Source organism: Celeribacter litoreus, from assembly GCF_020165855.1.
GTDB classification, from domain to species: domain Bacteria; phylum Pseudomonadota; class Alphaproteobacteria; order Rhodobacterales; family Rhodobacteraceae; genus Celeribacter; species Celeribacter litoreus.
In genome coordinates this window covers 395713-453383 of record NZ_JAIUFY010000005.1, presented here as the reverse complement: position 1 = coordinate 453383, position 57671 = coordinate 395713, and the positions used below count along the sequence as shown (strand labels likewise).

The following is a 57671-nucleotide window of genomic DNA, read 5'->3' as shown; positions in this document are numbered from 1 at the left end:
GGCTGTTGAAGCCGTCGATTGCGAAGGCGCGCAAACTTCTGAAACAGCTCTCCGATGAATATGAACTGTCGGTCGATCCCGACGCCCTGATCGAAGACCTCTCCGTGGGCCACCAGCAACGGGTCGAGATTCTCAAGGCGCTCTATCGTCAGGCAGACATTTTGATCCTCGACGAACCGACGGGTGTTTTGACTCCCGCCGAAGCGGATCACCTGTTCCGCATTCTCGACGGTCTGCGTGCCGAGGGCAAAACGATCATTCTCATCACGCACAAACTCCGCGAGATCATGGAGAGCACGGACACCGTGTCCGTGATGCGACGTGGCGAGATGACCGCGACGGTGAAAACCGCAGAGACGTCGCCCGAACAACTCGCCGAACTCATGGTCGGGCGCAAAGTCTTGTTGCGCGTCGACAAGGCGGCCGCAACGCCGGGCGCACCGATCCTTGAGGTCGAAAACCTACGCGTGAAAGACGACCAGGGCGTTGAACGCGTCAAAGGCATTTCCTTCGAAGTGCGCGCTGGTGAGATTCTCGGGATCGCAGGCGTGTCAGGCAATGGCCAAACAGAACTGCTTGAAGTGCTCGGCGGCATGATGGACGGCACCGGCACCATTCGGATGAATGGCGAAGAGATTGATCTGACCGGGAAATATTCCGATGGCAAATCGCGCCGCGCCCGCGGCATCGCGCATGTGCCCGAAGACCGGCATGACGAGGGCCTGATCCTCGAGTTCCAAGCCTGGGAAAACATGGTCTTTGGCTACCATAACGCGCCAGAATATCAAAAAAACGCACTTCTGATGGACAACGCCGGCATCAAGGCAATGACCCAGAAAAGCATGGATAAATTCGATGTGCGTCCGCCAAACCCGCTGCTGGAGGCAAAGAGTTTCTCTGGGGGCAACCAACAGAAAATCGTTCTCGCCCGCGAGATCGAGCGCAACCCGGACCTGCTCCTGATTGGTCAGCCCACACGCGGCGTCGACATCGGCGCGATCGAATTTATTCACCAACAAATTGTCGCCTTGCGTGACGAGGGAAAGGCAATCTTGCTCGTCTCGGTGGAACTGGATGAAATCATGTCGCTGTCCGACCGCATCGCAGTGATGTTCGATGGAAAAATCATGGGCGAACGCCTGCCCTCTGAGACAAACGAGGGCGAACTCGGCCTCTTGATGGCGGGTATGACGGGAGAAGACGCATGAGCAAAATGCCAAAATGGGCGGATGCCGTTCTCATTCCGTTGATCTCGATCCTGCTCGCGTTCTTCTTTTCGGGCCTTGTGATCATGGCCATCGGGAAAGATCCGATCGTCGCGATCAAAACCATGGTGCAGGGCGCGTTCGGTTCGACCCAAGGGATCGGCTACACGCTCTACTACGCCACGAACTTCATCTTCACCGGCCTCTCGGTCGCGGTGGCCTATCACGCTCGGCTGTTTAATATCGGCTCCGAAGGTCAGGCGACACTCGGCGGTCTCGGCGTTGCTGTGGTCTGTCTGGCGGTCCCGTGGCCGCATTGGACGCTCGCGCTCCCCGCAGCCATGATTGGCGGCGCGGCTTTCGGCGCGGCATGGGCGTTTATCCCCGCCTATCTCCAGGCCAAGCGCGGCAGCCACATCGTGATCACCACGATCATGTTCAACTTCATCGCCTCCGCGCTCATGGGCTATGTCCTGTTGAACGTCCTGAAGGTCCCCGGCTCCATGGCTGCAGAGAGTGCCAATTTCGGCCCCGGCGCGCATCTGCCGACTTTCCATGAAATGCTGGCACCTTTTGGCATCAACTTTAACAAGAACGCCCCAGCGAACGTCTCGTTCCTCGTCGCACTTCTTGCGTGTGTGGTGTTCTATTTCCTCATTTGGCGGACGCGGCTCGGCTATGAAATCCGCGCATTTGGTCAATCTGATACCGCCGCACATTACGCAGGTATCAACCGCGTGCGCATCGTCATTATCGCGATGCTGATTTCTGGCGCTCTCGCCGGTCTCATGGCGATCAACAACGTGATGGGCGAAGCGGAACGTCTGATTGACAATGCGGTTGAAGGCGCGGGCTTCATAGGTATCGCGGTGGCGCTAATGGGGCGCAACCATCCGATCGGTATCTTCCTGGCCGCAATCCTGTTCGGCTTTCTCTATCAAGGCGGCGCCGAGCTTGCGTTCTGGGAATCCATCCCGCGCGAACTGATCGTCGTCATTCAGGGCCTCGTGATCCTCTTCACTGGCGCGCTCGACAACATGGTCCGCGCACCGCTGGAGAAACTGTTCATCGCCCTCGACAAGAAAAAGGAGGCCTAAGAGATGGACTATCTCACGGTTATCCAAATCCTCGACAGCGCCCTGCGCTTGGCCACTCCTCTCCTGCTGACCTGTTTGGCAGGCCTGTTTTCCGAGCGCGCTGGCGTCGTGGACATCGGCCTTGAAGCAAAGCTTCTCGCTGCTGCCTTCCTATCCGGTGCGGTGGCTCATACGACCGGTTCGATCTGGATTGGCCTCGGAGCAGGTGTCGCCGGATCGCTTGCCTTCTCTATGCTGCATGGTCTCGCCTCGATCACCTTCAAAGGTGATCAGTTGATCTCCGGCGTGGCTCTCAACTTTCTCGCAGCGGGTCTCACCGTCGTCATTGGTCAAGCGTGGTTCAAACTGGGTGGCCGCACACCGTCGCTCACTCCAGACGAACGCTTTTCCTCGTGGGAACCGAGCTTTACAGAAGCCATGTCCCACATTCCGGTTATCGGGCCTGCGGCTGACGAATTGATCGCCGGACATACGGTCTTGACCTACATCGCGCTCGCAGCTGTGCCGCTCTCCTGGTGGGTTCTCTTCCGGACGCGCTTCGGCCTTCGTCTGCGCGCGGTCGGTGAAAACCCTTCTGCGGTGGATACGGCAGGCGTATCAGTCGTGGCCCTTCGGTATGCCGCCCTGGTCATCGCGGGCGTTCTATGCGGGCTGGCGGGCACCTACCTTGCATCCCTTGCTGCAGGATTTGTGAAAGATATGTCTGCAGGTCGCGGCTATATCGCTCTCGCTGCGTTGATTTTCGCTAAGTGGCGCCCTTGGTACGCGCTCTATGCGACGCTGCTCTTCGGCCTCTTGGAAGCCATCGGCAACCGCTATCAGTCGATCTCCGTCGGCGACTTCGTGATCCCCGTTCAGTTCATGCAGGCCCTTCCCTACATCCTGACCGTGATCATTCTCGCGGGCTTCGTCGGCAAAGCCATCCCGCCGCGCGCGGGTGGCCAGCCCTATGTCAAAGAACGCTGAGGAAGCGAACAGGACGACCAAACGGGCCTTTCGGGGCCCGTTTTTCTTTCGTGCAGCACTGTCAAGCATTTGACGCCCCGCACAATTCAAGGCATTCCTGACAGAAAGCCCCCGCACAAAGGCGCCTGATGCAACTTTTTCTTCCCATCGCCGAAGTCTCTGTGAATGCCTTCACCCTTTTGGGTTTGGGAGGGCTCGTGGGTGTCCTGTCCGGAATGTTCGGCGTCGGTGGTGGGTTTCTGATCACGCCGCTGCTTTTCTTCGTTGGCATCCCTCCAGCAGTCGCCGTGGCCACCTCCGCGAACCAGATCGTCGCATCCTCCGTCTCCGGTGTTCTCGCCCACTTCAAACGCAAAACTGTCGATCTGAAGATGGGCTTGGTCCTGCTTGCTGGCGGCTTGGTCGGCTCCGCGATCGGCGTGCAGATTTTCAACCTTCTCAAAGCAATGGGCCAGGTCGACCTCCTCGTCACGCTTTGCTACGTCGTCTTCCTTGGCGTCATCGGCTTCCTGATGCTGATCGAGTCCCTGCGCGCCCTAAAAAGGGCCAAGAACCGACCGGGGGGGCGCCCTGAGCGCAAAAAGCATCTTTGGGTTCACACCCTGCCCTTCAAGATGAAGTTCCGCGCCTCTGGCCTCTACATCTCTGCGATTCCGCCGATTGGTGTGGGGCTTATGGTTGGGATGCTGGGCGCGGTCATGGGCGTTGGTGGCGGGTTCATCATGGTGCCTGCGATGATCTACATCCTCGGCATGCCTACGAAGGTGGTGATTGGGACATCACTCTTCCAGATCATTTTCACTGCGGGTTTCACAACCCTCTTACACGCCTACACCAACCACACGGTGGATGTGCTTCTGGCGTTCCTCTTGCTGGTCGGCGGCGTGATTGGAGCGCAGATCGGCACCCAAATCGGCCTCCGTCTCAAAGCCGAGCAACTGCGGATCGCACTCGCCCTTTTGGTTCTTTTGGTCTGCCTCAAACTCGGTCTGGATCTACTGATCCCGCCCGGCGAACTCTACTCTTTGGAGCGCTGATATGTTGATCCGCCTCCTCGCCGCGCTGTTGTTTCTCTTCCCTCTGTCCGCGCATGCGGAACAGGTCGTTGCCGCCTTGAGCCAGACCCGCGTTTCAGTGAATGCGAATTTCGACGGATCCGAGATTTTGGTCTTCGGCGCCGTAAAGCGCGACGCGCCGCAGCCACAGGACTCTCCGCTCGATGTCATCATCACCGTCGCAGGGCCCGAGAAAGTCGAGACGATCCGGCGCAAGGATCGGCGCTTTGGCATCTGGATCAATGTCGAAGCTCAGATTATCGGCCACACGCCGACATTCTACACGGTTGCGACCACACGACCGCTTGATGACATACTGCCCCCTCTCACGGATAGCCTTTGGAAAATCACCGCAGAGAAACGCATCCTCCCCGCCTTGCGCGGCGATCCCGCGCGTGAAGCACTTGTGCGCCTTCGCATCGAAGACGATCTTTATCGGACCCGCGAGAACGAAGTTTCGCTGTCGCAGGATACGCTGTTCAACACGGCCATCGCCCTGCCCGCCAACATCACCGAAGGGAACTACGTCACGCGTATCTTCCTGCTGCGGAACGGTGAGGTGATCGACAGCTACGGCACGTCCATCAATGTGCAGAAGGTTGGCATCGAAAGATTGCTCTACAATCTCGCCTATAATCAGGCGCTCATCTACGGGATTATGGCGCTTGCGATTGCCGCCATCAGTGGCTGGGCCGCGTCCGAAATCTTCCGTCTGATCAGACGTTAAATTGCGGCTCGGCGGGCTCGGACTCGAGAGCGAATGCCACAGTTTGGGCCGTCAGATCCGACACCGCCAGCGGCTGCGACGGCTTCGCGAGGCGTGCGCGGGTGACCCAGAGGAGCCGCTTCTCTGCGCGTGTGATGGCAACATAGGCCAGACGTTTCCATAGCGGAATGCCCGCTTCCATCCGTCCGGCGCGTGCCGCAGCATAGAGATCAGGCGCGAAGACCTGCACATTCTCCCACTGCGAACCCTGCGCCTTGTGAATGGTCACCGCCGCGCCATGCAGAAAAGTCGCCCCCATACGCGCGGCGTAGGGGATGAACGGTTCTTCTTCGTCGAGGCTCTCAATCTTGATGATCGAAGCTGCACCGATATTCGGGCTTTCCGCGCCAATGACATGAAGGCGCGAGAAACCGGGCTTGCGCCCCGGCCCGAGGTAGACGACCTGAGCACCCTTGATCAAACCGCGCGCTTCAAGGTCGAGCCGTTTCTTCCGGTGTTTTGCGGGCAATTCAATCCCGTCACAAATGAGCGGCTCACCCGGCAAAAGCGTATCTTCCGGCGCATCGAACACGGACCGAAACGCATGGATCAGACGGATGCGTGTTGCGTTGCGCCAGACGAGCACGGGAGACCGCGCCATGAGATCGCTCTCGACACGGCCCGCGTAGACGACGCGCTCATCGCGCGCGGCGGCCTCTTCGATCATCCGCTCGAACTGTTCAAACCCTAGCTCGGGGTCGGCCAAGGCATGCGCGAGATCGAGGATCGGGTTGTCTGCTTCCTGACGGTGGATGCGATGGAGTATGTGTTTCTTCTCCTCCGGCATCGCATCGAACACCATTTCGCCCGACTGGTTCACAGGGGCAAGCTGGGCAGGATCGCCAAAGAGGACCAGCGTCGGAAAAATTTCCTGAAGGTCCTCGAACTGACGTTTGTCGAGCATGGAGCTCTCGTCAATGAACCCGATATCGAGCGGGTCCTCGCGGCGCTTCCAACCATTGATGAAATCGGACCCACGCAGCCCTGCTGCAGCCAATGCACCAGGGATGGATTTGTGGGTCTGGTAGAAGGCGTAGGCCCGATCAAGCGCCGCATCGGTCAGACCTTCAATTTGCAACCCTTCGATGTCCGGCCGATCCCCATTCCCCGCGAGCCATTCGGCAATCGCCTCATATTCCGGATCATACACCGGCGTGTAGAGAATACGGTGGATCGTCGTCGCAGGCACGCCGCGTGTGCGCAGAACAGACGCCGCCTTGTTCGTCGGCGCGAGAATGGCGAGCGTGCGGCGATCCTTGCGCCGTTTGCCTTCCCAATCGCCGGACACGATATCAACACCGGCCTCGTCAAGCGCTTTGTAAAGCTCTGAGAGCAAAAGCGTTTTACCAGATCCTGCCTTGCCGACGACGGCACAGACTTGCTCTGTGCTATTCGCCTTCGGTGTGACAATGCCCTCTTCCAGATCAACACCAACCCGCGACAGCATCTCTGCAATCGCGTCAAAGGCTTCGGCCTGATCTGAGGAGAATGTCACCGTCATGTCGGGGACCATAGTGGTCCCCAGCAACGGGCGCCAGTGGGAATAGACAGCTCTCGGAGCCGTCATGCGATGGCGCGTTCCTGTTGGGTATAGCCCTCATCAAACGCCATCCGGAACCAGCACTTCGACGTCTCGCGGTCAACTCCGGCGCGTTCAAGCGTGGGCACAAAAACATCTTCATGCATTTCCCAGAGGCCGACACCGACCGCGCCGCGCCCCTCACCGGACCGCCCGAGCACGTCTGGGTTCAGGCCCATCAGGGAATAGATCCGCTCCATCCGTGGGTCGAACACGCCAACGAAATGTTTGAGACCGAATTCCTCCATGATTTCACCGGCACCAAGCGTGAGGGCCGCCGTAACCCGACGGTCCGCGCCGGGCGCGAGGCAAAACCTTGTGCATTCCCATATGAAGGGGCTTTCGATCCGCACGCCGTCGGTCAAAAAGAGGAAATGGTCGTTGACCATCGTGTCGCCCGTCGTCGGCAAAAACCGCATGGACCCACCATGTGTGCCGTCCGGCTTTTGCCAGATGACGTAGAGCGGGTTCATATCGTCGTATTCGTCCCGCTCCTCCCCCTTTTCATTGACCTGCACCTCCCATCCGAGGCGGTTTTTGAATTGCTCTGCACGGTCGCGAAACATCGTGTCGCGCAGGCGGGGGAAGTGGCGAAGGTCTTGTCCGTAGATATAGCGCAGCATGGGTTTGTGCTCCTGTCTCCATCAGCTGCAACCATGGATACAGAAGAACATTTAAAGAACAGACACCACCAGCGTACGGTGGTTGGCACAAACTCTCAGACGATGATCAACCCGTTTGACAATGCCCGCGCGACCGCGTGGGTCGTGTTCAGTGCGCCGAGTTTGTGTCGCGCCGCTTCGATATAGACACGGAGCGTGTGTTCGGAAATTCCCATTTCGGCGGCGGCCTGCGCACGGCTCAACCCCTTAGCAATGTGCGTGACAGCCGCGGTTTCGCGCGGAGAAAGTGTCGGCGCAGGTGCGCTTTCTTCCCGCGCATCGAGCGCAAGCGCGCGTTTGTTGAATTCGTGGGCGATGATGACGAGGTCCCGCTCCGTCTCCGCGATCAGGGTTTCCCATGCCTCATCAGAGGACGTGTCGTTGATCGTAAAAAGCGCAAACTGGCCGTTCGGGCCACGGATCGGGATGGAGTATCCTTGATTGCCCACTCCATGCGCCAAGGCATCGTGTAGGAACGCTTTCGCCGCTTTGCTTGACCAGTCGAGTTGCTTCCAATTGACAGGCGTAAAGCGTTGGAAACATCCGAAGATCACCGGGTCCATACGCAGGTAGTCTTTTTCGAGGTAACGATCGACCCACTCCGAGGAATAGGTGCCCGCTCCGAACCGTTCTCCGACGCTATTTACCCAATGGTAGACGACATGGCTCAACCCGAGGAGATCGCGCAGGCGCTCTGTCGCGCTCTGGAAAGTCTCCAGATTCTCAACCCGCTGAATATCCTCCAGCAATTCCTGCAACCCTGCCTTCATGCGCACCTGCCTGTTTCACGATGCCCTGCGTCTCGCGGTTGGACAGTTCGGCGGCAATGACGAGGCAGGTATCTCCGAGTTGCTCTGCACTTGCGCTTAGGCCGTTCTGTTCTGCAAACGTCCGCAGGTCAGCAAGTACATCAAGTATCCAATCGTTTCGCATGTAAACCCTCATTTCAGCGATATTTCGGTGGCATAACTCAACTCTAGGCAGGCATCGGAAACCTGAACATTCACGGATTCACCCTCCCCAGAAATAGCGAGGGGCGAACAGCTAACCCTATGAATTCAATAAACTGTTGTTTTTTCACCCTTTAAGTCTACGCGCCGCCCCTACGATCCAGTCACGCAGACCGTCGAGAGTCGCAGAATCGGCACCGACAACCTTGAGTTGCAGAAATCCAACACCCACAAAAAATCCCGCCCGGCGCAAACCGAGCGGGATAAAATTTAGGCTGACCCTTCGGATCAGGACTTCGTCGGACCTGCGTCCAGAACATCCTGCAAAGTGTGCAGACCGGTTTTCGGCGCCTGAACGAGCACGGACATGTTGCCCGGCTTGTGCTCGTTGCGGAGCATTTTCATGTGTGCCTCCGGAATCTCGGCCCAAGTGAACACTTCGGACATACACGGATCGAGGCGCTCTTCGCACATCAGACGGTTCGCAGACGCTGCCTGTTTCAGGTTCGCGAAGTGGCTGCCCTGAAGACGCTTCTGGTGCATCCACATGTAGCGCACGTCGAAGGTGCAGTTGAAGCCGGAGGTGCCGGCGCAGATCACAACGATGCCACCCTTTTTCACGATGAGCGTGGACACTGGGAAGGTCGCCTCACCCGGATGCTCGAACACCATGTCGACGTTGTTGCCTTTGCCGGTGATGTCCCAGATCGCTTTACCGAACTTGCGGGCCTCTTTGAGCCACTCGTTATACTCCGGCGAGTTCACTGTCGGGAGTTGGCCCCAGCAGTTGAAGTCCTTGCGGTTGATCACGCCTTTGGCGCCCTGATCCATCACGAACTGACGCTTGCTCTCAGCCGAGATCACGCCGATTGCATTCGCACCAACGGTGTTGGCCAGCTGGATCGCATAGGAACCGAGACCGCCGGACGCGCCCCAAACGAGGACGTTCTGACCCGGCTTGAGCTCATGCGGGTGGTGACCGAAGAGCATACGGTATGCGGTCGCGAGCGTCAGCGTATAGCAGGCGCTTTCTTCCCAGGAGAGGTGCTTCGGACGCGGCATCAACTGTTGCGCTTGAACGCGGGTGAACTGCGAGAAAGAACCGTCGCCGGTCTCGTAACCCCAGATACGCTGCGTCGGGGAGAACATCGGATCGCCGCCGTTGCACTCTTCGTCGTCGCCGTCGTCTTGGTTACAGTGAATCACGACTTCATCGCCGACTTTCCAGTTCTTCACCTTGTCGCCAACGGCCCAAACGATACCGGACGCATCAGAGCCTGCGATGTGGTAGTCCTGTTTGTGCACGTCAAACGGGGAGATCGGTTGGCCGAGACCAGCCCAAACGCCATTATAGTTGACGCCCGCCGCCATCACGAGAACGAGCACTTCGTGGCTGTCGATCTGCCATGTGTCCACGACTTCCTGTTTAAAGGACTGAAGCGGCTCGCCGTGACGATCGCGACGGATTGCCCACGCGTACATCTTCGGCGGCACATAGCCCATCGGCGGGATTTCCCCGATCTCGTAGAGTTCTTTTTCCTCGGCCATGTAGACCGGCTGGTTCGTGTCGAGCGCCATGTCTCTTCCTCCACTTCTAAAAGGTGCCCTTCCGATCGCGGCACCCAATTCCTCTGCCGCGATGCAGAATCGCGGTGTTGCTGTCACTGTGATAAGGCTAGCAAAGTAATTATGCAATGCATATGCTACTAATTTTGTAATTTTATAACCGAGCGGATGCAGAAAATTCTAAATTCTCTTTTTAAATCAACAAACTTAGCTCAAAATTCAGCGAGAAATTTCGTTACGCCAATCAAAATTATGCGAAATATTCTGTCTCTGCCGCATTGCGGCGAATTGACAATGGCACAATATTCCACGCATAAAGCCACCTGAGAAATAATGTTTCAAACTTCATCTGGGGAGGTTCGCAATGACTGAGGGAAAATCCGAGATCAAAAAAGATCGCCCATGGCTCTTCCGCACCTATGCGGGCCATTCCACTGCAAAAGCATCGAACGCGCTCTATCGGACCAACCTGTCCAAGGGGCAAACGGGCCTCTCTGTGGCCTTCGACCTGCCGACACAGACCGGCTACGACAGCGACCATGAGCTCTCTAAAGGCGAGGTCGGCAAGGTTGGCGTACCTGTCTCACACCTTGGCGACATGCGGATGCTCTTTGACGAGATCCCTCTGGAGCAGATGAATACCTCCATGACAATCAACGCGACTGCACCGTGGCTCCTGTCGCTTTATATTGCCGTCGCAGAGGAACAGGGTGCCGATGTCTCCAAGCTTCAGGGCACGGTTCAGAACGACATTATCAAAGAGTATCTCTCGCGCGGCACATATGTGTGCCCGCCGCGCCCGTCCCTGCGCATGATCACGGATGTTGCCGCCTATACGCGTGAGCATCTTCCCAAGTGGAACCCGATGAACGTCTGTTCCTACCACCTGCAAGAGGCAGGTGCGACGCCGGAGCAGGAGCTGGCCTTCGCACTCGCGACCGCCATCGCGGTTCTGGACGATCTGAAAGAGAAAGTGCCAGCAGAGGCCTTCCCGACGATGGTCGGGCGCATCTCCTTCTTTGTGAACGCGGGCATCCGCTTCGTGACCGAGATGTGCAAAATGCGCGCCTTTGTCGAACTGTGGGACGAGATCACCCGCGAACGCTACGGCGTCGAGGACCCGAAATTCCGCCGCTTCCGCTATGGCGTGCAGGTGAACTCGCTGGGCCTCACAGAGCAGCAGCCGGAGAATAACGTCTACCGTATTCTCATCGAGATGCTCGCCGTCACCCTGTCGAAAAACGCCCGCGCCCGCGCGGTGCAGCTTCCAGCCTGGAACGAAGCCCTCGGCCTGCCCCGCCCGTTCGACCAGCAATGGTCCCTACGGATGCAACAGATTCTCGCCTATGAGACCGACCTCCTCGAATACGAAGACCTGTTCGACGAAAACCCCGCTGTGGAACGCAAGGTCGCCGCACTCAAGGAAGGCGCTCTGGATGAGTTGAAAACACTCGATTCGATGGGCGGCGCGATTGAGGCGATCGAATACATGAAGTCCCGCCTCGTGGAGGCCAACGCAGAGCGGATCACCAAGATCGAAGGCGGCGAGACCGTCGTGGTCGGCGTGAACCGTTGGACAGTGGGCGAACCCTCCCCGCTGACCACAGGCGACGGGGCGATCATGAAAGCCGACCCAGAGGCCGAAGCCGATCAGATCAAGCGCCTCGAAGCTTGGCGTGCTACCCGCAACGAGGCCGCTGTGCAAGCCGCCCTCGCCAAGGTCCGCGCCGCGGCCCAATCCGGCGAGAACATCATGCCCTCATCTATTGAGGCGGCCAAAGCGGGTGCCACGACCGGCGAGTGGGGTGACGTCGTGCGCTCTGCCTTCGGCCAGTACCGCGGCCCGACCGGCGTTTCCGCCAACCCGTCGAACCGCACCGAAGGGCTCGATGAAATCCGCGAAGAAGTATCCCGCGTCTCCGCCGCTCTGGGCCGCAAGCTGAAGTTCCTCGTCGGCAAACCCGGTCTCGACGGTCACTCCAACGGCGCCGAACAGATCGCCGCACGCGCCCGCGATACCGGCATGGACATCACCTATGAAGGCATCCGTCTGACGCCTGCAGAGATCGTAGACGCAGCCAAACGAGATGAGGCGCACGTTGTGGGTCTCTCGATCCTCTCCGGCTCCCACATGCCGCTTATGGCGGAACTGATGGATCAGATGCGTGCCGCAGGGCTCGGACACGTTCCGGTGGTTGTTGGAGGCATCATTCCGGAAGAAGACGAGAAAGCCCTTCTCGCAATGGGCATCGCCCGCGTCTACACGCCGAAGGATTTCGAGTTGAACCGCATCATGTTCGACATCGTGGGCCTCGTCGATCCGGCGAGCAAAGCGGCTGAGTAAGCCTCCGGGGTCATTGCCCCATTATCGAATAGAAAAGCCCCGCGCCAGTCCTCTGGCGCGGGGCTTTCTCATAACATCTTAGCCGACCTCAGAACGCCATTCTGAAATATTCGGCGCTGTAGTTGTATTCCATGCCATCACCACAGAACCCCATGTTCATGTTCGAGGTGCCGGAAATCGTGCCGCCCGAAATAATCGAGGCCCCTTCAATCCCGTCAGCGTTTGCGGAGAATTCTACGTCTGAGTTCGCGATGATCTGGCTACCATACATGTGAAGATCGGAGGTAAAGGACACACCGCCCATGGTGAGGATCACAGCACCGCCACCCGGCGCACAGTCGTCGTCGAGTCCGAGGACGAGGCTCGCCGGAGAGTTGAAGCTCGATTTCGACGTCGAAGTTGTCACCAGAAGCGAGTCAACAATCTGGATGCCTTGATCAAACTTGACCTCACACGAGGTGAGCAGCACAACGCCCTCAAGATAGTCACCTCTGAGCGTCGCCTTCGCACCCGGGCAGGTCAGATAATACACCAAACCAGGAAGAAGGGTGCTGACATCGATCTGGTTCCCGTACACAGGAACCGGAAACGGTGCCGTTGTATAGCTTTGCAAATAGGTATCTTCGCCAGCCATGAGGCTGTCGATCATGTCCGGCAGGCGGTTAACGACACGGATACGGTAAGCTGCCTCGCGCAACGCTTCATCCAAGCCGTCGTTGCTTTCATCGCCAGATTGCGGAAGTTCAAGGTCATCCAAATCCGTCATCGAAACCACGGTGCCGGACTCGAAGAAGTTATTAGAGTTGATCGACACACCACCGTTCGCGTGGATGCAGAACCCGTTAAAGTAACTGTTGTTCGATTGGATATCGACTTTCTCATCGGCCACGAACCCCTCAATGAAGCAGGTCGGGACGTAAGTCACAAAAACAGAGTCCAAATTCGTATCGAAGGTGTCGATACCCACGAGCTTGAACAAATATGTGGAAATGCCATTACCGCTCGCTTCGTCGCGGTGGATGTTCACACGGACCGCCCCCTTGGCGTCTTCATCTGCCGTGAAGCTCCGGGTCTCGTAATCGAAATCACCGAATGTGATATCGTTCTCTGACACCACCGTCTTGTAGTCATCAAAAGGCATCATCGCCTCGACAACTTCGAGCGCAGCAGCCTTCGCAGTATCGGCGTCATTGAGTTCGCGCATATAAATCGCGGCATGCGCCGCCGCGTCCGCCGTGCTTTGCATCAGCGTACGATCTGACCGCAACTTCGCAAAGTCGATGCCGATGGCGGCAAAGGCCGCGAACGCCACAAAAAGCAACATGGCAACAATAGAAATGCTGCCATTGTCACCACGCGAAAACTCGGAGTTAAACTTTTTCAATCCGGCAAATCTCATCTCAATACTCCACATACTGTGTAGATGACGCTGAAATTTTGAAATCAAACCAACTTCCGTAGAAGCTTGTAATGAGAACGTCCGATACAGGAACAACCGCGAGGCTCGTGATCATCTGACTGCCCACACTCGACGTATAGGTCGCATCGGCAGAAATATCGGCAAGCTGAGCGAGCACAAACGTGTCAAGCTCAGTCGTGTCCTGAAACACTCCGACGGAGAACATCCGGTTTGCGTCGGTGACGATCTGCTCCATCTTCGTCTTGGTAAACAAGACGTTGCTGACCTCCGCGGTGAACACGAAGAACAGGATTAGGAAAGGCAACCAAATTACGGTTTCGATCGTCGCCGAACCGTCATCACTCGTTCTGAAACCCTTGAATACACGCGTCATTTTGCGTCTCCACGCCGGCCAGATCTTTAGTCGGGACTCACAAACGAACCACCGTGCCATATTTCCCCAAAATTCAGGGCTTTTGCACGCCACAATTGTGGCAAGAAAACGGCAGTCGCTCTGAAAGAGAGCCTTTTGCATCACAAATTCAGATCAAAAGACCTGATCCGCGACTTTTGCACACATATTTGAGAACAATAAACCAGTTAACACGAATCAATTTCCCGCAGCGCAACAAAACTGCGGAGCGCTATCTTCAAATTCTCAAAGCAGAATTCCAACTCCGACGCTATACAATTCTCCGTCGCGCTGGCTTTATGGTCACAGATTTTTACGACTAGCAGGAGTGCCGCGATGCCGACACCTCATATATCCGCAAAGCCTGGCGAAATTGCCGAAACCGTTCTGATGCCAGGCGATCCGCTGCGCGCAAAATGGGCTGCGGAGACCTACTTGGAAAACCCTGTCTGCGTGAACGAAGTGCGCGGAATGCTCGGCTTTACGGGCACCTACAAAGGCAACCGTGTCACCATCCATGGGTCCGGCATGGGGATGCCGTCGCTTTCGATCTACGCGAACGAGCTAATTACCGAGTACGGCGCAAAGACCCTGATCCGTATCGGCTCGGCCGGCGCGATGCAGCACCATATCAAGGTGCGCGATGTGATCATCGCCATGACCGCAACGACCATGGGCGGCACCCCGTCCGCTGGCTTCTTCAAAGAGATCAACTACGCTCCATGCGCCGATTACGGTCTGCTCGAAGCCGCTGTCGCAGCCGCCCGCCTGAAATCGACCGGTGTGCATGTCGGCAACATCTATAGCTCCGACGTTTTCTATGCGGAGCGTCCCGACCTTGACGAAGTCTTGATCCGTCACGGCATTCTCGGAGTGGAGATGGAAGCAGCCGAACTCTACACAGTCGCCGCCCGTCACGGTGCCCGCGCCCTCGGCGTGATGACTGTGTCCGACCACCTCCTGACGCATGAGGCCCTGCCCTCAGATCAACGAGAAAAGAGCTTTGGCGACATGGTCGAGATCGCTCTGGAGGCCGCCTTCGCATGAAAATGCCAAAACGCAAACTGGGCCTGAACGGCCCTGAAGTCGGAGCCATCGGGTTCGGCTGCATGAGCTTTGCCGGTTTTTTCGGTGCCGCCGATGATGACACCTCTCTCGACACGCTCGCCGCCGTCGAAGCCGCGGGGATCGATTTCTGGGACACGGCCAACATCTATGGCATGGGGCGTTCCGAGCGGATCGTTGGGCAGTACTTGAAAGAGACAGGTGCCCAAGTCACCCTCGCCACAAAGGTCGGAATCATCCCTGGGCCGCCTCGCACCTTCAGCAACGAGGAAGACTACATTCGGGCGGAGCTCGAAGCCTCTCTTGAAAAACTGAACCGCGACAAAGTCGAGCTATACTACATCCACCGCCGGCAACAGGAACTGCCCGTCGAAACCGTCGCAGAGACCATGGGCAAATTGATGGAGGAAGGCCTGATCGACGCATGGGGCCTCTCCGAGGTCGCGCCGTCGACAATCCGTCGCGCGCACAAGGTCGTTCCTGTGACCGCCGTGCAGAACGAATACTCGCTCTGGACCCGCCAACCTGAATTGGGCGTAATCCAGACCTGCGAGGAACTCGGCATCACCTTCGTGCCCTTCTCACCTGTCGCGCGCGGCGCCCTCACCGATGTCGATCTCGATCCGACCGCCTTTGACGCGCATGATTTCCGAAAAGCGAACCCGCGCTTCATGAGGCAGAACTGGTCGGAGAACATGGACTACGTCCGCGCTTTCCGAGCTTTCGCAGAGGCAAAGGGCGTCACCACGTCAGCATTGGCTCTCGCCTGGGTTCTGCATCAGGGGGATCACCTTATCCCGATCCCGGGAACTCGGACGGGCGAGCACCTCGCAGATTGGGCCGACGCCGCAAAGATCGGCCTCTCGGAAGATGACCTTTGGGAAATCGAACAAATCCTCCCCGTCGGCTGGGCTGCCGGAGACCGGTATTCGGACGCTCAGATGGTCGGCGTCGAGCGCTACTGCTAAACAACAAAAGCCCCGCTTTTCGGCGGGGCTTTTCATGTGATCCGGGTCAGCCGTCGGATCCTGTTCCGGAGGATCAACCTCCGAAAACAAACTTATTCGTAGTAGGCGTACATCTCGTCGAGCACGTCGAGTTTGCTCGTGGAGACCTGCTCACCTTTCACAATCACCGGAGAGGTCGGGGCGTAGTATTCAAGCCAGTCAGCGACTTTCATGGTGGATTCTTCGGTGTCAGCGTTGTTCAGCGCAACGTCGTGCAGGGTCATATCGTCAGCTCCATTCAAGGGTCGTTTCCGCCCTCCCTTGTGCACACAGGTATGCTGAAGCTGCGCGATTGACATCCCCTGATGTCGCATAGTCGTCATGCGGTTGCTGCAATGCAGAAAGATTACCGCTGACGTTCGAGACGCGCCGCGCAATGCTTTGGCTCGCTCTTTTCGGTCTCTGCGGCCCCCTGACAAACCTGACACTTCCACTGGCGAAGCTCACCTTCGCGACCAACCTGACGCCATCGGCAATTGCCGGTTTTCTCGTTCCGCATGAGATACATGCCGAGATAAAGCGCGATAAGGATTATAGGGATGAGGAGTAGCATGGGGGACAGATAGTGCGCTTTAGAGGCAAAGGCGAGACCTATCAGAGACCAAGTGCCTCTCTCACATTGCGGCTCTGTTGGTTCCGGTTGTGGTGTCCCCACTGGCGCACATCAACGGAAAAGTCCGGTGACAACCACTCTGCGATTCTCTCGGGAGTATCGCGGTCGAGATCGAACTCGAGAAAGCGTGCGTCCGCCTCCGAGAAATAGGCGCGAACCTCCGAGGAGTGTCGATCATAATAGCCACCCCACATCTCAATCATCTCGGCCTCCCCAACGCCCGCGAGCTTACAGCAACGCTGCAGATACCGCCCGCCGGAATGCGCCGCACGGGACGCGAGCCAGTCGCGTTTGTCACGCGTATTAAACAGAAAATAGGCGTCCGGATAGGCCGTATGAAGGGCGCGGAAATACCGCGCGCCCTCTATTAGGATCCGACCCGACAGATGGCTCATATCGGAAAAGACGCGAATGCCCTCGTATCCCGCAAACGGTGCGCGTCCGAGCGACAGGTTCGTCACCATCCGCTCCGCGAGCGTCCGCTCTTCTGCATCGCGCCAATGGATCGCGGAATAACCACTCTTCTCCATCATCGTGTGAAACGACAGCGTGCCGCATCGGTTGAAACCGATCTGAACGACGATTGGAGCGCGAGAAAGTGTCAAATGGAACCTGCCGGACGTCAAAATCTGAAAACTACGCTGCCCCGACCCTGCCGCCTTTGCAACGCTTTCTAAAACGAAAAAGGCGCGCCCAAAGAGCGCGCCTCGAAACTTTTTGCGAACCGCTTAGTGCGTGCGCTCGAGCATCATCTTCTTGATGTGCGCGATCGCTGCGGCCGGGTTCAGACCCTTAGGGCAGGTCTTCGCACAGTTCATGATGGTGTGGCAGCGGTAGAGTTTGAAGCTATCTTCAAGGTAGTCCAGACGCTCACCCGTGGCTTCATCGCGCGAGTCGATGATCCAGCGGTAGGCGTGAAGAAGTGCAGCCGGTCCAAGATACTCGTCGCCGTTCCACCAGTAGCTCGGGCAGGAGGTGGAGCAGGAGGCGCACATGACGCACTCATACAGACCGTCGAGTTTCTTGCGGTCCTCAATGGACTGACGCCACTCTTTTTCCGGGCGGTTGGTCTTGGTTTCCAGCCACGGCATGATGGAGGCGTGCTGCGCGTAGAAGTGCGTCAGGTCCGGAATAAGGTCTTTCACAACGGCCATGTGCGGCAGCGGGAAGATACGGACATCGCCCTTGATCTCGTCGAGACCATAGATACAGGCGAGCGTGTTGATCCCGTCGATGTTCATCGCACAGGAGCCACAAATCCCTTCGCGGCAGGAGCGGCGGAAGGTCAGCGTCGGGTCGATCTCGTTCTTGATCTTGATCAGCGCGTCCAGAACCATTGGACCACACTTATCCATATCGAGGAAATAGGTATCCACCGACGGGTTTTTCTCATCATCAGGGTTCCAGCGATAGATCTGGAACTTCCGGACATTGGTCGCGCCTTCCGGCTTCGGCCAGGTCTTGCCCGTCACGATCTTGGAATTCTTTGGAAGGTTGAATTGAACCATGTCAGTCCTCCTTGCGGCGCAGGGCCGGTCTTTTTCCTAAGTGGCCCGCTTGCGGGTATTTCATCCGCCCATAATGGGCATTTCAACTACGTCTTTCCGAACATCGCGTGATCGATGTCCGCCTAAAAAGGTTTCCGACAAAACCTCATTTTCTCTTCACAATCCGTCATGCCAGTACCTCTCTTCCGAGATTGGCAAATTCAGACTCTAGATCGGAAAAACCGAGATCGGTTTGTTCCAACAGTTTTCGCAATCCAGCATCCGCGAATGCAAGGTTCAGCAGCGCGACAAACGCGGGTTCGTCCAGCATCATACGCCAACGCTGTTGCAAGTCGTTACCACGGCTATTTGCTTTCGCGTCCTTGCTGGTCGATGGAGCAAAGGACGAGCCACCACCATACTTGGAAGTTTCGCCAACAGAGTTGTCCAAATTGTCCAGACCAATCTGCGCGAGCAGCCCAGAACGATATGTCGCATCCACAACCCACTGATCGAAGAACACCGCCGTGATCTTGTCCGGTTGGTTCACCGATTGGGTCAGCAACTGCTTATAGCGCAGGATAAATGAGGCGATTTCCAGCGGGCTTTTTACGCCGCGTGGCGTCCCTGCCTCACGCTCGGTCACGAGTTTGTAGAACGATGCCAACCAATTCGGAAAGCTTCTCACGATGAGCAGGTTCTTCCAGACCGTCCCCTTCGGATAACCCTGCGTCCATCGCTCCATCGCCGCGTCTACATGCATCCGCGGCACTTGATCCTCATAGGAGGCAATCTGGAGCTTCCACTCGGAACGGATTTTCTTGAGGTTTTTGGCGTGGGCGTGCCGATTGCGGAACGGAGTCCCGCGCACCTGGGATCCAAGTTCGATAGTCTGGAAGGTATCGAGCGGATCGCCGGGCGTACAATCGTTCATGAAAAGGCTCGCGTCGCCCATATTCCGCCGTAACCAATCGATAACCGCATGGTTTCCGGACCTGCGCATTCCGAAGATACGCAGGTGCACCGGAGGCACCTCTTGGCTAGATGGCGGATACAAGTCCACGTTTTGTCTCGTTTGACCGATTGTTGATAATTTCGCCCCCGAAAGACAACCTTCGGGGGCGTAGTGTCTTAGAACGTCCGCGCTTTCGGCGCGATCTTGGCGAGGCTGATGCCACCTTCTTCTTCGGTGGTCAGCGGGGCCTCGATGATCGGACGATAGCTGAGTTCGACCTGATTGCCATCGACGCGCGAAATGGTGTGGATACGCCAGTTCTTGTCGTCGCGCTCCGGGTAGTCCTCGTGTGCATGGGCGCCGCGGGATTCTTTGCGGGCTTCTGCACCGTGGATGGTGGCCAGAGCGTTCGGCATCAGGTTGGTGAGCTCGAGTGTTTCCATCAGATCGGAGTTCCACACGAGGCTGCGGTCGGTGACGGAAACGTCGCCCATTTTGCCAGCCACGGCGGTCATCTTCTCGACGCCCTCTTTGAGGGTTTTGTCGGTGCGGAACACGGCTGCGTCGGCCTGCATGGTGCGCTGCATCTCGAGGCGCAGCTCTGCGGTCGGGATTGCACCCTTCGCGTGACGGAGGCTGTCGAAGCGGTCGAAGGCCTTCTCGACAGATGCCATGTTGAGCTTCGGGTTCGATGCGGCGCGATCAACGACTTTACCGGCGCGAATTGCGGCGGCGCGACCGAACACCACGAGGTCGATCAGCGAGTTGGAGCCGAGACGGTTTGCACCGTGAACGGACGCACAGCCCGCTTCACCCACAGCCATCAGACCCGGCACAACGGCGGTCGGATCGTCTTTGGTCGGGTTCAGAACCTCACCGTGATAGTTGGTCGGAATACCGCCCATGTTGTAGTGCACGGTCGGCAGAACCGGGATCGGCTCTTTCGTTACGTCCACACCGGCGAAGATTTTCGCGGATTCGGAGATGCCCGGCAGACGTTCTGCCAGAGCCTCGGCCGGAAGGTGGCTGAGGTTCAGGAAGATGTGGTCGCCATGCTCCCCCACACCACGACCTTCGCGGATTTCCATGGTCATGGAGCGGGACACGTAGTCGCGCGGTGCGAGGTCTTTATAGGTCGGCGCGTAACGCTCCATGAAGCGCTCGCCTTCGGAGTTGGTCAGATAACCGCCTTCACCGCGGGCACCCTCGGTGATCAGACAGCCGGAGCCGTAGATGCCGGTCGGGTGGAACTGGACGAATTCCATATCCTGCAGCGCGAGACCCGCACGGGCCACCATGCCGCCACCGTCGCCGGTGCAGGTGTGGGCAGACGTCGCGGAGAAGTAGGCGCGGCCATAACCACCGGTCGCAAGGACAACCATCTTCGCGGAGAAGAGGTGGAAGGTGCCGTCATCGAGTTTCCAGCAGAGAACACCCTGACATTCGCCGTCTTCCGACATGATCAGATCGAGCGCAAAGTATTCGATGTAGAATTCTGCTTTTTCTTTCACGGACTGGCCGTAAAGGGTGTGCAGGATCGCGTGACCGGTGCGGTCAGCAGCCGCACAGGTACGCTGAACCGGCGGGCCTTCACCGAACTCGGTGGTGTGTCCACCGAACGGACGCTGGTAGATCTTGCCTTCTTCCGTGCGGGAGAACGGCACTCCGTAGTGCTCGAGCTCGTAAACGGCTTTCGGAGCTTCACGCGCGAGGTATTCCATCGCATCGGTGTCACCGAGCCAGTCAGAGCCTTTGACCGTGTCATACATGTGCCACTGCCAGCTATCCGGCCCCATGTTGGACAGGGATGCGGCGATACCACCTTGGGCGGCAACGGTGTGGGAGCGCGTTGGGAAAACTTTGGTTACACAGGCCGTGCGCAGACCTTGCTCAGCCATGCCGAGCGTCGCGCGCAGACCGGACCCACCGGCGCCAACAACGACCACGTCGTATTCGTGGGTTTCATATTCATATGCTACTGTCATTATCTTTATTCCTTGCCGCGCATCACTGAATGGCGAGTTTCAAAAGGGCGAAGAGGCCAGCCGCCATCAGCGTGTAGCAAAAGCCCGCCACGGCGATCAGCGTCAGCTTGCGCTTGATGCCGCCGACGTAGTCTTCGACAGCTTCGTCCACTTCGGTTTTGAGGTGAATGATGCTCCCCACGAGGCAGAGCGCCGTGATGATTGCGATGCAGGGGCTGCTGTAGAAGCTCAGAGCTTCTTCGAAAGAATGACCGACGGCGTAGCCGAAAGTGAAGATGAAGAGCGGCACGAGAATGACGAGCGAAATAGAGGTCGCAATCGTCAGCCAATGATGCTCCGCGCCGGTTCCGCCGGATCCCAGACCCGTTGCACGTTTACGGTCAGTGAGAAAGTTCATGGCTATCCCCTCAGAAAATCAGAAACACAACGGCGGTCAGCACGGTCAGGGCGGTCGCCCCGATGAACATGCCCCAGCCCATTTTCTCGGACGTCTCGACATCCAAGCAGTAGCCGAAATCCCAGATCACGTGACGAACGCGGCCCAGCATGTGGTACCAGAGCGCCCAGGCCGCTGCGAGCATCAGGATGTTCCCGATGAAGCTGCCGTAGATTCCGTTGAAAAAGTTGAAAGCCGACTCGGAACTGGCTGCCGCAAGCAACCAGCAGATCGCGAGGAAAATGGAGCCCAGCGATGCAATGCCGGTGATACGGACCATGATCGACGAGATCGACGTCATCTGCGGTCGATAATAAGGTCCGATCATGAAGGGAGAGAGCGGTCGGTTGCCGCGATTCACATCAGCCATGTTGGCGTCCTTTCACGATTGATGCATTTAGGTTGCTCTTCGTATGCTACGTTTTGGCGATGAAGTCACCACCTGTGAGCGCTAACAGCCCCCGTTTGGGACGGATAATGCAGAAGAAAATCGCTTGTGACCGCACTTTGTGATCACAAGAAAGCAGGTGTGATCACATGTTCGCGCACAAAACTTTCCCGACAGTTTTAATAGGGATTTTTTAAGGCGATGACACCCTGAATCAGTGGAAAAGGCCGCGCATTTCTGCACGACCCCGGATGTTTGCGATCACAAATTCTGCAACTGTGGCGTTTAGAGAGGCACCACCGCCCAGTAGTCTAGATCCAGAAGCACGTCCGGATGATACTTACCCTCATCCGTCTTGTAGGCGAACTCGGGTGCACCGTGTTTGTAGGCCACTAGACGCAAGCGCAATGCCCCAACACCCGGCGCGTTCGTTTCCGCCTTGTCGAGCACCTCGGTATAGGCCCGCACGGTATCGCCGGTGAAGCACGGGTTCGCGTGCGCCCCACCATTGAGACCCACGATCATCTGCGCATTCGCCAGACCATTAAAGGACAGCGCCCGCGCCATCGAAATCACATGACCGCCATAGATTAGGCGCTTGCCGTCTTCTCGGTTGGTCGCATCGAAATGCACTTTCGCCGTGTTCTGCCAGAGACGCGTGGCCATTATGTGCTCGGCCTCTTCGATCGTCACGCCGTCGACGTGGTCAATCTTTTCCCCGATCTCGTAATCGGCAAACCGGTGCTGCTCCCCTGCAAGAGTAAAGTTATAGCGGAGCATATCGAGCCCTTCCGGCAGGACGAGCTCGTCCGCCGACACGACTTTTTTCAACTCGGGGATCACGGTCTCAGGAGCAGGCGCATCGAGGTCGCGTTTACGGACCATCACCCAGCGGACGTATTCGAGGACTGTTTCATCGAACTGATTGATGCCCTTCGTGCGGACATAGACCACACCGGATTTCCCGTTGGAGTTCTGCTTGAGACCGATCACCTCAGACACGGACCGAAGCGTATCACCCGGATACACAGGTTTCAGCCAACGCCCTTCGGCATAGCCGAGGTTCGCAACCGCATTAAGAGAGATATCCGGAACGGTTTTGCCAAAGACCACGTGGAACGCGATCAGATCGTCAACCGGGCTTTTGTCCAAGCCACAGCTTTCCGCAAATTCGTCCGAGGAATACAGCGCATGACGCGCAGGATAGAGCGCATGATAGAGCGCCCGCTCCCCGCCCGACACGGTGCGCGGCACAGCGTGCTCGATCACCTGACCGACTTTATAATCCTCAAAGAAACGTCCCGGATTGGTTTTCACCCTATAGTCCTCCCAATTTCACCTCGGGCGAATACTCTCCCTCGGCCTCCTTTATGACCGCCTGAGCGCAGCGCATCTTTCCGGTGCTGCCGTCATAGGCGTAGGACGGGTCTCCGTAGAGTTCCCACCCCTTGTTCAATGCGTCCGTCACCTTGTGACAGAACGCGGATGTGTCTTCTTCTGTGAGCAACCTGTAGGCCCGCATGTTCAACTCCTCAGATCGGGAAGGGCGAATAGCCCAACCATGTGTGAATACCTGCGATCACCGCAAATACCACGACACTGATCAGTACAAGCTTCAAATCGCCCTTTACCGTGCCGTCCGCATAGCGTTCGGGCGCGGGCGCGGCCCTGTTGATGAGGATCATCTCGGCAAAGGCCCAAACAATCATCCCCCCGAAAAGTACGAGAGACGCCGCATCCGAATTCACCAAGAGGTGTGCAACACCCCAGACGATCACGCCCGTGAGCATCGGATGACGCATCTTTCCACGCAGGCGGCTCTTGGAATTGCCGAGGCCGAACAGGATGACGGCGCCGAGCATCAGCAGGTTGTTCAAATGCCGCAGAAACGGCGGCAGGGCGTAGAGGTCATATGTCTCGCTCATCCGGTAGCCCACCACCATCAAAACGACCCCGATCAGATTGCCCGTCGCGACGAGTGCCGGGCTTTTCTTGTCACCGAGCGCCGCTCGGGGCTCTGGCAGGAGTCGTTTAAAGAGGTGGGACCCGCTCCAGATAAGCAGGCCGAGAATGAGCAGAGACATAAGTTACTCCATGGCTAAAATTGCGTCGTGTTTCGCGAGCGTCGCGCGTGCGGTCACAATATGCAAATTCTCCACGATTTTCCCATCGACAACGGCAACGCCTTCGCCCTTGGCCTCGGCCTCCTCGAACGCCGCGATCTGACGCTGGGCGAGATCGATCTCCGCCTCGGTCGGCGCGAAGGCTGCGTTCGCAATGGCGAGCTGCGCTGGGTGGATCAGAGTTTTGCCGTCAAATCCCATGTCACGACCCTGCTCGCATTCGGCCTGAAGGCCCTCTTCATCCTTGAACGCGTTATAGACGCCGTCGAGCGCGACAATGCCGTAGGCCCGTGCCGCGATGAGACACATGTGCAACCCGCCCATCATCGGCAGCCGATCCGCGCGGAAGCGTGTGTTGAGCTCTTTGGCGAGATCATTCGTGCCCATAACAAAGCCCGCCATACGCGGATGCGCCGCAATCTCTGCCGCATTGATCATGCCGAGCGGCGTTTCCATCATGGCCCAGAGCGGCACATCGGGGATCGCTTGCGCAAGCTCTTCGACCATCGCCGCGCTTTCCACTTTCGGGAGCAGGATGCCGTCGATATCAGCGCCCACAAAAGCCGCCACATCGTCACGACCCCATTCCGTGTCAAAACCGTTCACACGAATGATCTTCGCGCGGTTGCCATAGCCACCGGCCTTCATCGCCTCGACGAGCATGCCACGTGCGTTCACCTTTTCCTCGGGCGACACAGCGTCTTCGAGGTCAAACAGGATCGCGTCACAGGCAAGTGTCTTTGCCTTTTCCAAGGCCCGCTCTTTCGAGCCGGGGATGTAGAGCGCCGAACGGTAAGGACGGGATGCGACTTCGGTCATTGATTCTTCTCCTCCGCAATATTGTTGCGCAAGAGGCCACAGAAACGCACCAATCCGCAAGGGTTAAATTTCCGCAGCGCAGAAATGACCGCGACCACAGCACCTCCAAACAGTGCCGATCAGCCCCCAAACAGGTTGATCTTAAGTATAAACGACTTCGCTTATGCGGCGAGAGCTTCCCAAATGAGCTTCGTGCCCGTCACAGCGAGGAAGACATACGTCAGGCCGAAGAAGAGCTTCTCCGACACCTTGTGATGCATCCACACGCCAAAGAGCACACCCAAGACCGCAAACGGGAGCAACATCAGGTCTGCCGTCAGCGTCTGCTTGGAGAAAATCCCGACAAAGCTATATGGCACGACCTTCATGATATTGACCGCCCAGAACACGAGAACGGAGGTCGCCTGATAGGTCATTTTGTCGAGACGCTTGGTCAGCATATAGACGGCGGCCGGCGGCCCGCCCGCGTGAGAAATAAAACTCGTGATCCCGACCATCGCGCCCCAGAAGAGGCCGGATTTCGTGCCCATCTCGCGTTTGGGCTGCGGAAACAGCTTTCGCGACTTACCCAGTTGCCAGATGACAAACCCGACCGCGACAAGGCCGATCAGGAACTTGAACACATTCGGGTCGGCAAATCCGTAAAGGAGCGTGCCCAGAATGATCCCCGGCAAGGCCCCCACGATCAGGACGCCCGCGACCCGCAAATCCCATTTGCGCCAATACATTTTGATGGCGGTCACATCCATCACCATCAGGAGCGGCAACATCAGACCGACGGCCTGCCCCGGCTCGAGAATCAGTGCGAGAAACGGCGTCGCGGCAAAGGACGCGGCCGATCCGAAGCCCCCTTTCGACATCCCCGCGAAGAGCACCGCAGGGATCGCGAACATGAAAAAATTCGGATCTATCGTCATTTGAAGCACGCCGGAGATAGAGTGATGTGTACAAAAGCACACCGTATTTATGCCTGCCTTACAATGGGGTTAGCGTTAACGCTAGCGAAAACCTCTGCGCGGCAACGCAGCGCAGCCTTGCGTGATCGCGTGCAAATCGCTACCCATGCGCCCAATCTCACAAACCTGATTGGAGACAGATACATGGCCCGACCCAAGATTGCCCTCATCGGCGCAGGTCAAATCGGCGGCACGCTCGCCCACCTCGCAGCCATCAAGGAACTCGGTGACGTCGTTCTTTTCGACATCGCTGAAGGAACCCCGCAGGGCAAGGCTCTCGACATCGCCGAATCCGGCCCGTCCGAAGGCTTTGACGCGACTCTCAAAGGCACCACGGACTACGCCGACATCGCTGGCGCAGACGTCTGCATCGTGACCGCCGGTGTTCCGCGCAAGCCGGGCATGTCCCGTGATGACCTTCTCGGCATCAACCTCAAAGTGATGAAGTCCGTTGGCGAAGGCATCAAAGAGCACGCTCCGGACGCATTCGTGATCTGCATCACCAACCCGCTCGACGCAATGGTCTGGGCTCTGCAGCAGTACTCCGGTCTTCCGGCAAACAAAGTGTGCGGCATGGCTGGCGTTCTCGACTCCGCTCGTTTCCGCCACTTCCTCTCCGTTGAATTCAACGTCTCCATGAAAGACGTCACCGCCTTCGTTCTCGGCGGCCACGGCGACACCATGGTTCCGTCCGTTCGTTACTCCACCGTTGGCGGCATCCCGCTCCCGGATCTGGTGGAAATGGGCTGGACCACCCAGGAGAAACTCGACGCAATCGTTCAGCGCACCCGTGACGGCGGCGCAGAGATCGTTGGCCTCCTGAAAACCGGTTCCGCATTCTACGCTCCGGCAACCTCCGCCATCGAGATGGCTGAAGCCTACCTGAAAGACCAGAAGCGTCTTCTGCCGTGTGCAGCATATTGCGAAGGCGAGCTTGGCCTCGACGGCATGTACGTTGGCGTTCCGACCATCATCGGCGCTGGCGGCATCGAGAAAGTTGTCGACATCAAACTCTCCAAAGAAGAGCAAGTCATGTTCGACAAATCCGTCGACGCCGTGAAAGGCCTCGTCGAAGCTTGTAAAGGCATCGACGGCAACCTTGGCTAAGCCACTGGAACCTGTCTAGTATCGAACCCGCGCCCTCACCGGCGCGGGTTTTTCTTTGGGACTTTTCTGAATGACGTCACGCGGACACGATTGGGCCATTGCAGCCATGGTCGATGAGCCGGCCACGCTCGTTGCCGCCTTCGCGCGCCATCACCTCGCACTCGGTGCGAAAGAGGTGCATCTCTATCTCGACCGCCCTAATCCCGAGATCGCTGACTTGATAGGACAGCGGGAGGGCGTCTTTCTCACCGTTCTCGACGAAACCTTCTGGCTGACGCACAACAAGGGCTATCGCCCGCACCGTCACACGGGACGGCAAAAGTTCATTGCGACCCATACCTACAACACCACGTCGTGCCGCTGGATGCTCCACTGTGACGCAGATGAATTTGTGCGCGACGCAGACACGCTTCTCCAAAACCTCGCCGACACGCCCGAGGGGCAACCGCTCTCCCTGCGCAATTCCGAGCGGGTCTATCTGCCCTACAGCCCCGGAACTTCCCTGTTCGAAGGCGGCTTCCGCGCACCAATGGCGTTCGCGCCCGAAGACTTGGCGCACCTCTACGGGCCGTCCGCGCGGTTTCTCCATTTCGGCCTCACAGGCCACCGGATCGGCAAAACGATGGCCCCCACCGGCCTGCCCTACGAATTCGGCGTCCACATGATGCGGGCTGAGGACGGATCAGTTCCGGAGATGGCAAAAAGCCGTCAACGACTGCTTCTCCATTTCGATGGAATGACGCCCCTGCACTACGCGGTCAAACTCTTGCGCAAGGCCTACGAAAACTACCCCGGCCCGAAACGCCGCCTCGGAGCGGAACGCGAAGCGCAGTATCAATTCGTCCGCGATCATGCGGGACAGCCGGACGCAATCTTCGAAATGATCAAGAGCGTCCAGTCCATCACCGACGAACAGGCAGGTGTGCTCTCAACGATCGGAAAACTGGATGAGACGCCGTTCACCCCGCTTGATTGCACCGATCTCGACCTGAGCCGCGACGGGTTCGACGCCGCCCTCCATGCCCGGGAGTCGGAACTCTTTGCAAAGGCCGGATTTCAGATGTGAATGGCGGCGGCCCGCTCTTGGACAGCGCCATCAATCTCTCCGATGAAAAGCAGGATTTTTCTGTTTTTGGCAATTCGCTAGACTTCGAAAAAATTTATACCTGGGGCGGGACTTGGATGAGCGCACAGACATTACCTGACAGCGGACGACGCGTGCTATTTTCCGCGCAAAAGAACGAAGCGCCCTTCCTGCCAACGGGGAAAGCCTCTCAGACATTATCTCCACCGCCGAAAGTCAGAATGCGTCGTCCGTTTCAATCGCCTGGCGTTTCATGGGCGACAGCGGCAACACAACCTGGCCCGGACGTCACATTTCTCCTGCGTCCACAGGCGCCGCGCCCTCGTGGAAAGGGAACTCGGCGCAAGTGAAAACCTTGTTCCGTTGGTCAGAGGCCATCGAAGCGCTGGATATTCACCGCACCATTCTGAAAGAAGGCGTCACATCCGAATCATTCATCGCGATCAACTCCGCGAAGAAGCCGATGGATGAAGCTTTCTTTAATCGCAGGCGCCGCAGGCCCTTCAACCGCATGTCCGCGAACAAAGACCCCTATAAACTTGGGCACGTTCTTCATTTCTCGATACGCACGCCAGATATGTTCGCTCTGAAAAAGCAACGTGGGGATGGCTATTACACCGACCCGCAACAGATTGCCCGCAACGATGAGTTTTATCGCAGGAAGAATTTCAACTCGCATAGAGAAAGCGGCCATCTCACCTCTGAGGCCCCGGTCAGCGCCGATATCTCGCGCTTGCTGCAAGACAATCGCGTGCGCAAAATCTCCGAACAGATCGACGCACGGACCAAGGCAGGTTTGGCTGCCCCTTCCTGCTAAGGATCAAGAAGCCGGACGTCTTCGCCCGGTTGTCTGATCTGCACAATCAATCTCTCTGATCAGAAATCTTCGCTCACACCTGCGTTCTGCGCAGGGGGGATACCGTCGCTTTTCAGCAGTTCGCCGTCGCCGTGATCGACATCGGCACCACGTTATTCAGCAGCATCATCAAGCTCCGCGACCGCCGCGTTCAAGCGACGCAGCGCATGGCGCGTTTTCCAGTTATTACGGAGCTTTACAGCCACCCGTGCCGCGCTGTGGGCAAGACGCGTATGCCCGCGTTCATGTGCTCGGTCAATCAATGCCACCAGATAAGGCGCGGCCGTTCTGCGCGCGCGGATCAAATGATAAAACCGGCGACGGCTCATTTGCCCGCTCAACCCTTCGCGCGCGACGGTCTTGAGGATATCCATCCGCTTGAGCATTGGCGGGATTTTGTGAGTGAAGCTGCGGACCGGAAGATGTTCGATCGTTGGTCCGGTCATTCGCGCCGCATGGAGGCGGTCTTCTTCAACATAGGGATCAAAAATGATGTAGGCGCGTCCGATCTCGTTCAAATGATTGGCAACATCATTGTAATCGCCAGACCAATCACCGCGCCGCATCGCTGCCGTATAGCGTCGCTCGAATTTTACGATCCGTGGCCGTAGGGTCGATTGCGGGGCAAAGGCGACGACGACCCCCTTCTCTCCGGCCAGTGGGGAAAAGGCCATCGCGCCGAAGCCCCCCATGGACGAACCGTAAAAGCCAACAGTTTCATAGGCATCGAAGAGTCCACTGTCGCGGATTTCGACCATGCGCTCTTTGAGGTCCGGACATTGGAACCAGTCCATCCGTTTGACCATCACCCCGAGAACCCCCCAGCCCTCTTTCACGAAGAGCGGAAAACCGAAAGGTTCGCGCCTCTCTGTTGCACGCACAGAGTTGAGATTGTCAAAGCAGACAATCAGACGATCTTTACCCGGCGTGTATGAAATCATGTGGTGCTCGGTCTCGATGAAGAAGCCGCCACGCGACTCACAATCTTCTCGCAACCACTCCAAACCGGGAGGCATAGGGGTCGCATTGTCAGAGAGGTCTCTTTGTTCCAGCAAGCTGGTCTCCATGTCACCGTTTACACGCAGCCCGACCCTAGACGACGTGCCAGACGACGACAAGCAACACCTCGGACTGCCGATGTCGCAGGCGAAAGACAGAGAGAATCCCCGGCTTCCCCTGCGTCAGCAACACATCGCGCCCGCCAAAAACATGATTCTGGGGTTTTGTGATCACACGAATTATAAGTGTGATCACAAAAAGCAGAAACACAGGGGTTTTACCGCTAACGGGCCAGAAAAGCGTTTATTTCCTGCACAAAGTCATGTCACACACTTGGCCAATCGAACCAGGGAGAGGACATCTCTAATGAACATCCACGAGTATCAGGCGAAAGCCCTTCTCAAGGAATACGGCGCCCCGGTCTCCGACGGCCGTGTCGTTCTCAATGCAGCTGACGCGAAAACCGCGGCAGGCGAACTCGACGGACCGCTTTGGGTCGTCAAAGCCCAGATCCACGCAGGTGGTCGCGGTAAAGGTTCCTTCAAAGAAGCCGGCGCAGGCGAAAAAGGCGGCGTGCGTCTCGCAAAATCCGTTGAGGAAGCTGCAGAAGAAGCCAACCGCATGCTCGGCCACACTCTGGTTACGCACCAGACCGGTCCGGCAGGCAAGCAAGTGAACCGCATCTACATCGAAGACGGTTCCGACATCGAGAAAGAGCTTTACCTCGCTCTGCTCGTTGACCGCGCCTCTTCCCGCGTGTCCATCGTGGCATCCACCGAAGGCGGCATGGACATCGAAGAAGTGGCAGCCTCCACTCCGGAGAAAATCCTGTCCTTCTCCATCGACCCGGCAACTGGCCTTCAGGGCTTCCACGGCCGTCGCGTCGCATTTGCCCTCGGCCTCGAAGGCAAACAGATCAAACAGTGCGCTGCTCTGATCTCCAACCTCTACCGCCTCTTCATCGACAAAGACATGGAGATGCTGGAAATCAACCCGCTCATCGTGACCGACAGCGGCGACCTGAAATGCCTCGACTGTAAAGCTGGCTTCGACGGCAACGCTCTCTACCGCCACGCCGACATCGTTGGCCTGCGCGACGAGACCGAAGAAGACCCGAAAGAGCTCGCAGCGTCCCAGCACGACCTGAACTACATCGCGCTCGACGGTGAAATCGGCTGCATGGTGAACGGTGCTGGTCTCGCAATGGCCACCATGGACATCATCAAACTCTACGGCGCAGAGCCTGCCAACTTCCTCGACGTGGGCGGCGGCGCGACCAAAGAGAAAGTGACCGAAGCGTTCAAGATCATCACCTCGGACGACAACGTCAAAGGCATCCTCGTGAACATCTTCGGCGGCATCATGCGCTGTGACATCATTGCCGAAGGCGTGATCGCAGCCGTAAAAGAAGTCGGCCTGCAGGTTCCGCTCGTTGTCCGCCTCGAAGGCACCAACGTGGAGCTCGGCAAAGAGATCATCAACAACTCCGGCCTCGACGTTATCGCAGCCGACGATCTCAAAGACGGCGCCCAGAAAATCGTTAAAGCAGTGAAGGGCTAAGAGACATGGCTATTCTCATTGATGAAAACACCAAGGTCATCTGTCAGGGCTTCACCGGCTCTCAGGGCACCTTCCACTCTGAACAAGCGATTGCATACGGCACCAAAATGGTTGGCGGCGTGACCCCGGGCAAAGGTGGCACCACCCACCTCGACCTGCCGGTCTTCAACTCCGTGCACGAAGCCAAGCACGTGACCGAAGCCAACGCTTCCGTGATCTACGTGCCGCCGCCGTTCGCAGCTGACTCGATCCTCGAAGCCATCGACGCCGAAATCGAACTCATCATCTGCATCACCGAGGGCATCCCTGTTCTCGACATGATGAAAGTGAAACGCGCCCTTATGGACAGCAGCTCCCGCCTCATCGGCCCGAACTGCCCGGGCGTCATCACTCCGGACGCATGCAAAATCGGCATCATGCCGGGCCACATCCACAAGCGTGGTTCCGTGGGTGTTGTGTCCCGCTCCGGCACCCTGACCTACGAAGCAGTGAAACAGACCACCGATCTCGGCCTCGGTCAGTCCACCGCTGTGGGCATCGGCGGCGACCCGATCAAAGGCACAGAGCACATCGACGTGCTCGACATGTTCCTCGACGATCCGGAAACCACCTCCATCATCATGATCGGTGAAATCGGTGGCTCTGCTGAAGAGGAAGCAGCCGAATTCCTCGCCGAGCAGAAGAAAAAAGGCCGCTGGAAGCCGACCGCTGGCTTCATCGCTGGCCGCACCGCCCCTCCGGGCCGCCGCATGGGCCACGCAGGCGCCATCGTCGCCGGTGGTAAAGGCGACGCAGAGTCCAAGATCGAAGCGATGAAATCCGCTGGTATCATCGTGGCTGACAGCCCGGCTACCCTCGGCGAAGCCGTGCAGGAAGCCATCGCGAAGGGCTAATTGCCCGTCCGCATTTGACAACTCTCGCCTGCGCCCTTTGTGAAAGAGGGCGCAGGCGCACCCACAAAAGGCGACGCGTGCCTGCCGACAAACGGAAACGCACCCCAGATAAGGTCAGATCGATGAACGACCAGAGCCCCAACGACATTTTCCACGCCTCTTCCTTTATGCAGGGGCACAACGCGGAGTACCTCGAACAGGTCTACGCAAATTACGTGCAAGACCCGAGCTCCGTGGACGCTTCATGGGCAGATTTTTTTGCATCGCTCGGTGATGCTGCTCAAGATGTCACCGCAGAAGCCGCTGGTCCGTCCTGGGGCCGCACCGATTGGCCGCCCGTTCCGAACGACGATTTGACCGCCGCTCTTGATGGTCAGTGGGCCGAACCCGCTGCCGCCGAGAAAGCCGGCAAGAAGATCAAAGAGAAAGCCGCCGAGAAAGGCGTTGCTGTCTCCGAGGACCAGATCAAGCGCGCCGTACTCGACTCCATCCGCGCTCTGATGATCATCCGCGCCTACCGTATTCGTGGTCACCTCGTGGCAGACCTCGACCCGCTCGGCATGCGCGACGAGACCCCGCACCCAGAGCTTGATCCGAAAACCTACGGCTTCACCGATGCCGACATGGATCGTCCGATCTTCATCGACAACGTGCTGGGCCTGACCCACGCTTCCATGCGCCAGATCATCGACGTTCTGCAGCGCACTTACTGTGGCACCTTCGCCCTTCAGTATATGCACATCTCCGATCCGGAGCAGGCTGGCTGGCTCAAAGAGCGCATCGAAGGCTTCGGCAAAGAGATCCAGTTCACCAAGAACGGCCGTCGCGCCATTCTGAACAAACTCGTTGAGGCAGAAGGCTTCGAGAAATTCCTCCACGTCAAATACATGGGCACGAAGCGTTTCGGCCTCGACGGTGGTGAAGCTCTCATCCCGGCCATGGAACAGATCATCAAACGCGGCGGGAACCTCGGCGCGAAAGAGATCGTGATCGGCATGCCGCACCGCGGTCGTCTTTCCGTGCTCGCCAACGTGATGTCCAAGCCGTATCGCGCAATCTTCAACGAATTCCAGGGCGGCTCCTTCAAACCCGAGGATGTCGACGGCTCCGGCGACGTGAAGTACCACCTCGGCGCGTCTTCCGACCGTGAGTTTGACGGCAACAAGGTTCACCTGTCCCTGACAGCGAACCCGTCGCACCTCGAAGCTGTGAACCCGGTTGTGCTCGGCAAGGCCCGCGCCAAAACCGACCAGAACAACGACCCGGAACGCACCTCCGTGATCCCTGTGCTCCTGCACGGTGACGCGGCCTTTGCTGGTCAGGGTGTTGTGGCAGAGTGCTTCGGCCTCTCCGGTTTGCGCGGTCACCGCACCGGCGGCACGATCCACATCGTCGTGAACAACCAGATCGGCTTCACCACCGCGCCGCACTTCTCGCGTTCCTCGCCCTACCCGACCGACATCGCCCTGATGGTGGAAGCTCCTATCTTCCACGTGAACGGCGACGATCCGGAGGCTGTGGTGCACGCTGCGAAAGTGGCGACCGAGTTCCGCCAGAAGTTCCACAAAGACGTCGTCATCGACATCTTCTGCTACCGCCGCTTCGGTCACAACGAAGGCGACGAGCCGATGTTCACCAACCCGGCGATGTACAACAACATCAAGCGGCACAAAACGACGCTCCAGCTCTACACCGAACGCCTCGTCAAAGACGGTCTCATCCCCGAGGGCGAGATCGAGGACATGAAGGCTGCCTTCCAGTCCATGCTCAACGAAGAGTTCGAGGCTGGCAAAACGTTTAAACCGAACAAAGCCGACTGGCTCGACGGTCGCTGGTCCCACCTCAATGCCGAAGGCGAGGAATACCAGCGCGGCCAAACCGCGATCTCTGAAGAGACCATGGCACAGGTCGGTCGTGCGTTGACCACCTATCCGGATGACTTCAACATCCATAAAACCGTGGATCGTCAACTCGCAGCCAAAGCCAAAATGTTCGAAGAGGGCCAAGGCTTTGACTGGGCCACCGGTGAAGCGCTCGCCTTCGGCTCGCTCCTGACCGAAGGCTACCCTGTCCGCCTTGCCGGTCAGGACTCAACACGCGGCACCTTCTCCCAGCGTCATTCCGGCCTCATCGACCAGAAATCCGAGGACCGTTACTACCCGCTGAACAACGTCCGCGAAGGTCAGGCCCACTACGAAGTCATCGACTCCATGCTCTCCGAGTATGCGGTTCTCGGCTTTGAATACGGCTACTCGCTCGCAGAACCGAACGCACTCACCCTCTGGGAAGCCCAGTTCGGCGACTTCGCCAACGGCGCGCAGATCATGTTCGACCAGTTCATCTCTTCCGGTGAACGCAAATGGCTCCGCATGTCAGGTCTCGTGATGCTTCTGCCGCACGGCTTCGAAGGTCAGGGTCCGGAGCACTCCTCCGCACGCCTCGAGCGCTTCCTGCAAATGTCCGCAGAAGACAACTGGATCGTTGCGAACTGCACGACTCCGGCGAACTACTTCCACATCCTGCGTCGTCAGCTTCACCGCTCCTACCGTAAGCCGCTCGTTCTGATGACGCCGAAATCGCTTCTGCGTCACAAGCTCGCGACCTCGGTTGCGGCCGACTTTACGGACGGTTCTTCGTTCCACCGCGTTCTCTGGGACGATGCGGATCGTGATAACGGCACCGACAAGTCCTCGCTCAAGCTCAAAGCCGACAAGGACATCAAGCGCGTCGTGATCTGTTCCGGTAAGGTCTACTACGACCTTCTCGAGGCCCGCGATGCCGCTGGCAAGGATGACACCTACATCCTGCGTCTCGAACAGTTCTACCCGTTCCCGGCCCTCTCGATGGTCAAGGAACTGGAGCGCTTCAAAGACGCGGAAATCGTCTGGTGTCAGGAAGAGCCGAAGAACCAGGGCGCCTGGACCTTCGTCGAGCCGAACATCGAGTGGGTTCTCACCCGCATCAAAGCCAAGCACACGCGCCCTGTCTACGCAGGCCGCGCCGCATCTGCCTCGCCTGCAACCGGCCTGGCATCCCAGCACAAAGCACAACAAACGGCGCTCGTGAACGATGCGCTCAACATCGAAGGATAATCACATGTCTGTTGAAGTCCGCGTTCCAACCCTTGGTGAATCTGTCACCGAAGCGACCGTCGCAACATGGTTCAAAAAGCCGGGCGAAACTGTCGCCGTAGACGAAATGCTGTGTGAGCTGGAAACCGACAAAGTGACCGTCGAGGTCCCGTCCCCTGCCGCTGGCGTTCTGGGCGAGATCGTCGCTGCCGAAGGCGAAACCGTTGGTGTTGACGCCCTGCTCGCCACCCTTTCCGAGGAAGGCAATGCTGGTCCGGAAGACGTGAAACCGCGCGCTCACTCCGAGATGGTCGAAGAAGCTCCGGCTGCTGGTGGCGCTGCTGTGGACGTCATGGTCCCGACGCTCGGCGAATCCGTGACCGAAGCCACCGTCGCAACTTGGTTCAAAGCTGTTGGTGACACTGTCGAAGCCGACGAAATGCTTTGCGAGCTCGAAACCGATAAAGTCTCCGTCGAAGTGCCCGCTCCGGCGGCTGGCGTTCTGACCGCGATCATCGCAAACGAAGGCGACACCGTGGCTGCTGGCGGTAAACTCGCTGAGATGTCCACCGGCGCTGGCGCATCCGCTCCGGCTGCTGCTCCGGCACCTGCTGCTCCGACAGCCGCTGGTGGCAAAGACGTCGAAAACGCTCCGTCCGCGAACAAGCTGATGGCTGAAAAAGGCGTCGATCCGGCGTCCGTTTCCGGCACCGGCAAAGACGGTCGCATCATGAAAGAAGACGTGCTCAACGCTCTGAACAAACCGGCGGCTGCTCCGGCTCCTGCGGCTGCGCCTGCGGCTCCGCGTCCGGCAGAAGACGCAGCGCGCGAAGAGCGCGTGAAAATGACGAAACTCCGTCAGACCATCGCGCGTCGCCTCAAAGAGTCCCAAAACACCGCCGCCATGCTCACCACCTACAACGAGGTGGACATGACCGAGGTGATGGCGCTCCGCAACGCATACAAAGACCAGTTCGAGAAGAAACACGGCGCCCGTCTCGGCTTCATGTCCTTCTTCACGAAGGCCTGTGTGCACGCGCTTCAGGAAGTGCCGGAAGTGAACGCCGAGATTGACGGCACCGACATCGTCTACAAAAACTACGTGAACATGGGCATCGCCGCTGGCACGCCGCAGGGTCTCGTGGTTCCGGTGCTCCGTGACGTTCAGGACAAATCCTTCGCAGAGATCGAAAAAGAGATCGCCGAGAAAGGCCGCCGCGCCCGTGACGGTAAACTCTCCATGGCCGAGATGCAGGGCGGCACCTTCACCATCTCCAACGGTGGTGTCTACGGCTCCCTGATGTCCTCCCCGATCCTGAACCCCCCGCAGTCCGGTATCCTCGGCATGCACAAAATCCAGGACCGTCCGATGGTCATCAACGGCGAAATCAAAATCCGCCCGATGATGTATCTCGCCCTGTCCTACGATCACCGTATCGTCGACGGCAAAGGCGCCGTGACCTTCCTCGTGCGCGTCAAAGAAGCACTCGAAGATCCGCGTCGCCTGCTGATGGATCTGTAAGAAATAAAGCGGGCGGGCCCATCGGCCCGCCCTCCTTTTTTGTAAAGACGCGTGCCCTAGCTTCACCAGACACGCGCGTCTTGAATAACGATAGCAAAGCGGTGTAGCGCACATGACCCAAGAGACTAACAGCAAGACATCCCCCCTCGCCCGTCTCGATGCGGCACAGATGCAGGCCGTGCAGCTCGTTCTCGGTGTCATCGTGCTCATCCTCGCCACCGCTTTCGGTCGCTCCGGCATTCTCAACGCCCACTTTGCAATGATCGGCCAAATCTTTGGCGCATTCTGGATGGCTCTGGCGGCGATGCAGCTCGTTCAGGCCGTGCAGAAAGACGACGCTAAAGCCGCGAAAGCAAAAGACGAATGACCCTGACGCCCCACCATATGCGTGGCGCTCAGGTCGCGACCCTCATACTGGCGCCCTGCTCCATTGCGGCCCGCCAATTCCAGAATTCTTACCAAGGAGAAAACCATGGCATCCTATGACGTCATCATCATCGGCGCTGGCCCCGGCGGCTACGTCTCCGCCATTCGCTGCGCCCAGCTCGGTCTCAAGACCGCCGTGGTCGAAGGCCGTGAGACGCTCGGCGGCACCTGCCTCAACGTGGGCTGCATCCCGTCCAAAGCGCTCCTGAACGCGACGCACCACCTGCACGAAGCAGAGCACAACTTCGCCACCATGGGCCTCAAGGGCAAAGCCCCGTCCGTCGATTGGGCGCAAATGAAATCCTACAAAGATGACGTTGTCGGTCAGAACACCGGCGGCATCGAGTTCCTGTTCAAAAAGAACAAAATCGACTGGCTCAAAGGCTACGGCTCCATTCCGGCGGCTGGCAAAGTCAAAGTCGGTGACGAAGTGCACGAAGCAAAGAACATCGTGATCGCCTCCGGCTCCGTGCCGACCTCCCTTCCGGGTGTCGAAGTCGACAATGACGCGGGCATCGTGGTGGACAGCACCGGTGCGCTCGAACTGCCGAAGATCCCAAAGAAACTCGTCGTCATCGGCGCAGGTGTGATCGGTCTCGAGCTTGGCTCCGTTTACGCCCGTCTCGGCTCGGAAGTGACCGTTGTGGAATACATGGACGCCATCACTCCGGGCATGGACGGCGATGTGCAGCGCTCTTTCAAAAAGCTGCTTGAGAAGCAGGGCATCAACTTTGTTCTCGGTGCCGCCGTTCAGGGCGTCGAAACCACAAAGAGCAAAGCCAAGCTTACCTACAAGCTCAAGAAAGACGACAGCGAAGTCACGATCGACGCAGACACCGTTCTCGTCGCCACGGGCCGCAAGCCGTTCACCGAGGGCCTCGGCCTTGCAGAGATCGGCGTCGAGTTCACAGAGCGCGGCCAGATCAAAACCGACGCGCATTGGGCAACCAACGTGCCGGGCATCTACGCCATCGGTGACGCCATCGTCGGACCTATGTTGGCCCACAAAGCCGAAGACGAAGGCATGGCCGTCGCAGAAGTGCTCGCTGGCAAGCATGGCCACGTGAACTACGACGTCATCCCGGGCGTGATCTATACCTCGCCAGAGGTTGCCACCGTCGGCAAAACCGAAGCGGCCCTCAAAGCCGAAGGCCGCAAGATCAAAGTTGGCAAGTTCTCCTTCATGGGCAACGCCCGAGCGAAAGCAGTGTTCCAGGGTGACGGTTTCGTCAAACTGATCGTGGACGCAGAAACCGACCGCGTGCTCGGCGCTGCGATCATCGGGCCGGCAGCCGGCGACATGATCCACGAGATCTGTGTGGCTATGGAATACGGCGGCTCCGCTCAGGACATCGCCCTGACCTGCCACGCCCACCCGACCTACTCCGAAGCCGTGCGCGAAGCCGCTCTGGCCTGTGGCGACGGCCCGATCCACGCGTAATCGCGGCGACAGTCGAACCAATAGAGAGGCGGCCTACGGGCCGCCTTTTTTCGTGCCTTTTCAGAATACTGCGTCCCGAGATCTGCATCTGCGCGCTCCCCCTGTTCACGGATGCGCGTCGTTGCCCAGCAGCCCCGCCCTATCCTTGGTCCGTACAAATAAAGAAAGAGCCCGAAGGGCAAAGGAGTACATTATGGATTTCAAAGACAAAGTCGTTTTGATCACCGGCGCAGCCGGCGGGATCGGCATCGCCGCGGCCCGCAAATTCGCCAAAGAGGGCGCGAAACTCGCCCTCGTGGATCTCAAGCTCGACGCGCTCCAAAAAGCAGCCAGCGATCTGCCCGACGCGCTGTTGCTGTCAGCAGATGTGTCGAAAGAGGATCAGGTCAAAGCCTACGTCGACGCAACCGTCGAAAAATTCGGCCGGATCGACGTGTTTGTGAACAACGCGGGCATCAACGGCAGCTTCAAACCGATCACGGAACAAACCGTCGAAAACTACGAAGCCGTGCTCAACATCAACGTCGTCGGCGTGTTCCTCGGACTAAAGCATGTGCTCACACAGATGAAAGCGCAGGGATCCGGCGCCGTGGTCAACACGGCCTCCAACGGCGGGCTGCTCGGCGCGCCCGGCATGAGCGCTTATGTGGCTTCCAAACACGCGGTCATCGGGATCAACAAATCCGTTGCCCTCGAAGTGGCAGACCACGGCATTCGCGTGAACGCAGTCTGCCCCTCGGGCGTGGACACACAGATGATGCGCTCAATCGAGACCAACGCCGCCAAAGGTCACGAGGAAAAGGCCCGCAAGCAGTTCGAGAATTCCGTGCCGCTCAAACGCTACGCGGAAGCTGATGAGATCGCGGACCTGATGCTCTTCCTCGCGAGCGACAAGGCCTCTTTCATCACCGGCGCCTACTACCGGATCGATGGCGGTGGCGGCGCAGCTTCCGTCTAAGGCGGACACTCCCTTCAAACAGACAAAGACCCGCTCACCGGCGGGTCTTTTTTAGCTGGAACAGGCCAACATTCGCCCTGCTTACACACCGCCCTGAGCCGCCGCTTCGAGGCGCTTGGCATGTTCCTTGCGCAACTCTTTACGGATTTCAGCGGCCTGCCAGCGGCGCGCGTCCACTTCGGTCTCGGGGGTAAAGCGCGGCACCTCTGCCGTCTTCCCCGCATCATCGACCGCGACCATCGTGAAGTAGCAGGAATTCGTGTGTCGCACATTGCGCGAACGAATGTCCTCCGCCTCCACGCGAATGCCGATCTCCATGGAGGAGCGCCCCACATGGTTCACGGTTGCTTTGAAATGCACGAGCTCGCCCACGTGGATCGGCTGTTTGAACATCACCTGATCAACGGAGAGCGTCACCGCATATTTGCCAGAATACCGCGAGGCGCAGGAAAACGCGACGAGGTCCAACAACCGCAAGAGCGCACCACCGTGCACTTTCCCCGAAAAGTTCGCCAGATCGGGCGTCATCATTTCCGTCATCTCGAGATAGCGCATCGTGCAGGGCCTTCATATCAGAACAGTGGGGTTCAAGAGACTCTGCCCGACGCGAAAGGTCAAGCGCCGCGAGCGCCCTACCGCCTTGTCATGGCGTGATAGCTGACCGCGCCCTCAAACGGTGAGCATCCGCAATCCGCCCGTCACGTCGGAGCGCACTGCGAGCCTGAGCCCTGGCTCATCCCCCGCACGCAGAGCCGCAACGATCAGGCGATGGTTGTGCGGCACTTCGGTCCGGTTCAGACGCGCATAAAGCGCCCGCATCGTTGGCCCGAGTTGCAGCCACACCGTTTCTGTAAGCGCGAGCATCGCAGGCGCCTGCGCCCGCAGATAGAGCGTCCGGTGGAATTCGAGATTCGCGCGGATGTAGCCAACGTCATCATGTTTCGCGACCATCTCCGCAATTGTGCCGTTGATGGTCTGCAACCGCTCGATCAGCGCAATATGCGCCCTTGGCAGCGCGCGCGACGCCAGTTCCGGCTCAATGAGCGCGCGGATGGAAGCCAACTCCTCAATCCGTTCGTTCGAGAGCTCCGGCGTGCTAACCCGTCCGGAAGCCGACAGAATCAGCCCCCCGTCCGCTACCAAACGGCGCACCGCTTCGCGCGATGGCGTCATGGACACATCGAACATCTTGCCAATCCCGCGGAGCGTCAGCGACTCTCCTGGACGGAATTCTCCGTGCATTATCTTAGTGCGCAGGCTCCGGTAGATCCGGTCATGCGCAGCACTGGAATGGTCGGGATGTCGAGTGGTCGGCGTAATCATGCGCGCGAATGTGATCACAAACGCAGGAAAGGTCAATCCACTTCGAACCGCCAGGCATGGAGGCCGTGCCCATGCACGCGGAGCCACTGGCGATGGGTCTCATATTCCGGACAGGCCCGCGCCACCTGCGCCCAGAACCGCTCCGAATGGTTCATCTCCAACCGATGCGCCACCTCATGCGCCGCCACGTAGTTCAGCACCGCCTCCGGCGCCATCACGAGCCGCCATGAATACATCAGGTTCCCATCAGACGTGCACGATCCCCACCGCGACCGCGTATCCCGAATACTGATCCGGCCATAGGACACGCCGAGCACGCGGGCATAGTAATCCGACGCCGCCCGCAAGCGCGTCTGCGCCTGCACCTTCAGGAAAGCTTTCACACGGGTCGGCACCATCGCCTCGTCGCCCGGCACTTCAAGCACCTGCCCGTTGAGACGCGCCGACCGCCCTGCACCTGGGACCAACTCCAGCTCCGTGCCCAGAAACGGCACCAGCGCCCCCAACCGGAGCGCCTGCTGCGGCACCTGCGCCTCCACCTGAGACAGAATCCAGTCGCGCTTTTCCTCGACAAAGGCCTGCCCCTCAGAGGCCGGCACGCGATTGGGCAACGTGAGCGTCACACGACCGTCCAAACGCGACACACGAAGCGACATTCGCCGCGCCCGTGAGGACCGCCGGAGCACCACTTTGACCTGCCTGTCACCGTCTAGGACAATCGTTCCCACCTGACACCCGTCCGCTTTTCCAAAGAGTCTTATCGTGCTACACGGTCCCACACCACAGAGTTCACCGCTTTTTCAGCCAAAAGGCTTTGACAGCCTCTCCGAGATATGGCAAGGCCCGCGGGTCTCCACAGTTGGATCAGAATGAAAGGGATTTCGCATGCCCAATGAGGAATGGGGTACAAAACGTGTTTGCCCCACCACCGGCAAACGGTTTTACGACCTGAACCGCGATCCGATCGTGTCTCCTTACACCGGCGAGATCGTGACCTTCGACGCGAACAACAAGTCGCGCGTCGCGATTGCCGAAAAGGTTCAGCCGCAAGCGCAGGACCTCGACGACGAAGATGATCTGCTCGTCGAAGACGATACCGATCTGGATATTGATGACGACCTGCTCGATGACGACGACGATGACGACAATGTCTCGCTCGACGAAATCGCCGACGTCGCATCTGACGACGACGACTAAGCGCTTCTAACGGGGGGCGAAAAAATCCGCCCCCTACCGCTTTTTTCTCTTGCACGTAAAATGCAGAGGAATTAGGAAGCGCCTCACGGAAGACAGACGCCTTCCGTACCCGATAGCAACGCGATCACCGAATTGGTTTTGGGGCCTTAGCTCAGCTGGGAGAGCGCCTGCATGGCATGCAGGAGGTCAGCGGTTCGATCCCGCTAGGCTCCACCAAATTCCCTCCTTGAAAATGAACTAAGGCTGTCGCCTTATTCGCTTGGCATAGCTCAAGTCATTGCATCTGTGCGCGTCCAGCCCCCAAGGAGCCACAAGATGACACGCATAGTCTCCTTTGTCGCCATCGACGGGGAAGAAATCGACTGCTTCTGGAACGCCGCAACACGGGGCACCAAACGGCATCTCATCGGCAGCGGCACGCGGATCGCGCACAGAGGCCAAGGGCTCGCCTCTCGCGTCGGCACAGCGGCGATCCGAGCAGCGGAGACGACTGATGCGGTGAGCGTCTGTCTATGTGCCAAGCTCGGATGGGGTCTCATGTCCCAGATTGTCTCGCACCACGGCGTCGTATTCGCCGACACGCTGAACATTGTGCATGACGCGGGTGAGCCATCGCATGGCGTCTGTCACCTGAAACGTTTCCTGTATGGAATAGATCCCCGCATGCTCCCCCAACAGTAGGCCGCGCCGGTTGCGCGAGAAACGATGCGCGAGCGAGGCAACCATACGAGACATCCGTTCACCAATTTCGGAGAGGTCCAGTGTTCTGTCCGGCGACAGGCAGCCCGCGAACCACGTCGCAGGGCGTCGCGTGACGAGGTCTTCTTTCAGAACCGGTATGAAGCTGCGATGCCGCGACTGTTCCAACAGACGCACGAGATGATCAGCTTGGTGCATCAGGGCTGCAAAGGCTGCGGCTTCGGTAGGCTTGTTATTCGGAATCGATATCTTGGCCATATAGGCCTTCAGGTCTTCCAACTTCATCGCAACGCGCGGCTCCAGCGCAGACAAGCGTCGCAAGTCGCCTTGTGAACCAAGTGCGAGAGAATAGGCGGAGAAAACCTCGCGGGCCGCCCATGTCACGACGGTGCGCGCGCTCTGCATCGCCGCGCCCTCGTCGCTCAGTAGCCGTGGGTCCAACTCCGGCGACGTGTCCCCACTCAAATCAGGGCGTATCCGTTCAACCAAAGCCGCGAACTGATGGGTGAACGGCAAAAACACCAGAGTGCCCAGAACGTTGAACCCGGTGTGAAACAAGACGAGCGCGGTATCCGCTCCGGTGTGCGCTGCTAACGCCTCCAGCGGGCCCGCGATGATCAGGAGGATGGGAAACGCAATGATCATGGTGCCAAGATTGAACAGCACATTCGCAATCGATGTTTGCTGCATCGAACGCGATCCCCCAATCGCGGCAAGGAGCGCCGTGATGGTGGTGCCCAAGTTCATCCCGATGACGGCTGACGCCGCCTGTATCAGAGGCATTGTCCCGCTGACCAACAGAACCAGAACGACCGCAATCGCCGCCGAGGACGACTGCATCACCATCGTAATGACCAGACCAAGCGCCGCCATTGCAAACATTCCGACAAGTCCGGTTCCGGACGCCCAGGCAGAGGTAATCCACCCGCCCGCGCCCTGCATGGCGTCCTGCATGGTATCCAGACCGATAAAGAGCAGACAGAACCCCGCCGCAATCCGCCCCACCCGCGCGGCGCGCCCGTCAGACAAAAGCAGGGCAAGGCTCGCCACGAACAAGAGGCCCATCGCCATCCTGCCCAGCTGCAATTTGAGCCCGATCAGCGAGATAATCCAACCGGTCACGGTCGTGCCGATATTGGCGCCGTAGATCACGCCAATGGCCTGCGGAAAACTCAGTAGCCCTGCACCAACGAACCCCACGGTCATCACCGTTGTCGCCGAAGACGATTGAATGATGGCCGTTGTCACAGCACCGCTCGCAACGCCGTGCAAAGGCGTCGTGGTAAACCGTGCCAGCAAAGAACGCAGATTTGCCCCCGCCGCTTCGCGCAGCGCCTCAGTCATGATTTTCATGCCGAGCAGGAACAATCCTATCCCGCCGAGCGCGGTCAGTGTCTCCGACATAGGGTCTTACCTCGTCTCCAGAAAAGCGGCCTGGCTCTTATAGAAAAGCGCATCTCCAGAGCAATATGCAAGAAGCTGGAGAACCGTCTGCTGTTCTTTCCACTCCGCGAAACCGCGAATACCCCCGGAAATCACCCCGCCCAACACGCGCTCTAGCACGCGGTCAGCGCCCGCGCGGCAAGTAGATGGTCAGCGCTTCGATCCCGCTCGGCTCCACCAAAAAATTCAAACTTAAAAAGTGCTTAACCCAAACTTTTCCATTGCATTGGGCCACTAGGTGTATAGCGATAGGGGCATTTGCTGTGGCTTGCTTTTGTGGCTGCTAAGCGGATTTGGCGGACGGCCTCTTGTGACAGTCAGCCACTTCTAAAGTGTATGAGGTATCATTCTTCAGGCGTGTCTCATTTTCGTCACCTCAGTGCGCTGCGTGACGATGATATTGGGCCTGAGAATACAGTAACGAGGCGTTTGAACGAGATGCGTTTGGTTCTTCTGACACGCATGAGTGGAGCACTCCATTCCGCTGTGGTTCTCTTGGCTGGTTTGATCGCAGCCTCGGTGATGGTGTCAGGGCTCTTTTGGTTTGGATTTGATGCCGTTGCGGCATTGAGGGACCGCTCGTTAAGCACTCTTCCAGAAGCGGGACTGATAAGCGATCTCGGAATCTTCCTCATGGCTACCGCCGCAATCGCAGCGGCCAGTGCTGCTTGGAAGAGAAACGACTTGCCACTCGCAACTCTGGCGCTGTTTTGTTGTCTCTTTGCAATCGATGATGTCTTGCTTATCCATGAGGCCATGGGGCCATGGGAGGTTGCCGCATTCGCGCTCTACGGGCTTCTCGCACTCATCGTTTTCGCTCTTTTCAGCAAGGCTGCAGGTCGCCCGAGTTGGCCAATATGTGTGGCCATTGCCGTATTTGAAGTCTCCGTTTCTGTTGATTTGCTCTGGGAGCAGTTGGTTGCTCTGCTGCAAGTGTCGAGCGACGCGAAAGGTGTCTTGCTTCGGTTAGGAATTGTATTTGAGGACGTGCCGATTTTCGGTGGCATTTTTGTCTTGGCAAGTTACGCGATAGGCGAGCCCTTTTGGGAAACCCGGAGCAAGAACGCCCCACCTCCCCCAGTCCTGTTGATCCGAGCCTCAGGTCATGAATGCGAACCTGCCCTCAGGATCGACTGACCTTTCACGGCAAAAATACCTGTGATCGCTTCGGGCCTCCAACGGCCCTTCGGGGCCAACTCGTTCATGAGAGCCTGCAGCCTGTTCAGGTCGAACATCAGGGTATTTGCCGCGTCCGCATCCGGCTTGGAAATCAGTTCAAATTTTGCATGTAAGTTAGAGATAAGACTTCTCAGCTTGTCTCCTCCTGCAGCCTGAAAATTCGAAATCAATCGTTCCAAACGGATCGCGCCGCGTCTTTCGTTGAGTTACGCGGTCTCTGCGCAGACTAAAGCTCTACAATGCTGTCGAAGTTGAGTTTGGTGCAAATTCGCCTGGCAGCACTGAGACCTTAGAGCTTCTTGGTCACGGCGCTTGAACTACAGGCAAGTTACCGGCATATGTGTCGCAGCAATGAGACCAAGGCTTAGGATGAGTTCGGGACGTAAGATGGCGGATAAGAGCGACGACCAGAAAATGACCGACGCGATGCAAATCGCAGCAAGAGTTCGTCATGCGCGAATTCTCAAAGGGCTTCGGATGAAGGACCTTGCGGAACTGGTCGGCTATAACGAGAGCATGATCTCCAAAATCGAGTCCGGCAAAGTGACGCCGTCGCTTGTGATGCTGAACAAGATTGTGACGGCGCTCGATCGCGATCTTGCGTCATTCTTTGGTCTCGACATCGAAATGCATCGGATGGTTCTCACAGCGAAGGACCGGACCGTCGTAGAAGGTGACGCCCTGCGCGGCGGCAAAGGCGTCAGCTATGAGCGCATGGTGCCGATGGCTGCGGGCAACCTGCTTGAAGCCAACGTCCATGTCGTCGAGCCCGGCGGTGAAAAGGTCGACAACATCACCCATCAGGGCGAGGCCACCGGTTATCTTATCGAAGGTCAGATCGAATTGATCATCGATGGCGAGGTCTACCAGATGGAAGCCGGAGACTCGTTCTTCTTCAAGGCCCATTTGCCGAGCAGCTATCGCAACACTGGCGATCAGGTCGCACGTATCATCTGGGTTAACACTCCACAGATTCACTGACCGGATGGTCGGCCCCGCCTGCGTGATGGCAGGCGACAGCATGTCCTGCCGAGACGTCCGTGAGCTGGGGGCGTGACCGCGCGCAGATGTCAGTCGCCAACGGACACCGGTCGCGGAAATGGCATGCATTCGCCGTGATCTGCGGTGCGGTCGAGGGAAGGACGATGCGTTCTTCCCGTGCTTTTCCCGGCATGGAAGCGACCAGCATGCGGGTGTAGGGGTGCTTTGGTGCCTCGATGATTTGCTCGATGGGGCCTGTTTCGACGATCCGCCCTCGATACATCACCAGAACCCGTTCGCACATCAGTCGCACCACATCGAGATCGTGAGACACGAGCAGTGTCGCGCAGCCGGTCTCCTGTCTAAGCCGTTCAATCAGCTTGAGAACGAGCGCCTGCACGGACACATCGAGCGCCGCCGTGGGTTCGTCGAGCAACAGAAGTTCGGGTTGCGCGATCAGGGCTCGTGCGATTCCTGCGCGGGCCTGCTGTCCGCCCGAAAGCTGATGCGGGAGTCGCGGCAAGAGTTCTGGCGACAGGCCAACCTGCGCTGCGACCTCAGCCACTTCTTTCGTCGCGCTGCCGTTGCTAAGGCCAAGGCCGACGGCGATGTTGCGCGCAATCGTAAAGGCGGGATTGAGCGCCTCATCCGCGCTTTGAAATACCATTTGTACGGCGCGGGTCGGCGCGGTGACGGGCGCGCCTTTCAAGCGGATGACGCCGTGTTCGGGCGGCGTCAGGCCGCAAATCAGCCGCGATAATGTGGATTTGCCGGAGCCGCTTTCCCCGACGAGGCCGACGCTCTCACCCGGAGCGATGGTAAAGTTGGCGTCGTCCACAGCGACAACGCGGGCTTTTCGGCCGCTGGCAAAGCTACGAGTGACACCGGAAAGTTCGAGAAGAGTCATGGCAGGGGGTTCCAACAATTCACACGCGCCGTATCGGGACCCGAGACGGGCGGTTTGGCGCTGTGACAGCGCTCTTCAGCGCGAGGACAGCGATTTGCGAAGCGACAGGCAGGAAGGGGCCCGTTGAGATCCGGCAGGCTTCCTTTGATCGGTTCGAGCGATGCGATGCTATCGGCCTGGGAGGCAGAAGCTTTCAGCAGCGCATGGGTGTAGGGATGTTGCGATGCGGTGAAGATGCGCGCGCTGTCGGCCTTCTCCACGATCTGACCAGCATGCATCACGCAGATGTCGTCCGCATACTCGCGTGCAAGCGCGAGGTCATGCGTGATCAGAAGGCAGGACATGTCACGCGCGCGGATCTGGTCGACGACGAGATCGAGGATCGCCGCCTGTGTGGTGTTGTCGAGGCCCGTGGTGGGTTCGTCCGCGATCAATAGGCGCGGGTTGCAAGCGAGCGCCAGTGCGATCATCACCCGCTGGCACATGCCGCCGGACAATTCTCCAGTATAGGCGTTTTGTCGGGCTTCAGGGTCAACGATGCCAACCGCTCCCAGAGCCTCCACCACCGCCCGCGACAGCTCCGCACCTTTTAGGCCACGGTGGCGGGCAATGACGTCACCAATCTGCTGACCGACGCGCCGCACGGGGCTCAGGGCCGCACGCGGGTTCTGGAAAATGATCGCGATCTGACGGCCGCGCAGGTCGCGCCAACCGGGACTTTTTGTATCTCTGAGATCGACGCCGGCAAAGCTCAGACGGTCAGCCTCTAGACGGGCTGCTGGTGTCAGGATGCCCGCAATCGAATGCGCGACCAGCGATTTGCCGGATCCGCTTTCGCCAACGAGGGCTGTAATCCGCCCCTTTGGCAGATCGAGCGAAATGTCATCGACAACAGGTGTCGAGCCGAAACGGATGTTGAGATTACGGGCCTCAACGAGGTTCTTTGTCCAGTCGGGGGTCATTTGCTGCGCGGGTCTAACAGTTGGCGCAGGGCATCGCCCGCGCGGGTGAAAATCAGGACGGCACTCATAAGCGCCAGACCGGGGAAGGTGAAAACCCACCATTCGCCGGAAAAGATGTAGGAGGCACCATCGGCCACCATAATGCCCCATTCCGCCTCTGGCGGGCGGATGCCGAGACCGATGAAGGAAAGGCCCGCCGCGTTCAGGATGGCCCAGCCCATATTCAGGGACGACTGGGTCGCAAGCAGGGCCACGAGGTTCGGTAGGATGTGAAAGGTTACAATTTTCACGGGCGGGATGCGGGCGAGGAGAGCCGCCTCGACCCAGCCTGCGTTTCGGCGACGGGCGACTTCAAACCGGACTGCACGTGCGTAGAAGGGCAGGTTCACGATAGCGGTGGCAACAATCACCGAGGTGAGGGAGTTGCCCAGACCAGCCGCGATCCCGACCGCCAACACAAAGAGCGGAAACGCCATGATCGAGTCCACGAAGCGACCGAGGACGACATCCATGCGCCCGCCACGCCAGCCGGCCAGTGCGCCGATCATGGTGCCAAGAACGAGCGAAATGCTGACGGCGACGGCGCCGACCAAGAGGTCCGTGCGCGTTGCCGCCAATGTGCGGGAGAACACGTCACGACCGAGTTGGTCGGTTCCAAACCAATGCGCGAGCGAGGGCGGAGAGAGAGCTTCGGATGAATTGGTCGCCGTTGGATCATAGGGGGCAAGCAGCGGGCCAAAGACCCCAGCAAAGACCAGCAGCGCGAGAAACACGAGCGGCAAGCGCTTCGATAGCGGCATCCGGTGGGTCCGTCGCACGGCGGGGAGGGTTGCGGTGTTTTCAGCCATCGGTGCGGGCCCTCGGGTCAATCGCTGCGGCAAGCAAGTCGATACATAGGTTTACGACGACATAGGTGACGGCCATCAAAAGCACGAAGCCCTGAACCGGTGCGAAGTCGGAGACCAGCAGGGCCTCGATGGCGTAGGCGCCGACTCCAGGCCAGCCGAAGACTTTTTCAACGAGGACGTTCGCGCCCAAGAGAAAGGACAGAACCATGCCAATAGTGTTCAGGATGGGGACCGCGGCGGGGAGAAAGGCGTAGGTCCAGAGAACTTTACGCGACGAGAGGCCAAAGGCACGCGCGGTGCGCACCGAGTCTCCGCCGAGCACCTGAAGCAGGGAGGTGCGTGTCATGCTCGCAATCGGGCCGAGCCCGAAAAGCGCTAAGGTGATCACGGGCAAGATCAGTTGTCTGATGACACCCTGAAACGCTCCGATATCTCCTTCGAGGAGGGTGTCGATTGTCCAGAATCCGGTCACTTCGGTCGGGCTCGAATAAAAGATCTCGAGCCGCCCCATCGGAGCCGGCGCCCATTCGAGCTTATAATAGAAGACATAGACGAGCAGCAGTCCGAGAAAGAAGGTTGGCATCGCTTGCCCAAAAACGGTGACGGCATCGCACAACCTGTCCGGCCAACGCCCCGGACGCAGAGCCGCGCCGAAACCGAGCGCAATACCGAGGATCGCTGCGAGCAGTAGAGCGCTAACGGTCAACTCCAGGGTCGCGGGCAGTCTCGCGGTCAGGTCATCGACGACTGTCTGACCGCTCGAGAGCGATCGACCGAGGTCCAAGCGCGACAGCGCGGAGATATAGTCAACGAACTGCGCGAAAATGCTTTTGTCCAATCCGAGTTGAACACGGACTTCTTCAATAGACTCCGGCGTTGCGGCGGGACCTGCGAAATAGGCCGCGGGGTCGCCGGGCAGCAATCGGGTCAGGACAAATGTCAGAATGACAATTCCGATGAGGGATGGAACTGCGGATAGCAGGCGTCTCGGCAGTCTCATTTTTGTACAGGCTTCCTGTTCATTGCTCTTCAGTCACTTAATATTCTTAATCATCAGGTTTCCTCAGAATTCATTCCTAAGAATCCGTCAAGGTCTGGAGGCCCGGACAGAGGAGATGCGCTGGGTTTCCAAGGCTCGCTATGCACTTGTGGGTGAAAATTTGAGCGAAAAATCGCAAATACGCTTGAAAAAATGTCATTTAAGCCAAGTTCGGCCATCCGCACGACAATCTGGAAGGCGAATCGCTTGCTGTGCAAGTCACATGCATGAAATGCACGATCAAGGCTTCGCTCCTGATGAGCAGGGCCTATACGTCTAATCTGAAGGAGCCAGACTTGACTCAGTTACCCTATCGTCTCGGACGGATGTGGCATGTTGGGGCATTTGCCCTCGCCATCGCCCTGCCATCTGCCCTCGCCCCAAGCATCGCCGCCGCACAATCGCGCGCAGAAACCCTCGTCGTCGTCTCGGAAGAGGGTCCTGCGACCCTCGATATTCATGGCGCGACGGCAAACGTCGCCACGCACGAAGTGTCGTGGAACGTCTATGACCGTCTTCTGACACACGGTCGCACGGAACTGCCGGATGGCAGCTACGCCTATGACTATACAGATTTTCAGCCGGAATTGGCTGAAAGCTGGGATGTCGCAGCGGACAACAGTTCCGTGACTTTCTATCTGCGGAAAGACGCAACATTCCATGACGGCAGCCCTGTGACGGCTGACGACGTGAAATGGTCTCTCGACCGCGCAGTTGCCGTCGGCGGTTTCCCCGCGATCCAGATGGGCGCGAGCGAAATGAAATCGGCAGATCAGTTCGTCGTCATTGACGAACACACGATCCGCGTCGATTTCCCGACGCCAAACAAGCTCGTGCTTGCAAACCTTGCCGTGCCTGTGGCGCAAATCCTGAACGCGGATCTGGCCATGGAACATGCAACAGAAGATGACCCATGGGCCCTTGAGTGGGTTGGCAAAAACGATGCTGGCGGCGGTGCCTATATGGTCGACAGCTGGAAACCGGGCAATGAAATCGTCTTCTCCCGTTTTGACGATTGGAAATCCGGCCCGCTGCCCGAGATGGAAAAGGTGCTCGTCAAACAGATCGCCTCTGCAGGCACACGTCGTGCGCTTCTCGAAAAGGGCGATGCTGACCTGTCCTTCAACCTCCCGCCGAAAGACTTTCAGGAACTGGCCTCGACTGGCGAGCTGAAAGTGATCGGCACACCGGTTGATGCGGAACTGCTCTATCTCGACATGAACGTCACGATGGCACCGTTCGACAACCCGCTCGTGCGCAAGGCCGTCGCTTATGCCATTCCGTACCAACCGATCCTCGACTCCGCTCTCTATGGTCGCGGCGTAGGGATGTTCGGTGGACCGGAAGAGGTCACGACGACCGATTGGCCGCAGCCGTCTCCGTACGACACCGATCTCGAAAAGGCGAAGGCAATTCTCGCTGAAGCCGGATATCCGGACGGGTTCGACATCACGCTTAGCTACGACGTGACCACCGCGACGACCCGTGAGCCGATTGCTCTCCTCATTCAGGACAGCCTGAAGAAAATCGGGATCAACGTGACGCTTGAGAAAGTGCCTGGTGCCGATTGGTACACACGCCTTGGCAACAAGGACATGCCGTTCCTGATCATGTCGTTCAAAGCATGGCTGAACTACCCCGACTATTACTTCTACTGGACCTATGACGGGGTCAGCAACTCGGTCTTCAACGCGATGAACTACGTAAATCCGGAAATGGATGAGCTGATTGCCCAAGCACGCTTCGAGACCGATCCTGCGGCCTACGAAGACGCGGTGAAAGGCTTCATCCAGATCGCTATGGACGACGTGCCGCGCATCCCGATGGTGCAAGATTATCGCGATGTTGCGATGCAGCCCGAGATTGATGGTTACACCTACTGGTTCCACCTGACCTTGGACTATCGCACCATTTCCCGCGAGTAAGCTTTCCCTGAACGTGACCGCCAGCCCCTGTCTGGCGGTCACACCTAACGCCTCAATTGCAAGGTTCGTCGCTTGTCCCCCGAAGAATATTCAGCGCTCCCCGCGCGAGAGATTGCCGCGCGCGTGAACGCCGGTGCGCTCTGTCCTGTCGAGGTTACCAAGGCTGCGCTGGCGCGCCTTGCTGACATTGATCCGAAACTCAATGCCTTCGTCTTTGTCGCCGATGACGCAATCGCACAGGCGGAGCGGATCGCCGCGATGATCACCGAAGGCGGTTCTGCAGGGCCACTCGCAGGTGTGCCGGTCGCCGTAAAAGATCTGATTTCCACGAAAGATATGCCAACCACGTTCGGTTCGCTTCTGTATCGTGACCATCGCCCTCGCGAGGACGATATCTCGGTCGAACGACTGAGAGCCGCAGGGGCCATCATTCTTGGCAAAACCAACTGCTCCGAGTTCGGCTATGGCGGTTTTGGCCACAATCCTTTGTTTCCAACGACCCGCCATCCGCTCGATCCGACGCTTACGCCGGGCGGGTCGAGTTCCGGCTCTGCAGTGGCTGTCGCGACCGGCATTTGTCCGATTGCCCTCGGATCAGATGGCGGTGGGTCTGTGCGTTTGCCTGCCTCGTTCACGGGGCTTGTCGGGATCAAGGCTTCGATGGGGCGTGTTCCTCTGTGGCCAGGCTGTCGTGAGCCCGAGATGCCGGGTGCGTCGGGGTGGGAAAGTGTCGAACATATCGGCCCGCTCGCCCGCGACACCCATGACGCCGCTCTCCTTCTATCTGTCATCGCGGGCCCCGATCCGCGCGACAGGCATTCTTTGCCGAAGGGCGACGTAGATTGGATTGCCGCAACCACAAGCCCCGCGCCGACAGGCTTGCGGGTCGCCTATTGCGCAAAGTGGGCGGGTGTTCCGCTTGATCCTGAGGTTCACGAGGTGACTTTGGCGGCCGCAAAATCCCTATGCGCGGAAATTTCGGCGGAGCTTGTCGAGTGTCCGGCGCCGGATATTTCTATTGATGTTTTCAGAGCGGTTGTCGCCGCGGATTCCGACTTTGTGGGTCTTCGCGAGATGATCGCCGAGACGGGTGTGCCGGTCTCTCGGGCCGTGTCAGAATTGCTCCATATTTCCCCTTCTATGGAGCAATACCACCTGTCCCGTTTTGGTCGCATGAAAGCCGTCAGAGCGTTGGCCGAACTCATGGCGGATTTCGACCTTCTCCTCACGCCGACTGTGGCCTGCCTTCCGTTTCCGATCGACTGCGACAGTCCGGGCGTGATCGACGGGATCGAGATAGACGACGACGTTTGGACGCCAGCCCTGTTCCCGATGAATCTGAGCGGCCAACCTGCGGCCTCCGTCCCTGCGGGCACCTCCGCATCCGGACTGCCAATCGGGCTCCAGATCGTCGGGAGACATCTTGCAGATGCACTCGTGGTCTCTGTCGCCGCCGCATTTGGAGAATGAAGAGTTGCGGAGAGCCGCCCATGGCTCCACTTCCAGCGCATCCTTCGCCTCCCGAAAATTGCTTCGCGGTTTGCATCAGAAGGGCAGAAGCGGTCATTCGCTGCGGTCGCGACCAAATTCAGCTAAGGGCCAAAAATCTGTTCACTCCTCGATGGGAGGTTGGCTTCTACCGCCCTGAGGAGCTTAAGAAAGCTCCAGAAAGTCGGACGCTTACGTCGAGTTCGCGGTCCGAACTCGGGCGCTAGAAACAGAACAGTCAAAGGCGGTTAAAGATCAAAGTAGAAATGATGCAAATCCACTGTACCGTTGTTAATGCCATCAATTGCATCAACGCGATCCAAGTTCTCTTCCCCACCGTAGATCACATAGATCTCACCGGCACGGCTTCCATCGGCTTCAGCATTGTACCCGGCAATCAACAGGTCATCGACGCCATCGCCATTGATGTCACCGCCGTTGGAAACCGAGAACCCAACGCGGTCATCCTCGCCGGCGCCCACGATGACCATACCGTTCTTTGCACGAAGCAAGCTTAGATTGATGGAGGAGCTGAAACCTTCGTCACTGCCGTAAATTATGTAGGCTGCGCCGGAGTCATCTCTGGGATACTCACCGGATTTGGGCGCACCAATCACAAGATCGTCGATGCCATCGCCACTGATGTCGCCATTCAGCGACACCGAATAGCCGGATTGGCTGTACGTTTCATCGCCGTAGATCACGAACCCGTTGCTGCCGCTCAGATCCCCAATATCGACATCTCCCAAGCCGGTGCCTTCCCTGCCAAAGATGACATACGTTCGACCGGCAGTTCCGGCGAAATGGGCGCCGAGCACAATGTCGTCGATGCCGTCGCCATTCATATCGCCGCCGGACGACACAGAAACTCCCAACCGCCCATCGAAATCCAAACCAGCAATTGAATAGCCCTGATCGGGTGTCATTTCTGTCAAATCAAAATTGGCATCAAAGCCTTCGGTGCTGCCGTAGACGACAAAAGTGGTCCCATTTTCTAACTCAGGTGCAGTGATCACAAGATCATTGATCCCATCGCCATTGACATCACCCGCGATGGAAACACCTTGCCCGAGTTCAATGCCCATCTGAGCAGCGTTTTCCCGAATGGTGAAACCATTGGAACCATCAAGATCATCAACGCCAAATTCAGCCCCGAGGCCACCGGTCTCTCCGTAGATCACATAGACGCTAGAGGGGTCGCTGGAAAAGGTCTCGACCGCTCCGATCACCAAGTCATCAACACCATCACCGTTTATGTCACCCCCACCCGATCCGTTTTGACCATTTTTCGCGACTCCACCAATACCGGTGATCGTGGTGCCGTTGCTGCCGTCAAGCTGAGTCACATCGATCTGTGCGTCAAACCCGTCGGAAGAGCCATAGATTACATGCGCGATACCATCATCTTCGGCCCCGATGAAAAGGTCATCAATACCGTCATTGTTCAGGTCTCCGGCATTGGCGACCGAACTTCCAAAATCCGCAAAACGATCACTGCTGCCGATGACAAACCCGTTCGTTCCATCAAGCTCATCCACCGATAGGTACGGATCAATTCCGACGTCGGATCCAAACACCACATAGGCCGTACCATTGCCCGAATGGCCGGCAAAATCGCCAGCCGGGGCGGAGAAGACAAAGTCGTCTACCCCGTCGCCGTTCAGGTCACCGACAATGGCCGATGACCAACCCGCCTGATCGCCACCGTTTGATCCTGACACCACCGCACCAGGATTTTCCATGGAATACACGTCGATTTTGATCTCTTTTACCACGCTCGCACCGTGGCGGTCAGTGGCCGACACCGTGACGATCTGTCTCTCCTCAACGACGATTGTCGGATCCGGTTCATAGACCAGAACGCCACCCTCAATATATGCGTTGCCAGATTCCGGCTGCACGATGACCTCGAACGTCAGTGTGTCGGCGGAATCGTCGATGTCAGCATCGCTCGCGAGCGCGGTCAAGTCCACTCTGAGGTCTTCGTAGTTGACTGCCTCATGCGGTTCCCGACTTGCGAGTTTGGGGGCGTCGTTATCGCCCACGACCGTTATCGCAAGACTTGCCGTGTCAGATCCGCCCTGATTATCCCTCACACCGACCACAAGTTCGAACTCAACGGTCTGACCTTCTGCCAGCCAGTCGAACTCAATCTCGGGTTTGAAAATCAGGTTTCCATCCTGAAACTGAAGAGCGCTGAGCGTCGGGTAGTCGACCGAATAAAACTCCAACTGATCCCCGTCAGCATCCTGCACATACCAGTGAAGGGGGAAAACCAGAATATCATCTTCGGAAACGGTCTGGTCCGGCAAAGCATCAAATTCAGGTGCGCGGTTTCTTACGTCCATCACCACGTCATTGGCATCGGTTATGCCGTTGAGGATCGTGATGTCTCCGCTGTTATAGACTTGGATGACGGCACTGTCGGTGCTGTGCGTAAAGCGGATATCATCTTGGTAGACCCCAATGATGGTCTCACCGGCTTCGAAGTCGCCGATATATGTTACGTCACGTTTTTCGTTTCGGAAAATGGCGCTAAGATCGTACGCATCCAAACCTCCGCGCCCGAACACCCGGTCAAAGTTGCCACCCTCGGTTACGAATGTGTCGGCATCGTTCGTGCCAATGAGTAAATCGTTGCCCGATGACCCTTCCAGGTCAGGAACCAGCGCCAACTTTTCTCGGGAGAAGAATGTGTCGGTAAGAAATTTGAACCCATAATTCACTTTGTGCTCCAACGAAATTTACTAAAAAAGATGCGGCGACTTAGCGTTCTCGCGCACCGCCATTGCTACCATAGGTAGCATTTCTACAATAGTGTTTTCTCATAGTTCTTGCTGCATCCAGATATGGCCCCAGAAAACCGGACAGTTGTCTCAGGTGTATCCTGAACCTTTGAGGGGATATGAAAATGGCGACGCACGGGAAGTTTACACACCGTTCTAAGGACAAGGCGGCATTGGAAATAAGTGTCATTTCGCACAACAACTCCACCGCTCGATCAGCGTCTGTTGGAGCGTAGAAGGTCAGCGGTCCGATCCCGCTAGGCTAGACCAAAAGGTCTCTTCAAAGTCGACAAAAAATCGCCGTATTCGCTCGCGACAGCACTCTCCGCATGTTCCTAAAAAGCCACAACGCCCATCGCTTAATGGTTAAGCCAGAGATGCGGTGCTGGTGGCAGCATCTGGCAGGGCGGCTAAAGGATGCAACGCTGGTCTACTCTGAGGGGCTCCTCACGATCTCTGCGATTGCTCCCAGTGCTTCAATTATCGCCTCATCCCGCACCGCCTGCTGTTGAAGAAGGAATTCGAGGCTTTGGAGAAGTTCAGTATTAGTTTCGCCCGTTGCGTCTACTGATTTGGCAACCGCCGCAGCAGCTTCTGTCGACACAGCTTGAAGGCTTGCAAGGTCTGAGCTCAACTCAGTTTGAAGTTCGTCAATCTCGCTACGAACGCTCGCGAGTGCAGCGTCCATTGCCTCCGCATCTTTTGGAACGCGCCGAAACTCGGTGTAACCGATCTGCACAGCCGTAAGAACCACCGAAAGAATAACCGCAAGTATACCAATTCTAATAGCCACTCTCGCTGATCTGCTGTTCTCCTCTGCCTCCCTTGAGAATTTGTCGAGGAACAACGCGGACGCACTTTGAATACTACTCATTACCATGAGTGCATCCTCTCCAAAATGCACTATTGCCTGAAGTCGTTCACTCATGTCTGCGAGGCGCTCATTTGTCTCGTGAGCCGGATCCCTCATTGCGGTCAATGCACGCGTATGAGCATGCGAAGTTTTCAAGTCTATAGGCTTTGAGCTGAGGTAAGTTTGGATTGCATTATTTGAATCCAAAATCTCTTTGGCTACACGGCTAAATCCAGCATTCTTGCTGCCAAGAAGACCACTAAGATTCTTATTCATTTCTGAAAAAATT

General features: G+C 57.9%; 55 protein-coding genes and 1 tRNA gene (2 of these 56 only partly in view). 24 read left to right on the top strand and 32 right to left on the bottom strand.

Features of this window, described 5'->3' with window-relative positions; all coding sequences use genetic code 11:
* The 5 genes from LA304_RS04150 to LA304_RS04130 all read left to right on the top strand — a co-directional run.
* Nucleotides 1–1208: the 3' portion of an ABC transporter ATP-binding protein gene (locus LA304_RS04150; protein ID WP_224501858.1), read on the top strand. The gene continues 373 nt to the left of window position 1, outside the view; 1208 of the gene's 1581 nt are visible here — the last part of the coding sequence; its start codon lies off the left edge, out of view; it ends in the stop codon at nt 1206–1208.
* On the top strand, nt 1205–2302 hold the full coding sequence (locus LA304_RS04145; protein ID WP_224501857.1) for an ABC transporter permease: 1098 nt from the start codon (nt 1205–1207) through the stop codon (nt 2300–2302). Before LA304_RS04150 ends, LA304_RS04145 begins: the two co-directional genes overlap by 4 nt.
* Before the next feature lie 3 nt (nt 2303–2305).
* A complete protein-coding gene (locus tag LA304_RS04140) occupies nt 2306–3268 on the top strand; it encodes an ABC transporter permease (RefSeq protein WP_224501856.1) in 963 nt (320 codons plus the stop codon).
* Between the two features lie 128 nt (nt 3269–3396).
* A complete protein-coding gene (locus tag LA304_RS04135; RefSeq protein WP_224501855.1) occupies nt 3397–4305 on the top strand; it encodes a sulfite exporter TauE/SafE family protein in 909 nt (302 codons plus the stop codon).
* A gap of 1 nt (nt 4306) precedes the next feature.
* On the top strand, nt 4307–5050 hold the full coding sequence (locus tag LA304_RS04130; RefSeq protein ID WP_224501854.1) for a TIGR02186 family protein: 744 nt from the start codon (nt 4307–4309) through the stop codon (nt 5048–5050).
* On the opposite strand, the gene LA304_RS04125 is transcribed toward LA304_RS04130, so the two are convergent.
* The 5 genes from LA304_RS04125 to ccrA all read right to left on the bottom strand — a co-directional run bounded on the left by LA304_RS04125 (nt 5040) and on the right by ccrA (nt 9858).
* The gene (locus tag LA304_RS04125) at nt 5040–6590 is read right to left on the bottom strand and encodes an ATP-dependent DNA helicase (protein ID WP_224501853.1); all 1551 of its coding nucleotides are present in this window, start codon (nt 6588–6590) and stop codon (nt 5040–5042) included. The genes LA304_RS04130 and LA304_RS04125 overlap by 11 nt on opposite strands.
* A gap of 62 nt (nt 6591–6652) precedes the next feature.
* Nucleotides 6653–7291 carry an acyl-homoserine-lactone synthase gene (locus tag LA304_RS04120; RefSeq protein ID WP_224501852.1) on the bottom strand — a complete coding sequence of 213 codons (639 nt, stop codon included), beginning with the start codon at nt 7289–7291 and terminating at the stop codon, nt 6653–6655.
* 95 nt (nt 7292–7386) lie between these two features.
* Nucleotides 7387–8100, bottom strand: a complete 714-nt coding sequence (locus tag LA304_RS04115) for a helix-turn-helix transcriptional regulator (RefSeq protein WP_224501851.1) — start codon at nt 8098–8100, stop codon at nt 7387–7389.
* On the bottom strand, nt 8054–8263 hold the full coding sequence (locus LA304_RS04110; RefSeq protein WP_224501850.1) for a hypothetical protein: 210 nt from the start codon (nt 8261–8263) through the stop codon (nt 8054–8056). Before LA304_RS04110 ends, LA304_RS04115 begins: the two co-directional genes overlap by 47 nt.
* Nucleotides 8264–8568: 305 nt before the next feature.
* The gene (gene ccrA / locus LA304_RS04105; protein WP_224501849.1) at nt 8569–9858 is read right to left on the bottom strand and encodes a crotonyl-CoA carboxylase/reductase; all 1290 of its coding nucleotides are present in this window, start codon (nt 9856–9858) and stop codon (nt 8569–8571) included.
* Between the two features lie 352 nt (nt 9859–10210).
* Here ccrA and LA304_RS04100 point away from each other — a divergent pair, with 352 nt between their 5' ends.
* On the top strand, nt 10211–12190 hold the full coding sequence (locus LA304_RS04100; RefSeq protein WP_224501848.1) for a protein meaA: 1980 nt from the start codon (nt 10211–10213) through the stop codon (nt 12188–12190).
* 88 nt (nt 12191–12278) lie between these two features.
* Here the strand turns inward: LA304_RS04100 and LA304_RS04095 are convergent, their stop codons facing one another.
* Together LA304_RS04095 and LA304_RS04090 are read right to left on the bottom strand one after the other, a co-directional pair.
* Nucleotides 12279–13589 carry a pilus assembly protein TadG-related protein gene (locus LA304_RS04095; protein WP_224501847.1) on the bottom strand — a complete coding sequence of 437 codons (1311 nt, stop codon included), beginning with the start codon at nt 13587–13589 and terminating at the stop codon, nt 12279–12281.
* Between the two features lies 1 nt (nt 13590).
* Nucleotides 13591–13983 (bottom strand): TadE/TadG family type IV pilus assembly protein, encoded by a 393-nt coding sequence (locus LA304_RS04090; protein WP_224501846.1) that lies wholly within the window; start codon nt 13981–13983, stop codon nt 13591–13593.
* A 354-nt stretch (nt 13984–14337) separates the two neighbouring features.
* Here LA304_RS04090 and deoD point away from each other — a divergent pair, with 354 nt between their 5' ends.
* The gene (gene deoD / locus LA304_RS04085) at nt 14338–15048 is read left to right on the top strand and encodes a purine-nucleoside phosphorylase (RefSeq protein WP_224501845.1); all 711 of its coding nucleotides are present in this window, start codon (nt 14338–14340) and stop codon (nt 15046–15048) included.
* Complete coding sequence (locus tag LA304_RS04080) at nt 15045–16034, top strand: aldo/keto reductase (protein ID WP_224501844.1); 990 nt, start codon at nt 15045–15047, stop codon at nt 16032–16034. The genes deoD and LA304_RS04080 overlap by 4 nt, the downstream gene beginning before the upstream one ends.
* 92 nt (nt 16035–16126) lie before the next feature.
* Here the strand turns inward: LA304_RS04080 and LA304_RS04075 are convergent, their stop codons facing one another.
* The 13 genes from LA304_RS04075 to LA304_RS04015 all read right to left on the bottom strand — a co-directional run bounded on the left by LA304_RS04075 (nt 16127) and on the right by LA304_RS04015 (nt 25772).
* A complete protein-coding gene (locus tag LA304_RS04075; protein WP_224501843.1) occupies nt 16127–16297 on the bottom strand; it encodes a hypothetical protein in 171 nt (56 codons plus the stop codon).
* A 122-nt stretch (nt 16298–16419) separates the two neighbouring features.
* A complete protein-coding gene (locus tag LA304_RS04070) occupies nt 16420–16626 on the bottom strand; it encodes a hypothetical protein (protein ID WP_224501842.1) in 207 nt (68 codons plus the stop codon).
* A 41-nt stretch (nt 16627–16667) separates the two neighbouring features.
* On the bottom strand, nt 16668–17291 hold the full coding sequence (locus LA304_RS04065) for a sulfotransferase (protein ID WP_224501841.1): 624 nt from the start codon (nt 17289–17291) through the stop codon (nt 16668–16670).
* A gap of 123 nt (nt 17292–17414) precedes the next feature.
* Nucleotides 17415–18194, bottom strand: a complete 780-nt coding sequence (locus LA304_RS04060) for a succinate dehydrogenase iron-sulfur subunit (protein ID WP_224501840.1) — start codon at nt 18192–18194, stop codon at nt 17415–17417.
* Nucleotides 18195–18360: 166 nt separating this feature from the next.
* A complete protein-coding gene (locus tag LA304_RS04055; RefSeq protein ID WP_224501839.1) occupies nt 18361–19128 on the bottom strand; it encodes a hypothetical protein in 768 nt (255 codons plus the stop codon).
* 176 nt (nt 19129–19304) lie between these two features.
* Nucleotides 19305–21113, bottom strand: a complete 1809-nt coding sequence (gene sdhA, locus LA304_RS04050) for a succinate dehydrogenase flavoprotein subunit (protein ID WP_224501838.1) — start codon at nt 21111–21113, stop codon at nt 19305–19307.
* A 22-nt stretch (nt 21114–21135) separates the two neighbouring features.
* The gene (gene sdhD / locus LA304_RS04045) at nt 21136–21510 is read right to left on the bottom strand and encodes a succinate dehydrogenase, hydrophobic membrane anchor protein (RefSeq protein ID WP_224501837.1); all 375 of its coding nucleotides are present in this window, start codon (nt 21508–21510) and stop codon (nt 21136–21138) included.
* A gap of 10 nt (nt 21511–21520) precedes the next feature.
* On the bottom strand, nt 21521–21919 hold the full coding sequence (gene sdhC, locus LA304_RS04040; RefSeq protein ID WP_224501836.1) for a succinate dehydrogenase, cytochrome b556 subunit: 399 nt from the start codon (nt 21917–21919) through the stop codon (nt 21521–21523).
* A 303-nt stretch (nt 21920–22222) separates the two neighbouring features.
* Entirely contained in the window at nt 22223–23254 is a 1032-nt protein-coding gene (locus LA304_RS04035) for a MaoC family dehydratase (RefSeq protein ID WP_224501835.1), read from the bottom strand.
* A gap of 1 nt (nt 23255) precedes the next feature.
* Entirely contained in the window at nt 23256–23459 is a 204-nt protein-coding gene (locus tag LA304_RS04030; RefSeq protein ID WP_224501834.1) for a DUF1737 domain-containing protein, read from the bottom strand.
* Between the two features lie 10 nt (nt 23460–23469).
* Entirely contained in the window at nt 23470–24021 is a 552-nt protein-coding gene (locus LA304_RS04025; RefSeq protein WP_224501833.1) for an NnrU family protein, read from the bottom strand.
* Between the two features lie 3 nt (nt 24022–24024).
* Nucleotides 24025–24879 (bottom strand): HpcH/HpaI aldolase/citrate lyase family protein, encoded by an 855-nt coding sequence (locus LA304_RS04020; RefSeq protein WP_224501832.1) that lies wholly within the window; start codon nt 24877–24879, stop codon nt 24025–24027.
* Nucleotides 24880–25040: 161 nt separating this feature from the next.
* A complete protein-coding gene (locus tag LA304_RS04015; protein WP_224501831.1) occupies nt 25041–25772 on the bottom strand; it encodes a sulfite exporter TauE/SafE family protein in 732 nt (243 codons plus the stop codon).
* A gap of 207 nt (nt 25773–25979) precedes the next feature.
* Between LA304_RS04015 and mdh the strand changes: the two genes are divergently transcribed.
* The 3 genes from mdh (at nt 25980) to LA304_RS04000 (ending at nt 28843) form a co-directional block, all read left to right on the top strand.
* On the top strand, nt 25980–26942 hold the full coding sequence (gene mdh / locus LA304_RS04010) for a malate dehydrogenase (protein ID WP_224501830.1): 963 nt from the start codon (nt 25980–25982) through the stop codon (nt 26940–26942).
* A gap of 70 nt (nt 26943–27012) precedes the next feature.
* Complete coding sequence (locus LA304_RS04005) at nt 27013–28008, top strand: glycosyltransferase family 2 protein (protein ID WP_224501829.1); 996 nt, start codon at nt 27013–27015, stop codon at nt 28006–28008.
* Between the two features lie 271 nt (nt 28009–28279).
* Nucleotides 28280–28843 carry a hypothetical protein gene (locus tag LA304_RS04000; protein ID WP_224501828.1) on the top strand — a complete coding sequence of 188 codons (564 nt, stop codon included), beginning with the start codon at nt 28280–28282 and terminating at the stop codon, nt 28841–28843.
* A 152-nt stretch (nt 28844–28995) separates the two neighbouring features.
* On the opposite strand, the gene LA304_RS03995 is transcribed toward LA304_RS04000, so the two are convergent.
* Nucleotides 28996–29823: a hypothetical protein gene (locus LA304_RS03995; protein WP_224501827.1), complete on the bottom strand. Its 828-nt coding sequence runs from the start codon at nt 29821–29823 to the stop codon at nt 28996–28998.
* A gap of 424 nt (nt 29824–30247) precedes the next feature.
* Between LA304_RS03995 and sucC the strand changes: the two genes are divergently transcribed.
* The 7 genes from sucC (at nt 30248) to LA304_RS03960 (ending at nt 39752) form a co-directional block, all read left to right on the top strand.
* A complete protein-coding gene (gene sucC, locus LA304_RS03990; protein ID WP_224501826.1) occupies nt 30248–31441 on the top strand; it encodes an ADP-forming succinate--CoA ligase subunit beta in 1194 nt (397 codons plus the stop codon).
* A 5-nt stretch (nt 31442–31446) separates the two neighbouring features.
* Nucleotides 31447–32334, top strand: a complete 888-nt coding sequence (gene sucD, locus LA304_RS03985; protein ID WP_224501825.1) for a succinate--CoA ligase subunit alpha — start codon at nt 31447–31449, stop codon at nt 32332–32334.
* Nucleotides 32335–32456: 122 nt separating this feature from the next.
* Nucleotides 32457–35426: a 2-oxoglutarate dehydrogenase E1 component gene (locus tag LA304_RS03980; RefSeq protein WP_224501824.1), complete on the top strand. Its 2970-nt coding sequence runs from the start codon at nt 32457–32459 to the stop codon at nt 35424–35426.
* 4 nt (nt 35427–35430) lie between these two features.
* Nucleotides 35431–36927 carry a 2-oxoglutarate dehydrogenase complex dihydrolipoyllysine-residue succinyltransferase gene (gene odhB, locus LA304_RS03975; RefSeq protein WP_224501823.1) on the top strand — a complete coding sequence of 499 codons (1497 nt, stop codon included), beginning with the start codon at nt 35431–35433 and terminating at the stop codon, nt 36925–36927.
* A 112-nt stretch (nt 36928–37039) separates the two neighbouring features.
* Nucleotides 37040–37294 carry a hypothetical protein gene (locus LA304_RS03970; protein WP_224501822.1) on the top strand — a complete coding sequence of 85 codons (255 nt, stop codon included), beginning with the start codon at nt 37040–37042 and terminating at the stop codon, nt 37292–37294.
* A gap of 105 nt (nt 37295–37399) precedes the next feature.
* On the top strand, nt 37400–38794 hold the full coding sequence (gene lpdA, locus LA304_RS03965; RefSeq protein ID WP_224501821.1) for a dihydrolipoyl dehydrogenase: 1395 nt from the start codon (nt 37400–37402) through the stop codon (nt 38792–38794).
* A gap of 193 nt (nt 38795–38987) precedes the next feature.
* Nucleotides 38988–39752, top strand: coding sequence for an SDR family NAD(P)-dependent oxidoreductase (locus LA304_RS03960; RefSeq protein WP_224501820.1), 765 nt, complete (start codon nt 38988–38990; stop codon nt 39750–39752).
* A gap of 81 nt (nt 39753–39833) precedes the next feature.
* On the opposite strand, the gene LA304_RS03955 is transcribed toward LA304_RS03960, so the two are convergent.
* The 3 genes from LA304_RS03955 to LA304_RS03945 all read right to left on the bottom strand — a co-directional run bounded on the left by LA304_RS03955 (nt 39834) and on the right by LA304_RS03945 (nt 41803).
* Nucleotides 39834–40307 carry an acyl-CoA thioesterase gene (locus LA304_RS03955; protein ID WP_224501819.1) on the bottom strand — a complete coding sequence of 158 codons (474 nt, stop codon included), beginning with the start codon at nt 40305–40307 and terminating at the stop codon, nt 39834–39836.
* A gap of 114 nt (nt 40308–40421) precedes the next feature.
* Nucleotides 40422–41075 carry a GntR family transcriptional regulator gene (locus LA304_RS03950; RefSeq protein WP_224501818.1) on the bottom strand — a complete coding sequence of 218 codons (654 nt, stop codon included), beginning with the start codon at nt 41073–41075 and terminating at the stop codon, nt 40422–40424.
* A gap of 32 nt (nt 41076–41107) precedes the next feature.
* Nucleotides 41108–41803, bottom strand: coding sequence for a M48 family metallopeptidase (locus tag LA304_RS03945; protein WP_224501817.1), 696 nt, complete (start codon nt 41801–41803; stop codon nt 41108–41110).
* 157 nt (nt 41804–41960) lie between these two features.
* Between LA304_RS03945 and LA304_RS03940 the strand changes: the two genes are divergently transcribed.
* Together LA304_RS03940 and LA304_RS03935 are read left to right on the top strand one after the other, a co-directional pair.
* Nucleotides 41961–42272: a TIGR02300 family protein gene (locus LA304_RS03940; RefSeq protein WP_224501816.1), complete on the top strand. Its 312-nt coding sequence runs from the start codon at nt 41961–41963 to the stop codon at nt 42270–42272.
* A 140-nt stretch (nt 42273–42412) separates the two neighbouring features.
* Nucleotides 42413–42488, top strand: a tRNA-Ala gene (locus LA304_RS03935).
* Nucleotides 42489–42782: 294 nt separating this feature from the next.
* On the opposite strand, the gene LA304_RS03930 is transcribed toward LA304_RS03935, so the two are convergent.
* Nucleotides 42783–44375 (bottom strand): Na/Pi cotransporter family protein, encoded by a 1593-nt coding sequence (locus LA304_RS03930; protein ID WP_224501815.1) that lies wholly within the window; start codon nt 44373–44375, stop codon nt 42783–42785.
* Nucleotides 44376–44876: 501 nt separating this feature from the next.
* Here LA304_RS03930 and LA304_RS03925 point away from each other — a divergent pair.
* Entirely contained in the window at nt 44877–45551 is a 675-nt protein-coding gene (locus LA304_RS03925; RefSeq protein WP_224501814.1) for a hypothetical protein, read from the top strand.
* Here the strand turns inward: LA304_RS03925 and LA304_RS03920 are convergent.
* On the bottom strand, nt 45518–45772 hold the full coding sequence (locus tag LA304_RS03920; RefSeq protein ID WP_224501813.1) for a hypothetical protein: 255 nt from the start codon (nt 45770–45772) through the stop codon (nt 45518–45520). The genes LA304_RS03925 and LA304_RS03920 overlap by 34 nt on opposite strands.
* 208 nt (nt 45773–45980) lie before the next feature.
* Here LA304_RS03920 and LA304_RS03915 point away from each other — a divergent pair, with 208 nt between their 5' ends.
* The gene (locus tag LA304_RS03915; RefSeq protein WP_224501812.1) at nt 45981–46574 is read left to right on the top strand and encodes a cupin domain-containing protein; all 594 of its coding nucleotides are present in this window, start codon (nt 45981–45983) and stop codon (nt 46572–46574) included.
* Here the strand turns inward: LA304_RS03915 and LA304_RS03910 are convergent.
* From LA304_RS03910 to LA304_RS03895, 4 genes are read right to left on the bottom strand one after another with little or no spacing between them, the layout of a single operon-like run.
* Nucleotides 46552–47481, bottom strand: coding sequence for an ABC transporter ATP-binding protein (locus LA304_RS03910; RefSeq protein WP_224501811.1), 930 nt, complete (start codon nt 47479–47481; stop codon nt 46552–46554). The two genes, LA304_RS03915 and LA304_RS03910, sit on opposite strands and share 23 nt — an antisense overlap.
* Nucleotides 47478–48443, bottom strand: coding sequence for an ABC transporter ATP-binding protein (locus tag LA304_RS03905; RefSeq protein WP_224501810.1), 966 nt, complete (start codon nt 48441–48443; stop codon nt 47478–47480). The genes LA304_RS03910 and LA304_RS03905 overlap by 4 nt, the downstream gene beginning before the upstream one ends.
* Complete coding sequence (locus tag LA304_RS03900; protein ID WP_224501809.1) at nt 48440–49291, bottom strand: ABC transporter permease; 852 nt, start codon at nt 49289–49291, stop codon at nt 48440–48442. Before LA304_RS03900 ends, LA304_RS03905 begins: the two co-directional genes overlap by 4 nt.
* On the bottom strand, nt 49284–50291 hold the full coding sequence (locus tag LA304_RS03895) for an ABC transporter permease (protein WP_224501808.1): 1008 nt from the start codon (nt 50289–50291) through the stop codon (nt 49284–49286). The genes LA304_RS03900 and LA304_RS03895 overlap by 8 nt, the downstream gene beginning before the upstream one ends.
* A gap of 335 nt (nt 50292–50626) precedes the next feature.
* On the opposite strand from LA304_RS03895, the gene LA304_RS03890 reads away from it, so the two are divergent.
* Both LA304_RS03890 and LA304_RS03885 read left to right on the top strand, forming a co-directional pair.
* Nucleotides 50627–52255 (top strand): ABC transporter substrate-binding protein, encoded by a 1629-nt coding sequence (locus LA304_RS03890; RefSeq protein ID WP_224501807.1) that lies wholly within the window; start codon nt 50627–50629, stop codon nt 52253–52255.
* A 72-nt stretch (nt 52256–52327) separates the two neighbouring features.
* On the top strand, nt 52328–53725 hold the full coding sequence (locus LA304_RS03885) for an amidase (RefSeq protein WP_224501806.1): 1398 nt from the start codon (nt 52328–52330) through the stop codon (nt 53723–53725).
* A gap of 266 nt (nt 53726–53991) precedes the next feature.
* On the opposite strand, the gene LA304_RS17885 is transcribed toward LA304_RS03885, so the two are convergent.
* Complete coding sequence (locus tag LA304_RS17885; protein WP_224501805.1) at nt 53992–56469, bottom strand: Ig-like domain-containing protein; 2478 nt, start codon at nt 56467–56469, stop codon at nt 53992–53994.
* A gap of 490 nt (nt 56470–56959) precedes the next feature.
* Nucleotides 56960–57671, bottom strand: partial view of a hypothetical protein gene (locus tag LA304_RS03875; RefSeq protein ID WP_224501804.1) — the 3' portion only. It continues 317 nt past the right edge of the window; the window shows 712 of its 1029 coding nt (coding positions 318–1029); its start codon lies beyond the right edge, outside the window — the gene reads right to left on this strand; its stop codon occupies nt 56960–56962.

Bases quoted from the DNA above. Each gene is read 5' to 3' on its own strand.
- sucC (WP_224501826.1), top strand. From the start codon at position 30,248: ATGAACATCCACGAGTATCAGGCGAAAGCCCTTCTCAAGGAATACGGC.
- LA304_RS03940 (WP_224501816.1), top strand. From the start codon at position 41,961: ATGCCCAATGAGGAATGGGGTACAAAACGTGTTTGCCCCACCACCGGC.
- LA304_RS04110 (WP_224501850.1), bottom strand. From the start codon at position 8,263: ATGCGAAACGATTGGATACTTGATGTACTTGCTGACCTGCGGACGTTT.
- LA304_RS03910 (WP_224501811.1), bottom strand. From the start codon at position 47,481: ATGACTCTTCTCGAACTTTCCGGTGTCACTCGTAGCTTTGCCAGCGGC.
- lpdA (WP_224501821.1), top strand. From the start codon at position 37,400: ATGGCATCCTATGACGTCATCATCATCGGCGCTGGCCCCGGCGGCTAC.
- ccrA (WP_224501849.1), bottom strand. From the start codon at position 9,858: ATGGCGCTCGACACGAACCAGCCGGTCTACATGGCCGAGGAAAAAGAA.
- LA304_RS04135 (WP_224501855.1), top strand. From the start codon at position 3,397: ATGCAACTTTTTCTTCCCATCGCCGAAGTCTCTGTGAATGCCTTCACC.
- LA304_RS04125 (WP_224501853.1), bottom strand. From the start codon at position 6,590: ATGACGGTGACATTCTCCTCAGATCAGGCCGAAGCCTTTGACGCGATT.
- sdhA (WP_224501838.1), bottom strand. From the start codon at position 21,113: ATGACAGTAGCATATGAATATGAAACCCACGAATACGACGTGGTCGTT.
- LA304_RS03995 (WP_224501827.1), bottom strand. From the start codon at position 29,823: ATGATTTCATACACGCCGGGTAAAGATCGTCTGATTGTCTGCTTTGAC.
- LA304_RS03980 (WP_224501824.1), top strand. From the start codon at position 32,457: ATGAACGACCAGAGCCCCAACGACATTTTCCACGCCTCTTCCTTTATG.
- LA304_RS04145 (WP_224501857.1), top strand. From the start codon at position 1,205: ATGAGCAAAATGCCAAAATGGGCGGATGCCGTTCTCATTCCGTTGATC.
- sucD (WP_224501825.1), top strand. From the start codon at position 31,447: ATGGCTATTCTCATTGATGAAAACACCAAGGTCATCTGTCAGGGCTTC.
- LA304_RS04095 (WP_224501847.1), bottom strand. From the start codon at position 13,589: ATGAGATTTGCCGGATTGAAAAAGTTTAACTCCGAGTTTTCGCGTGGT.
- LA304_RS04080 (WP_224501844.1), top strand. From the start codon at position 15,045: ATGAAAATGCCAAAACGCAAACTGGGCCTGAACGGCCCTGAAGTCGGA.
- LA304_RS04020 (WP_224501832.1), bottom strand. From the start codon at position 24,879: ATGACCGAAGTCGCATCCCGTCCTTACCGTTCGGCGCTCTACATCCCC.
- LA304_RS04015 (WP_224501831.1), bottom strand. From the start codon at position 25,772: ATGTTCGCGATCCCTGCGGTGCTCTTCGCGGGGATGTCGAAAGGGGGC.
- LA304_RS04025 (WP_224501833.1), bottom strand. From the start codon at position 24,021: ATGTCTCTGCTCATTCTCGGCCTGCTTATCTGGAGCGGGTCCCACCTC.
- LA304_RS03970 (WP_224501822.1), top strand. From the start codon at position 37,040: ATGACCCAAGAGACTAACAGCAAGACATCCCCCCTCGCCCGTCTCGAT.
- sdhD (WP_224501837.1), bottom strand. From the start codon at position 21,510: ATGAACTTTCTCACTGACCGTAAACGTGCAACGGGTCTGGGATCCGGC.
- LA304_RS03925 (WP_224501814.1), top strand. From the start codon at position 44,877: ATGAGTGGAGCACTCCATTCCGCTGTGGTTCTCTTGGCTGGTTTGATC.
- LA304_RS04120 (WP_224501852.1), bottom strand. From the start codon at position 7,291: ATGCTGCGCTATATCTACGGACAAGACCTTCGCCACTTCCCCCGCCTG.
- LA304_RS04100 (WP_224501848.1), top strand. From the start codon at position 10,211: ATGACTGAGGGAAAATCCGAGATCAAAAAAGATCGCCCATGGCTCTTC.
- LA304_RS03930 (WP_224501815.1), bottom strand. From the start codon at position 44,375: ATGTCGGAGACACTGACCGCGCTCGGCGGGATAGGATTGTTCCTGCTC.
- sdhC (WP_224501836.1), bottom strand. From the start codon at position 21,919: ATGGCTGATGTGAATCGCGGCAACCGACCGCTCTCTCCCTTCATGATC.
- deoD (WP_224501845.1), top strand. From the start codon at position 14,338: ATGCCGACACCTCATATATCCGCAAAGCCTGGCGAAATTGCCGAAACC.
- LA304_RS04005 (WP_224501829.1), top strand. From the start codon at position 27,013: ATGACGTCACGCGGACACGATTGGGCCATTGCAGCCATGGTCGATGAG.
- LA304_RS03960 (WP_224501820.1), top strand. From the start codon at position 38,988: ATGGATTTCAAAGACAAAGTCGTTTTGATCACCGGCGCAGCCGGCGGG.
- LA304_RS04060 (WP_224501840.1), bottom strand. From the start codon at position 18,194: ATGGTTCAATTCAACCTTCCAAAGAATTCCAAGATCGTGACGGGCAAG.
- LA304_RS04075 (WP_224501843.1), bottom strand. From the start codon at position 16,297: ATGACCCTGCACGACGTTGCGCTGAACAACGCTGACACCGAAGAATCC.
- mdh (WP_224501830.1), top strand. From the start codon at position 25,980: ATGGCCCGACCCAAGATTGCCCTCATCGGCGCAGGTCAAATCGGCGGC.
- LA304_RS04130 (WP_224501854.1), top strand. From the start codon at position 4,307: ATGTTGATCCGCCTCCTCGCCGCGCTGTTGTTTCTCTTCCCTCTGTCC.
- LA304_RS03905 (WP_224501810.1), bottom strand. From the start codon at position 48,443: ATGACCCCCGACTGGACAAAGAACCTCGTTGAGGCCCGTAATCTCAAC.
- LA304_RS04140 (WP_224501856.1), top strand. From the start codon at position 2,306: ATGGACTATCTCACGGTTATCCAAATCCTCGACAGCGCCCTGCGCTTG.
- LA304_RS03900 (WP_224501809.1), bottom strand. From the start codon at position 49,291: ATGGCTGAAAACACCGCAACCCTCCCCGCCGTGCGACGGACCCACCGG.
- LA304_RS04055 (WP_224501839.1), bottom strand. From the start codon at position 19,128: ATGGGCGACGCGAGCCTTTTCATGAACGATTGTACGCCCGGCGATCCG.
- LA304_RS03895 (WP_224501808.1), bottom strand. From the start codon at position 50,291: ATGAGACTGCCGAGACGCCTGCTATCCGCAGTTCCATCCCTCATCGGA.
- LA304_RS03955 (WP_224501819.1), bottom strand. From the start codon at position 40,307: ATGCGCTATCTCGAGATGACGGAAATGATGACGCCCGATCTGGCGAAC.
- LA304_RS04115 (WP_224501851.1), bottom strand. From the start codon at position 8,100: ATGAAGGCAGGGTTGCAGGAATTGCTGGAGGATATTCAGCGGGTTGAG.
- LA304_RS04030 (WP_224501834.1), bottom strand. From the start codon at position 23,459: ATGCGGGCCTACAGGTTGCTCACAGAAGAAGACACATCCGCGTTCTGT.
- LA304_RS04090 (WP_224501846.1), bottom strand. From the start codon at position 13,983: ATGACGCGTGTATTCAAGGGTTTCAGAACGAGTGATGACGGTTCGGCG.
- LA304_RS03915 (WP_224501812.1), top strand. From the start codon at position 45,981: ATGGCGGATAAGAGCGACGACCAGAAAATGACCGACGCGATGCAAATC.
- odhB (WP_224501823.1), top strand. From the start codon at position 35,431: ATGTCTGTTGAAGTCCGCGTTCCAACCCTTGGTGAATCTGTCACCGAA.
- LA304_RS04000 (WP_224501828.1), top strand. From the start codon at position 28,280: ATGGGCGACAGCGGCAACACAACCTGGCCCGGACGTCACATTTCTCCT.
- LA304_RS04070 (WP_224501842.1), bottom strand. From the start codon at position 16,626: ATGCTACTCCTCATCCCTATAATCCTTATCGCGCTTTATCTCGGCATG.
- LA304_RS03950 (WP_224501818.1), bottom strand. From the start codon at position 41,075: ATGATTACGCCGACCACTCGACATCCCGACCATTCCAGTGCTGCGCAT.